Source organism: Aquincola tertiaricarbonis, from assembly GCF_000969605.1.
GTDB lineage: Bacteria > Pseudomonadota > Gammaproteobacteria > Burkholderiales > Burkholderiaceae_C > Aquincola > Aquincola tertiaricarbonis.
In genome coordinates this window covers 56241-110053 of the sequence record NZ_JZUE01000010.1, presented here as the reverse complement: position 1 = coordinate 110053, position 53813 = coordinate 56241, and the positions used below count along the sequence as shown (strand labels likewise).

58 protein-coding genes (2 of these 58 cut by a window edge) are annotated in these 53813 nt (G+C 70.2%); 27 read left to right on the top strand and 31 right to left on the bottom strand.

Features of this window, described 5'->3' with window-relative positions; all coding sequences use genetic code 11:
* Together VO99_RS14055 and VO99_RS14050 are read left to right on the top strand one after the other, a co-directional pair.
* Nucleotides 1-263, top strand: partial view of a GNAT family N-acetyltransferase gene (locus VO99_RS14055; protein ID WP_046113494.1) — the 3' end only. The gene continues 277 nt to the left of window position 1, outside the view; only the last 263 of its 540 coding nucleotides appear in the window; its start codon lies off the left edge, out of view; the stop codon is at nt 261-263.
* A 7-nt stretch (nt 264-270) separates the two neighbouring features.
* Complete coding sequence (locus VO99_RS14050; protein ID WP_046113493.1) at nt 271-714, top strand: NINE protein; 444 nt, start codon at nt 271-273, stop codon at nt 712-714.
* 207 nt (nt 715-921) lie between these two features.
* On the opposite strand, the gene VO99_RS14045 is transcribed toward VO99_RS14050, so the two are convergent.
* From VO99_RS14045 to murJ, 10 genes are all read right to left on the bottom strand, one after another.
* Nucleotides 922-1932: an inorganic phosphate transporter gene (locus VO99_RS14045; protein ID WP_046113492.1), complete on the bottom strand. Its 1011-nt coding sequence runs from the start codon at nt 1930-1932 to the stop codon at nt 922-924.
* Nucleotides 1933-1945: 13 nt separating this feature from the next.
* Complete coding sequence (locus tag VO99_RS14040; protein WP_046113491.1) at nt 1946-2593, bottom strand: DUF47 domain-containing protein; 648 nt, start codon at nt 2591-2593, stop codon at nt 1946-1948.
* 89 nt (nt 2594-2682) lie between these two features.
* Nucleotides 2683-3309: a deoxynucleoside kinase gene (locus VO99_RS14035; RefSeq protein ID WP_046113490.1), complete on the bottom strand. Its 627-nt coding sequence runs from the start codon at nt 3307-3309 to the stop codon at nt 2683-2685.
* A gap of 17 nt (nt 3310-3326) precedes the next feature.
* Nucleotides 3327-3692, bottom strand: a complete 366-nt coding sequence (locus VO99_RS14030; protein ID WP_046113489.1) for a DMT family protein — start codon at nt 3690-3692, stop codon at nt 3327-3329.
* Between the two features lie 34 nt (nt 3693-3726).
* Nucleotides 3727-4227 carry a 2-amino-4-hydroxy-6-hydroxymethyldihydropteridine diphosphokinase gene (gene folK / locus VO99_RS14025; RefSeq protein WP_046113620.1) on the bottom strand — a complete coding sequence of 167 codons (501 nt, stop codon included), beginning with the start codon at nt 4225-4227 and terminating at the stop codon, nt 3727-3729.
* An 11-nt stretch (nt 4228-4238) separates the two neighbouring features.
* Nucleotides 4239-5891 (bottom strand): polynucleotide adenylyltransferase PcnB, encoded by a 1653-nt coding sequence (gene pcnB / locus VO99_RS14020; RefSeq protein ID WP_046113488.1) that lies wholly within the window; start codon nt 5889-5891, stop codon nt 4239-4241.
* Nucleotides 5888-6556, bottom strand: a complete 669-nt coding sequence (locus VO99_RS14015; protein WP_046113487.1) for an HAD family hydrolase — start codon at nt 6554-6556, stop codon at nt 5888-5890. Before VO99_RS14015 ends, pcnB begins: the two co-directional genes overlap by 4 nt.
* Entirely contained in the window at nt 6553-7227 is a 675-nt protein-coding gene (hda, locus tag VO99_RS14010; RefSeq protein WP_046113486.1) for a DnaA regulatory inactivator Hda, read from the bottom strand. Before hda ends, VO99_RS14015 begins: the two co-directional genes overlap by 4 nt.
* Nucleotides 7228-7318: 91 nt before the next feature.
* Nucleotides 7319-8188 (bottom strand): SirB1 family protein, encoded by an 870-nt coding sequence (locus VO99_RS14005; protein ID WP_046113619.1) that lies wholly within the window; start codon nt 8186-8188, stop codon nt 7319-7321.
* Between the two features lie 22 nt (nt 8189-8210).
* Nucleotides 8211-9767 (bottom strand): murein biosynthesis integral membrane protein MurJ, encoded by a 1557-nt coding sequence (murJ, locus tag VO99_RS14000; RefSeq protein WP_046113485.1) that lies wholly within the window; start codon nt 9765-9767, stop codon nt 8211-8213.
* Nucleotides 9768-9921: 154 nt separating this feature from the next.
* Here murJ and rpsT point away from each other — a divergent pair, with 154 nt between their 5' ends.
* Nucleotides 9922-10233 carry a 30S ribosomal protein S20 gene (rpsT, locus tag VO99_RS13995; RefSeq protein ID WP_046113484.1) on the top strand — a complete coding sequence of 104 codons (312 nt, stop codon included), beginning with the start codon at nt 9922-9924 and terminating at the stop codon, nt 10231-10233.
* Nucleotides 10234-10320: 87 nt separating this feature from the next.
* Here the strand turns inward: rpsT and VO99_RS13990 are convergent, their stop codons facing one another.
* Nucleotides 10321-10662, bottom strand: a complete 342-nt coding sequence (locus VO99_RS13990; RefSeq protein WP_046113483.1) for a DUF3579 domain-containing protein — start codon at nt 10660-10662, stop codon at nt 10321-10323.
* 163 nt (nt 10663-10825) lie between these two features.
* Between VO99_RS13990 and VO99_RS13985 the strand changes: the two genes are divergently transcribed.
* Together VO99_RS13985 and argF are read left to right on the top strand one after the other, a co-directional pair.
* Entirely contained in the window at nt 10826-12037 is a 1212-nt protein-coding gene (locus VO99_RS13985; protein WP_046113482.1) for an aspartate aminotransferase family protein, read from the top strand.
* Complete coding sequence (gene argF, locus VO99_RS13980) at nt 12034-12969, top strand: ornithine carbamoyltransferase (RefSeq protein WP_046113481.1); 936 nt, start codon at nt 12034-12036, stop codon at nt 12967-12969. The genes VO99_RS13985 and argF overlap by 4 nt, the downstream gene beginning before the upstream one ends.
* A 72-nt stretch (nt 12970-13041) precedes the next feature.
* Here argF and VO99_RS13975 read toward each other — a convergent pair whose 3' ends face one another.
* A complete protein-coding gene (locus VO99_RS13975; RefSeq protein WP_046113480.1) occupies nt 13042-13545 on the bottom strand; it encodes an OmpA family protein in 504 nt (167 codons plus the stop codon).
* Between the two features lie 44 nt (nt 13546-13589).
* Nucleotides 13590-14258, bottom strand: coding sequence for an alpha/beta hydrolase (locus VO99_RS13970; protein ID WP_046113479.1), 669 nt, complete (start codon nt 14256-14258; stop codon nt 13590-13592).
* Nucleotides 14259-14402: 144 nt separating this feature from the next.
* On the opposite strand from VO99_RS13970, the gene VO99_RS13965 reads away from it, so the two are divergent.
* A complete protein-coding gene (locus tag VO99_RS13965; RefSeq protein ID WP_046113478.1) occupies nt 14403-15863 on the top strand; it encodes an MATE family efflux transporter in 1461 nt (486 codons plus the stop codon).
* 44 nt (nt 15864-15907) lie between these two features.
* On the opposite strand, the gene VO99_RS13960 is transcribed toward VO99_RS13965, so the two are convergent.
* The 3 genes from VO99_RS13960 to VO99_RS13950 form a co-directional block, all read right to left on the bottom strand.
* Complete coding sequence (locus VO99_RS13960) at nt 15908-17395, bottom strand: Do family serine endopeptidase (protein ID WP_046113477.1); 1488 nt, start codon at nt 17393-17395, stop codon at nt 15908-15910.
* 151 nt (nt 17396-17546) lie between these two features.
* Nucleotides 17547-18854 (bottom strand): ATP-binding protein, encoded by a 1308-nt coding sequence (locus VO99_RS13955; protein WP_046113476.1) that lies wholly within the window; start codon nt 18852-18854, stop codon nt 17547-17549.
* Nucleotides 18851-19555 (bottom strand): response regulator, encoded by a 705-nt coding sequence (locus VO99_RS13950; protein WP_046113475.1) that lies wholly within the window; start codon nt 19553-19555, stop codon nt 18851-18853. Before VO99_RS13950 ends, VO99_RS13955 begins: the two co-directional genes overlap by 4 nt.
* 73 nt (nt 19556-19628) lie before the next feature.
* On the opposite strand from VO99_RS13950, the gene VO99_RS13945 reads away from it, so the two are divergent.
* The 8 genes from VO99_RS13945 (at nt 19629) to VO99_RS13910 (ending at nt 26152) form a co-directional block, all read left to right on the top strand.
* Nucleotides 19629-20282: a DsbA family oxidoreductase gene (locus VO99_RS13945; RefSeq protein WP_046113474.1), complete on the top strand. Its 654-nt coding sequence runs from the start codon at nt 19629-19631 to the stop codon at nt 20280-20282.
* A gap of 83 nt (nt 20283-20365) precedes the next feature.
* Nucleotides 20366-20719 (top strand): hypothetical protein, encoded by a 354-nt coding sequence (locus tag VO99_RS13940; protein WP_046113473.1) that lies wholly within the window; start codon nt 20366-20368, stop codon nt 20717-20719.
* Nucleotides 20720-20898: 179 nt separating this feature from the next.
* The gene (locus VO99_RS28835) at nt 20899-21366 is read left to right on the top strand and encodes a hypothetical protein (protein WP_052736326.1); all 468 of its coding nucleotides are present in this window, start codon (nt 20899-20901) and stop codon (nt 21364-21366) included.
* A gap of 98 nt (nt 21367-21464) precedes the next feature.
* Nucleotides 21465-22259, top strand: a complete 795-nt coding sequence (locus VO99_RS13930) for a hypothetical protein (protein ID WP_232315364.1) — start codon at nt 21465-21467, stop codon at nt 22257-22259.
* A 153-nt stretch (nt 22260-22412) separates the two neighbouring features.
* The gene (locus tag VO99_RS13925; protein WP_198156944.1) at nt 22413-23033 is read left to right on the top strand and encodes a L,D-transpeptidase; all 621 of its coding nucleotides are present in this window, start codon (nt 22413-22415) and stop codon (nt 23031-23033) included.
* Nucleotides 23034-23136: 103 nt separating this feature from the next.
* A complete protein-coding gene (locus tag VO99_RS13920; RefSeq protein WP_046113615.1) occupies nt 23137-23934 on the top strand; it encodes an endonuclease/exonuclease/phosphatase family protein in 798 nt (265 codons plus the stop codon).
* Entirely contained in the window at nt 23931-25118 is a 1188-nt protein-coding gene (gene clsB / locus VO99_RS13915) for a cardiolipin synthase ClsB (RefSeq protein ID WP_046113472.1), read from the top strand. The genes VO99_RS13920 and clsB overlap by 4 nt, the downstream gene beginning before the upstream one ends.
* 17 nt (nt 25119-25135) lie before the next feature.
* Nucleotides 25136-26152: a lysylphosphatidylglycerol synthase domain-containing protein gene (locus VO99_RS13910; protein WP_046113614.1), complete on the top strand. Its 1017-nt coding sequence runs from the start codon at nt 25136-25138 to the stop codon at nt 26150-26152.
* Here the strand turns inward: VO99_RS13910 and VO99_RS13905 are convergent.
* A complete protein-coding gene (locus VO99_RS13905) occupies nt 26055-26900 on the bottom strand; it encodes an alpha/beta fold hydrolase (protein WP_046113471.1) in 846 nt (281 codons plus the stop codon). The two genes, VO99_RS13910 and VO99_RS13905, sit on opposite strands and share 98 nt — an antisense overlap.
* 138 nt (nt 26901-27038) lie before the next feature.
* Here VO99_RS13905 and argG point away from each other — a divergent pair, with 138 nt between their 5' ends.
* The 10 genes from argG (at nt 27039) to VO99_RS13865 (ending at nt 36564) form a co-directional block, all read left to right on the top strand.
* Nucleotides 27039-28388: an argininosuccinate synthase gene (gene argG / locus VO99_RS13900; RefSeq protein ID WP_046113613.1), complete on the top strand. Its 1350-nt coding sequence runs from the start codon at nt 27039-27041 to the stop codon at nt 28386-28388.
* Nucleotides 28389-28887: 499 nt separating this feature from the next.
* Nucleotides 28888-31179, top strand: coding sequence for a heavy metal translocating P-type ATPase (locus tag VO99_RS13895; protein WP_046113470.1), 2292 nt, complete (start codon nt 28888-28890; stop codon nt 31177-31179).
* Between the two features lie 31 nt (nt 31180-31210).
* The gene (gene ccoS / locus VO99_RS29535) at nt 31211-31387 is read left to right on the top strand and encodes a cbb3-type cytochrome oxidase assembly protein CcoS (protein WP_083440592.1); all 177 of its coding nucleotides are present in this window, start codon (nt 31211-31213) and stop codon (nt 31385-31387) included.
* 77 nt (nt 31388-31464) lie between these two features.
* Nucleotides 31465-32904 (top strand): cytochrome-c oxidase, cbb3-type subunit I, encoded by a 1440-nt coding sequence (ccoN, locus tag VO99_RS13890; protein WP_046113469.1) that lies wholly within the window; start codon nt 31465-31467, stop codon nt 32902-32904.
* 14 nt (nt 32905-32918) lie between these two features.
* Nucleotides 32919-33539, top strand: a complete 621-nt coding sequence (gene ccoO, locus VO99_RS13885) for a cytochrome-c oxidase, cbb3-type subunit II (RefSeq protein WP_046113468.1) — start codon at nt 32919-32921, stop codon at nt 33537-33539.
* A 17-nt stretch (nt 33540-33556) separates the two neighbouring features.
* Entirely contained in the window at nt 33557-33718 is a 162-nt protein-coding gene (locus VO99_RS30270; protein WP_157039564.1) for a cbb3-type cytochrome oxidase subunit 3, read from the top strand.
* Nucleotides 33715-34632 carry a cytochrome-c oxidase, cbb3-type subunit III gene (gene ccoP, locus VO99_RS30265; RefSeq protein ID WP_046113467.1) on the top strand — a complete coding sequence of 306 codons (918 nt, stop codon included), beginning with the start codon at nt 33715-33717 and terminating at the stop codon, nt 34630-34632. Before VO99_RS30270 ends, ccoP begins: the two co-directional genes overlap by 4 nt.
* 6 nt (nt 34633-34638) lie before the next feature.
* Nucleotides 34639-36054, top strand: coding sequence for a cytochrome c oxidase accessory protein CcoG (gene ccoG / locus VO99_RS30260; RefSeq protein WP_046113466.1), 1416 nt, complete (start codon nt 34639-34641; stop codon nt 36052-36054).
* A gap of 22 nt (nt 36055-36076) precedes the next feature.
* Nucleotides 36077-36322 carry a hypothetical protein gene (locus tag VO99_RS13870; RefSeq protein ID WP_046113465.1) on the top strand — a complete coding sequence of 82 codons (246 nt, stop codon included), beginning with the start codon at nt 36077-36079 and terminating at the stop codon, nt 36320-36322.
* Nucleotides 36319-36564 (top strand): hypothetical protein, encoded by a 246-nt coding sequence (locus VO99_RS13865; protein WP_232315363.1) that lies wholly within the window; start codon nt 36319-36321, stop codon nt 36562-36564. Before VO99_RS13870 ends, VO99_RS13865 begins: the two co-directional genes overlap by 4 nt.
* Here the strand turns inward: VO99_RS13865 and fnr are convergent.
* Nucleotides 36545-37261 carry a fumarate/nitrate reduction transcriptional regulator Fnr gene (gene fnr / locus VO99_RS13860; protein ID WP_375136395.1) on the bottom strand — a complete coding sequence of 239 codons (717 nt, stop codon included), beginning with the start codon at nt 37259-37261 and terminating at the stop codon, nt 36545-36547. The genes VO99_RS13865 and fnr overlap by 20 nt on opposite strands.
* Nucleotides 37262-37392: 131 nt before the next feature.
* On the opposite strand from fnr, the gene hemN reads away from it, so the two are divergent.
* Nucleotides 37393-38802 (top strand): oxygen-independent coproporphyrinogen III oxidase, encoded by a 1410-nt coding sequence (gene hemN, locus VO99_RS13855; RefSeq protein WP_046113463.1) that lies wholly within the window; start codon nt 37393-37395, stop codon nt 38800-38802.
* Nucleotides 38802-39494 (top strand): sulfite exporter TauE/SafE family protein, encoded by a 693-nt coding sequence (locus tag VO99_RS13850; RefSeq protein ID WP_046113462.1) that lies wholly within the window; start codon nt 38802-38804, stop codon nt 39492-39494. The genes hemN and VO99_RS13850 overlap by 1 nt, the downstream gene beginning before the upstream one ends.
* On the opposite strand, the gene VO99_RS13845 is transcribed toward VO99_RS13850, so the two are convergent.
* Entirely contained in the window at nt 39495-39701 is a 207-nt protein-coding gene (locus VO99_RS13845) for a dodecin (RefSeq protein WP_046113461.1), read from the bottom strand. It lies immediately after the preceding gene.
* 250 nt (nt 39702-39951) lie between these two features.
* Between VO99_RS13845 and VO99_RS13840 the strand changes: the two genes are divergently transcribed.
* Nucleotides 39952-40254, top strand: coding sequence for a hypothetical protein (locus tag VO99_RS13840; protein ID WP_232315362.1), 303 nt, complete (start codon nt 39952-39954; stop codon nt 40252-40254).
* A 105-nt stretch (nt 40255-40359) separates the two neighbouring features.
* On the opposite strand, the gene VO99_RS13835 is transcribed toward VO99_RS13840, so the two are convergent.
* The 12 genes from VO99_RS13835 to hmgA form a co-directional block, all read right to left on the bottom strand.
* Nucleotides 40360-41046 carry a DUF6781 family protein gene (locus VO99_RS13835; protein WP_046113460.1) on the bottom strand — a complete coding sequence of 229 codons (687 nt, stop codon included), beginning with the start codon at nt 41044-41046 and terminating at the stop codon, nt 40360-40362.
* Between the two features lie 92 nt (nt 41047-41138).
* Complete coding sequence (locus tag VO99_RS13830; protein ID WP_259374794.1) at nt 41139-42281, bottom strand: NAD(P)/FAD-dependent oxidoreductase; 1143 nt, start codon at nt 42279-42281, stop codon at nt 41139-41141.
* Nucleotides 42282-42302: 21 nt separating this feature from the next.
* Complete coding sequence (locus VO99_RS13825) at nt 42303-43049, bottom strand: ABC transporter ATP-binding protein (protein ID WP_046113459.1); 747 nt, start codon at nt 43047-43049, stop codon at nt 42303-42305.
* Entirely contained in the window at nt 43046-44893 is a 1848-nt protein-coding gene (locus tag VO99_RS13820; RefSeq protein ID WP_046113458.1) for a branched-chain amino acid ABC transporter ATP-binding protein/permease, read from the bottom strand. Before VO99_RS13820 ends, VO99_RS13825 begins: the two co-directional genes overlap by 4 nt.
* Entirely contained in the window at nt 44893-45921 is a 1029-nt protein-coding gene (locus tag VO99_RS13815) for a branched-chain amino acid ABC transporter permease (RefSeq protein WP_046113457.1), read from the bottom strand. The genes VO99_RS13820 and VO99_RS13815 overlap by 1 nt, the downstream gene beginning before the upstream one ends.
* Before the next feature lie 8 nt (nt 45922-45929).
* A complete protein-coding gene (locus tag VO99_RS13810; protein WP_046113456.1) occupies nt 45930-47084 on the bottom strand; it encodes an ABC transporter substrate-binding protein in 1155 nt (384 codons plus the stop codon).
* Nucleotides 47081-47734 (bottom strand): TetR/AcrR family transcriptional regulator, encoded by a 654-nt coding sequence (locus VO99_RS13805; protein ID WP_046113455.1) that lies wholly within the window; start codon nt 47732-47734, stop codon nt 47081-47083. The genes VO99_RS13810 and VO99_RS13805 overlap by 4 nt, the downstream gene beginning before the upstream one ends.
* A gap of 33 nt (nt 47735-47767) precedes the next feature.
* Nucleotides 47768-49081: a phenylacetate--CoA ligase PaaK gene (gene paaK / locus VO99_RS13800; RefSeq protein ID WP_046113454.1), complete on the bottom strand. Its 1314-nt coding sequence runs from the start codon at nt 49079-49081 to the stop codon at nt 47768-47770.
* A 67-nt stretch (nt 49082-49148) separates the two neighbouring features.
* Nucleotides 49149-49628 (bottom strand): hydroxyphenylacetyl-CoA thioesterase PaaI, encoded by a 480-nt coding sequence (paaI, locus tag VO99_RS13795; RefSeq protein WP_257798301.1) that lies wholly within the window; start codon nt 49626-49628, stop codon nt 49149-49151.
* A gap of 367 nt (nt 49629-49995) precedes the next feature.
* The gene (locus VO99_RS13790; RefSeq protein ID WP_083440591.1) at nt 49996-51507 is read right to left on the bottom strand and encodes a 3-hydroxyacyl-CoA dehydrogenase; all 1512 of its coding nucleotides are present in this window, start codon (nt 51505-51507) and stop codon (nt 49996-49998) included.
* Between the two features lie 336 nt (nt 51508-51843).
* Nucleotides 51844-53154 (bottom strand): fumarylacetoacetase, encoded by a 1311-nt coding sequence (gene fahA / locus VO99_RS13785; protein WP_046113453.1) that lies wholly within the window; start codon nt 53152-53154, stop codon nt 51844-51846.
* Nucleotides 53151-53813, bottom strand: the 3' portion of a protein-coding gene (gene hmgA, locus VO99_RS13780; RefSeq protein ID WP_046113452.1) for a homogentisate 1,2-dioxygenase. 651 nt of this gene lie beyond the right edge of the window; the window shows 663 of its 1314 coding nt (coding positions 652-1314); the start codon falls outside the window, past its right edge; it ends in the stop codon at nt 53151-53153. Before hmgA ends, fahA begins: the two co-directional genes overlap by 4 nt.

Sequence of the window (53813 nt, the reverse complement as noted above, 5' to 3'; positions counted from 1 at the left end):
AGGCGCGGGGACAGGGCGTGGGCAAGTTGCTGCTGGTGGAGCTGATGGCCCAGTGCGAGGCCCGCGGCGCGCGGCAGATGCTGGCGGTGATCGGCGATTCGGCCAATGCGGGCTCGATCGGGGTGCACCGCAGCTGCGGCTTCGAGCACACCGGTGTGTTCAAGGCCTCGGGCTGGAAGTTCGGCCGCTGGCTGGATGTGGTGCTGATGCAGCGCGCGCTGGGCGGGGGCGATGCCACGCCGCCCACCGACTCCGACGATTAAGCCGGCGATGGTCAGCTACAAGTCGAAGACGCTGGCCACCTGGCTGGCCCTGTTGCTGGGCAGCCTGGGGCTGCACCGTTTCTACCTCCATGGCTGGCGCGACCGCTGGGGCTGGTTCTACTGCGTGCCCACGCTGCTGGGTGTGCACGGCCTGCAGCGGGTGCAGGAGTACGGGCTGGACGATCACGTCAGCTGGGTGCTCATTCCGCTGCTGGGACTGATGGTGGCGCAGGCGATGCTGACCGCCATCCTTTACGGACTGACGCCGGACGAGCGCTGGGATGCCCGCCACAACCCGGGCCAGCCGGTGCATCCCACCCGCTGGGCGCCGGTGCTGGGCGCGGTGGCGGCCCTCCTGATCGGCGCCGGCGTGCTGATGGCCACCATCGCCTTCAGCGGCCAGCGCTACTTCGAATACCAGGTGGAAGAGGCGAAGAAGATCAGCCAGTAGATGTTGGCACCCGGTCCGGCGCCTGCGGCGCCGGTCCACCCGCCAAGCGGGTTGCGCGGCCGCCTTCGGAGCGGCCGGGCGTCGGCCGCGGGGGCACCCGGTCCGGCGCCTGCGGCACCGGTCCACCCGCCAAGCGGGTTGCGCGGCCGCCTTCGGAGCGGCCGGGCGTCGGCCGCGGGGGCACCCGGTCGGCGCCGGGTCGTTGCGCTAGAGCACCTGCAGGCCGAGCCAGTAGAAGACGGCGGCGATGAAGGCGGACGCGGGAATGGTGAAGATCCAGGCCCAGACGATGTTGCCTGCCACGCCCCAGCGCACCGCGGATGCGCGGCGCACCGAGCCCACGCCGACGATGGCGCCGGTGATGGTGTGGGTGGTGGACACCGGCACGCCCAGCGCGGTGGCGAAGAACAGCGTCATCGCACCGCCCGTCTCGGCGCAGAAGCCGCCCACCGGCTTCAGCTTGGTGATCTTCTGCCCCATGGTCTTGACGATGCGCCAGCCGCCGAACATCGTGCCCAGGCCGATGGCGATATAGCAGGTCCAGATGACCCAGGTGGGCGGCATCGCATCCGTGGCGCTGGCATAGCCTGTGGCGATCAGCAGCATCCAGATGATGCCGATGGTCTTCTGCGCATCGTTGCCGCCGTGGCCCAGGCTGTACAGCCCGGCCGACACCAGCTGCAGCCGCCGGAACCAGTTGTCCACCCGCAGCGGCGAGCTGCGCCGGCACGCCCAGGCCACCGCCACCATCATCAGCGAACCCAGCAGGTAGCCCAGCAGCGGCGAGACGAAGATGAAGGCCACCGTCTTCAGCACGCCGCCGGCCACCAGGGCGCCCACGCCCGACTTGGCGATGACCGCGCCGACGATGCCACCGATCAGCGCATGGCTGCTGCTGGAAGGAATGCCATACCACCAGGTGATGACGTTCCAGGCGATGGCGCCGACCAGTGCGCCAAAGACCACGTAGTGGTCGACAATGCCGGGCTGCACGATGCCCTTGCCCACCGTGGCCGCCACGCTGAGGTGGAAGACGAACACCGCGATCACGTTGAAGGTGGCCGCGAACACCACCGCCTGCTGCGGCTTGAGCACGCCGGTGGACACCACGGTGGCGATGGAGTTCGCCGCATCGTGGAAGCCGTTCATGAAATCGAAGGCCACTGCCAGCACCACCAGCAGCACCACCACGCCGAAACTTACCTGGACCGCATCCATCGCGCAGCCGGTCTCACGAGTTCTCGAGGACGATGCCCTCGACGAGATTGGCCACGTCCTCGCAGCGGTCGGTGATCGATTCCAGCTGCTCGTAGATCGCCTTGAGCTTGATCAGCTCGCGCACGTCCGGCTCCTCGCGGAACAGCTTGCTCATCGCCGCGCGCATCACGCGGTCGGCATCCGACTCCAGCTTGTCGATCTCCTCGCAGGTCTTGAGCGCAGCCTCCACCACCGTGTGGTCCGACAGCTTGGGCAGCAGCGTGACCACATGCGCCACGCGGTCGCAGCACTTGGCGCTGAGGTCGCCCAGGCGCAGCACCTCCTCGGTCATCGCGCGCACGTCGTACAGCTGCATGGTCTCGGTGGCGTCCTGCAGCAGGTCCAGCACGTCGTCCATCGCATTGATCAGGCCGTGGATCTGCTCCCGGTCGATGGGGGTGATGAAGGTCTTGTGCAGCAGGCGGTTCACCTCGGCGGTGATGCGGTCGGCGCTGCGCTCGGCGGCATTCACCTCCGCGGCGTACTGCTCGCGCAGCGTGAAGTCGGCGTAGTGCTCGATCAGGCGCGTGAAGGCACGTGCGCCTTCGGCGATCTGCTTGCCGTGTTCATTGAAGAGTTCGAAAAAATTGCCCTCACGGGGCAGCAGCTTGCCGAACAGCATCGGTCGGTTCCTCGGGGATCGGGACGCGGGCCGCGGTTGTCACAAGACAGTCACGCCACGGTCACATGGACACAGGGCGCGCAGTGTAGCTACATGGCCTCGCGCGGCCCCTGGAACTGCCGCAGGCGCTGCAGCAGCCTATCCAGGTCCTGCGGCCGCTCCAGTGGATTGAAGCGGGTGGTGTCGATGGCCAGCACCGGCAGCAGGGGCTCGCGCTCGAACCAGGCGCCGTAGGCCGCGGCCAGCGACTGCAGGTAGGCCGCATCGATGCCCTGCTCCATCGGCAGGCCGCGCCGCGCGATGCGGCCCAGCAGCGTGTCGGCATCGGCCTGCAGCCAGATCACCAGGTCAGGCCGCGGCACCTGCGGCGCCAAGGCCTGGTGGATCTGCAGGTACAGCCGGTATTCGTCGTCCGACAGCGTGAGCCGCGCGAACAGCGCGTCCTTCGCGAACATGAAGTCGCTGACGATGCGCGGCGTGAACATGCCGGGTTGGGCCAGCTCGCGGTACTGCTCGATGCGCTGGAACAGGAAGAAGAGCTGCGTCTGCATCGCGTACCTGGGCGCATCGGCGTAGAAGCGCTCGAGGAACGGGTTGTCATGCGGCCGCTCCAGCAGCAGCTGCGCGCCCAGCCGCTCGGCTAGCAGCCGGGCCAGCGTGCTCTTGCCCGCCCCGATGGGGCCTTCGATGGCGATGTGCCGCAACGCGTCCAGCATCGCCGCGCGGGCTGCCTTCAGCCCCGGAAGATGAAGTACACCGCGCCGACCAGGCACAGCCCGGCCCACAGGTAGTCCAGCTTCAGCGGCTGGCCCATCACCACCACCGCGAACGGCACGAAGACCGACAGGGTGATGACCTCCTGCGCGATCTTGAGCTGTGCCAGCGTGTAGCCGCCCTGGTAGCCGATGCGGTTGGCCGGCACCTGCAGCAGGTACTCGAACAGCGCGATGCCCCAGCTGATGAGCGCCGCGATCCACCACGGCCGGTCGGCCAGGCTCTTCAGGTGCCCGTACCAGGCATAGGTCATGAACACGTTGGACAGCACCAGCAGGCCGAAGGTCTGCACCGACAGCGGCAGCTGCGACAAGCTCGCAAACATCGTGTGGAATCCTGGGAGAACGGGTGGGGGGCCGCTAGGGCAGCCGCTCGATCGGCTGGCCGGTGCAGCTTGCCAGCAAGGCGCCGACCGTGCCCAGGCCAGCAATCTCCAGGCCCGGCGCCAGCTCCTGCAGCGGCGCGAGCACGAAGGCCCGCTCATGCAGCCGGGGATGCGGCAGCGTCAGTCGATCGTCGTGCTGCGCATGCTGGCCCACCAGCAGCAGGTCCAGATCCAGCGTGCGCGGTGCGTTGCGGTAGGGGCGCTGGCGGCCGTGCCGCTGCTCGATGGCCTGCAATGCATCCAGCAGCGCCTTGGGCGCCAGCGTGCTGCGCAGTTCGGCCACGGCATTCAGGTAGTCGGGACCATCGGCGTCGACCGGCGCGGTGCGGTAGAAGCCGGAGGCCCGCACCAGCACGACGCCGGGCAGCGCGGCCAGCCCGTCCAGCGCAGACTGCAGCGTGGCGCGGGCATCACCCAGGTTGGCCCCCAGACCGACGAACACGCGGTCGTCGGCCGATGGGACGCCGCCGGTCATCGACATCCGGCTCAGGCGTTGTCGCCCGCGGGCGCGGCGGCGTCGCCGGAAGCACCGGCCTCGCCCGCCACGGCGGCACCGGCCGGCTTGCGGCGGCGGCGGCGGCGCTTGCGCGCGGGGGCGCCTTCGGCCTCCATCGCGGGCAGTTCGTCTTCGTCCTCTGCGCTGTCGGCGGCGTCCGTGGCCAGCGCCTCCTCCCCCGCGGGCGCCGACTTGCGGCTGCGCGGCGGCTTGGCCGCGCCGGAGGCCGGCGCCCGGCGCACCTTGCTCTGCTGTTCACGTGCGGCGGCCAGCAGCGCATCACGCTCCTCCGGCGTCCCCAGCGAGAAGTCCTCCCACCATTCGGCCAGCGCCGGATCCACCTCGCCGGCATCGGCGCGCAGCCGCAGGAAGTCGTAGCCGGCGCGAAAGCGCGGCTGCTCCACCAGCGAGAACGGCGCGTTGCCGGTGCGGCGCTCGAAGCGCGGCTGCATGCCCCAGATCTCGCGCATGTCGGTGCCCAGCTTGCCGCGGCCGGAGATGTCGCCCACGCGGGCATCGAACACCGCGTCCACCGCCTGCATCAGTGCCGGGAACGGCGCCTCGCCCGCCTCGCGGCCACGGTGCCAGCCGGCCAGCACTTCGTGCCAGAGCAGGCAGGCCAGCAGGAAGCTGGGCGCCACCGGACGGTCTTCCGACACGCGGCGGTCGGTGTCGGCCAGCGCCAATTCCACGAACTTGCGGCGCGCCGCATGCTCGGGCTTGTCGGCGCCGGGCCCGATCAGCACGTCCAGCATCGGGAAGCGGCTGCCCAGGCCCTGCTTGCGCAGCTCTTCCACGCTGGCCAGGGCATGGCCGGTCTGCAGCAGCTTGATGGTCTCGTCGAACAGGCGCGAGACCGGGATGTTGTCCAGCAGCGCCGCCATCTCGCCGATGGGCGCGCGGGTCTTGGGCTCGATCTGGAAGCCCAGCTTGGCCGCGAAGCGCACCACCCGCACGATGCGCACCGGGTCTTCGCGATAGCGCGTCACCGGGTCGCCGATCATGCGCAGCACCTTGCGCTCGATGTCCTTCAGGCCGCCGTGGTAGTCCACCACGATCTCGGTCACCGGGTCGTAGTACATCGCGTTGACGGTGAAGTCGCGGCGGGCGGCGTCCTCGATCTGCGGACCCCAGACGTTGTCGCGCAGCACCCGGCCGGCGGCATCCACCGCATGGCTCTTGCCAGCCAGCTCCGACTTCGACGTCTTCTCGTTGCCGGCCACCGCTTCGGCGGCGCTGTTGTCCAGGTAGGCGCGGAAGGTGGACACCTCCACCACCTCGTGCTCGCGCCCTCGGCCGAAGATCACATGCACGATGCGAAAGCGCCGGCCGATGATGAAGGCGCGGCGGAACAGTGCCTTCACCTCTTCCGGCGTGGCATTGGTGGCGACGTCGAAGTCCTTGGGCCGGCGGTTGACCAGCAGGTCGCGCACCGCGCCGCCGACGATGTAGGCCTCGAAGCCGCCGTCCTTCAGCGTGCGCACCACGCGCACGGCGCGTTCGTCCAGCAGTTCAGGGTTGATGCGGTGCTCGCTCGCGGGCACCTCCACGCGCTTGCCCAGCGGCACCTTGCCGGCCGCGGCCTTGCCGGCCTTGGCGGAGGAGGTCTTGCCCAGCAGCCTGTCGATGAAGGTCTTGATCATTCGAAAAGTCTCAGGATGCGCCAGCCGCGCTCCCGCGCGATGGCTTCGAGCGCAGCGCTCGGGTTGGTGGCGACGGGCTCGGTCGCCCATTCGAGCAGCGGCAGGTCGTTGGTCGAATCGCTGTACACCGTGATGCGGTCGAAGTCGCCGCGGCGGCGGCCCTGCCCGGCCAGCCAGGCCTCCACCCGCGGCACCTTGCCTTCGCGGTAGGACGGGATGCCGCGGATGCCGCCGGTGGCCCGGCCCTGCGCATCACGCTCCAGCTCCACCGCGATCAGCGTGGGCACCTCAAAGGCGCGCGCGATGGGCTGGGTGACGAACTCGTTGGTGGCGGTGACGATGGCCAGCAGGTCGCCTGCCTGCGCATGGCCCCGGACCAGCGCATGCGCCTGCGGATGCAGCACCGGGCGGATGGCTTCGTCGAAGAAGCGCACGCGGCCGGCCTCGATCTCGTCGAACGGACGGTCGCGCCAGGGCGCGGTGGAAAAGCGCACATAGGCCTGCAGGTCCAGCCGGCCGGCCAGGTAGTCGGCGAAGAAGCGGTCGTTCTCGGCCTGGAAGGCGGCGCCGTCGGCCCAGCCGGTGCGCACCATGAACTCGCCGAAGGCGTGGTCGGAATCGATGGGCAGCAGCGTGCCGTCCAGGTCGAACAGGGTGAGGTTCATGCGGCGGCGCCTTCCTCGCTGAGCATCAGCTTGAGCAGCGGCACGGTGATGGCGCGCTGCTGCGCCAGCGCGAAGTCGTCGAGTCGGTCCAGCAGGCCCATCAGGTCTTTCATGTCGCGCGAGAAGCGGCTCAGCACGTAGTCCATCACGTCGTCGGAGAGAAAAATGCCGCGGCGGTCGGCCTCGCGGCGCAGCGCGGCGCGCGCCTCGGCCTCGGCCAGCGGCTGCAGCGCGAACACATGGCCCCAGCCCAGGCGGGTGCGCAGATCGTCGCGCACCGGCAGGTCCACCGGCGGCAGGCGGCCGGCGGCCACCAGCTGCACGCCGTGGCTCATGGCCTCGATGAACAAGGTGAACGCGCCGTGCTGGCGGGCCGCCTCCAGCGCATCGGCCTCGTCGATCACGATCAGCGACCAAGTGTCGTCGAATTCGAACGGCAGCGGCGACGCGGCATTGAACCAGCCGGCGCGCTCGCCTCGGTCCTGCGCCGCCAGGATGAGCGCATGCAGCAGGTGCGTCTTGCCGCTGCCCGGCGGGCCCCAGAGGTACACCGGTGCGGCAGGCGATTGCAGCGATTGCAGGTGCGCCACCGCCGGCGCGTTGGCACGGGCCAGGTAGCTCTCGAAGGTTTGCGGGGGTCGCGGCCCGAAAGCCAGCGGCAACTGTCTCATCTGGTCTGCGTCGCCCGGCGCAGTGCCGCGCGCGAAACGGCGGATTGTAAGGAAGGCGGGCCGCCGCCCTTCCTGCACATCCGCCAGGCGCTCAGTGCAGCGGCGGACGGCCCGCGCGGCGCAGCTGCGTCATGCGCCGGCGCAGCGCGGCGGCGTCCTCGGCATCGGGCCGGTGCTGCAGGTAGATCGCCAGGTCCTCGGCCGCCTCATCGGGGCGGCCCAGCTCTTCCAGGCACAGGGCCCGGTCGCGCCGCTGCTCCCACTGCTGCGGCAGCAGCACCACCAGGCGCTCGATCACCGCGAACAGGCGCGGCCAGTCGTTGGCGCTGCGGTGGATCTCCTTGAGGTTGCCCAGCATGCGCGCCAGCACGTCACGCGCCGGCGTGGACTGCAGGAACAGGCCCAGCGGCACCTCGAAGTCGCCCTCCAACCCCTGCTGTCGGCGGTACGGCGCCAGCCGTTCGTCCAGATCCTCGCGCGACAGCGACTGGCCGTTGAACGGATCGATCACCACCTCGCCCTGCGACATGCGCAGCTTGACCAGGAAGTGCCCCGGGAACGAGATGCCGCGGGCCGTCAGCCCGATCTGGCTGGCAATCTCGATGTACAGGATGGCCAGGCTGATGGGAATGCCACGGCGGCTTTCCAGCACCTTGTGCAGGTAGCTGTTGGCCGGGTCGTAGTAGTCGTTGACGTTGCCGCCGAAGCCCAGCTCATGGAAGAAGTAGCGGTTGAGCAGGCGCAGCTTCTGCAGGGTGGCGGCATCGGCCGGAATGCGGCGCTTGAGCTGCCAGGCCAGGCCATCGATCTCGGCGAGCACGGCCTGCGGGTCGAGCTGCGGATACTCGTCCTGCGCGATCGACACCGCGGCTTCGAGCAACGAGAGGCTCTCGTCCTCGGCCACCAGCGATGCGAAATACGTGAGAGGCGACGGGGCCTCGAAGCGCAGCGAACCGGTCATGAACCCAGTGTAGGCGATGGCTTCAGCCATGTCGGGCGAAGTGCCGAGGCCGCATGCCCAGCAGGGCCAGCACGCCAAAATACAGCGCCGCCACCCCGGCCAGCACCGCGGCCATCCACGCCGCACGCACACCCGGTTGCTGTTGCAAACCGATCCAGTCGATGCGCTCGGCGGCCACCCAAAGAGCCGCCCCCAGCGCCAGCGTCGCCGCCCCGATGCGCAGCGCGAACAGGCCCCAGCCCGGCCGCGGCAGGTACACCTGCAGCTTCAGCAGCCCGAACAGCAGCCACGCGGCATTGACCAGCGCGCCAAGTCCGATCGACAGCGCCAGGCCGGCATGGCCGAACCAGGGCACGAACAGCAGGTTCAGCAGCTGCGTGACCACCAACACCACCACCGCGATGCGCACCGGCGTGCGGATGTCCTGCCGTGCGTAGAAGCCCGGGGCCAGCACCTTCACCGCCACCAGGCCCATCAGGCCGACGCCGTAACCCATCAGCGCGCGCACCGTCTGTTCCACATCGTTCGGATTGAACTGACCGTAATGGAACAGCACCGACACCAGCGCCTTCGGAAACACCAGCAGCGCCACCGCACAGGGCAGCGCCAGCACCAGCATCAGGCGCAACCCCCAGTCCAGCAGGCCGGAATAGCGCTGCGTGTCCCCGCGCGCCTGCGCCGCCGACAGCTGCGGCAGCAGCACCACGCCCAGCGCCACGCCCAGCAGCCCGGTCGGGAATTCCATCAGCCGGTCGGCATAGAACAGCCAGGACACCGCGCCCACGCCCACGCGCGACGCGATCTGCGTATTGATCAGCAGCGACAACTGCGCCACCGATACGCCCACCAGCGCCGGCGCCATCTGCTTGAGCACGCGGCCGACGCCCGGGTGGTGCCAGGCCGCCTTCACCGCGCCGGGCAGCAGGCCGATGCGTGGCAGCGCGCCGATGCGCGCCAGCGCCGGCACCTGCACCGCCAACTGCATGGCGCCCCCCGCCAGCACGCCCACGGCGATGGCATAGATGGGCTCGATGCCCCAGCGCTCGAAAGCCGGCGCCAGCCACAGCGCGGCGACGATCCAGGCCACGTTCAGCAGCACAGGCGTCAGTGCCGGCACCGTGAAGCGCCGCCAGGTGTTGAGGATGCCGCCGGCCAGCGCCACCAGCGACATGAAGCCGATGTAGGGAAACATCCAGCGGGTGAGGTCCACCGCGTCGTCGAAGCGGGCCAGGCCGGAGCCGATGGCCAGCACCAGCAACGGCGCCGTGACCATGCCCACCACCACCGTCAGCACCAGCACCCAGAACAGCATGGTGGCCACCGCGTCGATCAGCTGGTGCGTGGCAGCATCGCCGTCGCGCTCGCGCGTGGCGGCCAGGATCGGCACGAAGGCCTGCGAGAACGCGCCTTCGGCAAACAGCCGGCGCAGCAGGTTCGGAATGCGGAAGGCGACGTTGAAGGCGTCCGTCCAGGCGCTGGCGCCGAAGGCGCTGGCCATCAGCTGGTCACGGACCAGTCCGGTGATGCGCGATGCCAGCGTGAGCAGGGAAACGGTGGAGGCGGCCTTGAAGAGGTTCACTGGGCGGGCGGCGGACAGCCGCATGGGGACGGGACAGGGACGCGGGATCGCGGGTACGCCCCCTCTGGCCAGGCCGGGCGGCGCGCGATTATGACGCTGGCCGAGGGCGTGCTATACTCGCTGGCTCCGCATCACCCGGCAACCCGAATATCCTATGGCAACCTCTTCCAAAGCCAAGAAGAAGACCGTCCGCCTCGCCTCCGGCCGCAAGCGCGCGCGCCAGGACGTGAAGCTGAACGCTGCTAACACCTCGCTGCGCTCGAAGTTCCGCACCGTCGTCAAGAACGTGCAGAAGGCCGTCGTCGCTGGCGACAAGGCCAAGGCCACCGAACTGTTCGCCGTCGCCCAGAGCGTCATCGACTCGGTCGCTGACAAGGGCATCTTCCACAAGAACAAGGCTGCACGCCACAAGAGCCGCCTGTCGGCCAAGGTCAAGGCCCTGTCGGCCGCGACCGCTTCGGCCTGACAGCCGGCAGCCGGGTGATGAAAAAAGGGCCTGCTCAGCAGGCCCTTTTTGCGTTGGTGCGCGGCTTCTTGTCCGGCGCCTGGGCTTTCAACGCGGCGGGGCCGGTACGTCCGGCAGCACGCACACCTCGGCCACCTGCAGGTTGTTGTCGCGGGCAAAGTTCATCACGAAGTCCCAGGCCATCGGCTCGATCTCCTTCAGCGCCTCGCTGATCAGCACCGCCTTCACATGGCCCACCGACGTGGGCACGCAGTACGGCGAATAGCCGATGCGCGCGCCGGGCCCGCCGACGTTGCCGCCCGGGCGGAAGCACGACATCGCACCCGCAAGCCGCTCGGCCCAATCGCTGGGGCGGAAGGTGCGGCCTTCCTTGGTCAGACCCTGGACGACGAACTCGCGCGGTTTCGGGGGAGGAGTGAGTGGCTTCATGCAGGGCAAAAACGCAGGGTCGACGGATATTGTGCCCTGAGGCTGCTGCGGCGCAGCACGACCGCGGCGGCCGTGGCGGCGAAGGCCGTGCCGTCATGCGCACGCCCTTAGAATCCGGCCCCTCTTGCATTTCAGACGGGCCCTTGCCCCGCCGGAGCCATCCATGACCGCTGCTGACACCGCCCTGCCGACCGAGCCGCACGTGATGCACACCTACGGCCGCCTGCCGATCGCGCTGTCGCATGGCCGAGGCTGCTGGGTGTGGGACACGCAGGGCCGCAAGTACCTGGACGGCCTGGGCGGCATCGCCGTCAACACGCTGGGCCACGCGCACCCGAAGCTGGTGCCGGCGCTGCAGGAACAGATCGGCAAGCTGATCCATTCCTCCAACTACTACCACGTGCCGCTGCAGGAGACGCTGGCCGCCAGGCTCACCGCGCTGTCGGGGCTGACGAACGCGTTCTTCTGCTCCACCGGCCTGGAGGCCAACGAGGCCGCGCTGAAGATCGCGCGCAAGTACGGCCACGACAAGGGCATCGAGCGCCCGGAGATCATCGTCTACGAGAAGGCCTTCCATGGCCGCTCGATCGCCACGTTGTCGGCCACCGGCAATGTGAAGGTGCAGGCCGGCTTCGGCCCGCTGGTGGAAGGCTTCGTGCGCGTGCCGCTGAACGACCTGGCCGCGGTGGAGGAAGTGGCACGCACCAACCCGAACGTGGTGGCGGTGTTCCTCGAGACCATCCAAGGCGAAGGCGGCATCAACCCCACGCGCACCGACTACCTGAAGTCGCTGCGCCGCCTGTGCGACGAGCAGGACTGGCTGCTGATGCTGGATGAGGTGCAGTGCGGCATCGGCCGCACCGGCAAGTGGTTTGCGCACCAGTGGGCCGGCATCCAGCCCGACGTGATGCCGCTGGCCAAGGGCCTGGGCTCCGGCGTGCCGATCGGCGCGGTGGTGGCCGGCCCGAAGGCGGCCAAGGTGTTCGGCCCCGGCAACCACGGCACCACCTTCGGCGGCAACCCGCTGGCAATGCGTGCGGGCGTCGAGACGCTGCGCATCATGGAAGAAGAAGGCCTGCTGGAGAACGCCGCGCGTGTCGGCGGCCTGCTGCGCGCCGGGCTGGAACGCGAGCTGGAAGGCGTGGAAGGCTTCGTCGAGATCCGCGGCCAGGGCCTGATGCTGGGCATCGAGCTCGACCGCCCCTGCGGCGAGCTGCTGGGCATCGCCTGCGAGAACGGCCTGCTGCTGAGCGTGACGGCCGACCGCGTGATCCGGCTGGTGCCCGCGCTGATCCTCAGCGCCGAGGAAGCCGCGCAGATCGTGGCCATCCTGTGCCCGCTGATCAAGCAGTTTCTGGCCGGCGGCAAGCCATGAAACCGGGGGCGCGGCTGATGAAGCACTACCTGCAGTTCAAGGACCTCCGGGCCGAGGAATACGGCTACCTGTTCGAGCGCGCACTCATCATCAAGCAGCGCTTCAAGAACTACGAGAAGTACCAGCCGCTGGTGGACCGGACGCTGGCGATGATCTTCGAGAAGGCCAGCACCCGCACCCGCGTGAGCTTCGAGGCGGGCATGTACCAGATGGGCGGCTCGGTGGTGCACCTGACCACCGGCGACAGCCAGCTGGGCCGCGCGGAGCCGATCGAGGACAGCGCGCGTGTCATCAGCCGCATGGTCGACATCGTGATGATCCGCACCTACGAGCAGAGCAAGCTCGAGCGCTTCGCGGCGCATTCGCGGGTGCCGGTGATCAACGGCCTGACCAACGAGTACCACCCCTGCCAGATCCTGGCGGACATCTTCACCTACATCGAGCACCGCGGCTCGATCCAGGGCAAGGTGGTGGCCTGGGTGGGCGACGGCAACAACATGGCCAACACCTGGCTGCAGGCGGCCGAGATCCTGGGCTTCACGGTGCATGTGAGCACGCCCGGCGGCTACGAGATCGACCCCGCGGTGGCCGGCATCCGCAATGCGGACTGCTACCGCGTGTTCGCCGATCCGAAGGAAGCCTGTGCCGGCGCGCACCTGGTGACCACCGACGTGTGGACCAGCATGGGCTACGAGGCCGAGAACGAGGCCCGCCGCAAGGCCTTTGCCGACTGGTGCGTGGACCGCGACATGATGGCCGCGGCCCAGCCCGATGCCCTGTTCATGCACTGCCTGCCCGCGCACCGTGGCGAGGAGGTGGCGGCCGACGTGATCGACGGCCCCCAGTCGGTGGTGTGGGACGAGGCCGAGAACCGCATGCATGTGCAGAAGGCGCTGATGGAGTACCTGCTGCTGGGCCGCATCGGCGGCTGACGCCGCGGCGCGGCGCGCAGGAAAAAGGCCGGGCATTGCCCGGCCTTCTTCGTTGTCGTACGGGCTTTGCCGTCAGTCGACCAGGCGCAGTTCCACGCGACGGGCTTCCTGCTCGTTGCCGCCGCCGACGGTCACTTCGGGCTTGCGCAGCCCGATGCGGTCGCCAGGCACGCCAGCGCTGGTGAGCGCCGTGCGCGCGGCCAGGGCGCGCTGCCTGGCGAGTTCGGCATTCCGCGCGGCGTCGCCGGTGGCATCGTGGAAACCGGACAGCACCACCTTGCGCGCAGGCGCGGCGGCCAGCGCTTCCATCACCTTGCTCAGCTCGGCGGCGGCATTGGCCGGCAGCGTGGCCTGGGCGGTCTCGAAGTACAGCACGCCGGTCAGCTCGCCAGTGATGGGGCCTTCGATCAGCACCACTTCCTCGACCACCGCGACGTCCGTCTGCGGCGCCGCGTTGTTCATGCGCAGCTGGCGCACCACCATCGATGCGATGACGCTGATGACCACCAGCGCCACCACGCTGAAGGTGATCCACAGGCCCACGCGTGTGGTGTCGTCCTTGTCTTCCTGGTACATGTCGGGCGTTCCTCGCTGCAGCGTTATCAATTGAGCCCGCGATTCTAGCGAGCCAGCACCTTGCGCAGCCAGGCGCCCAGGTGCGTGATCTCCTCCGGGCAGACCGAATGCTGCATCGGGTACTCGTGCCATTCGACGTCGTAGCCGGCGGCCTTCAACGCATCGCGCGTGGCGATGGCGCGGGCGATGGGGATGACGCCGTCGCTGCGGCCATGCGCCTGGAAGATGGGCACCAGCCGGTTGGCATCGTGGGCCTCCGCGGCCAGGCGGTCGGCCAGCGGCAGGTAGCCGGACAGGCCGGCGATGCCGCCCAGCCGCTCGGGATAGCGCAGCCCGGTCATCAAGGACATCGCGCAGCCTTGCGAGAAGCCGGCCAGCACGATGCGGTGCGCCGGCACGCCGCGCTCGCGCTCGCGGTCGATCAGCGCGGCCACCTGCTGCTGCGACTGGCGCAGCCCGGCTTCGTCCTCGCGGCGCACCAGGTCGGCGCCGAGGATGTCGTACCAGGCGCGCATGACGTAGCCGCCGTTGATCGTCACCGGCATGGTGGGCGCATGCGGGAAGACGAAGCGCACGTCGCCGACCTCGCCCAGGTCGAGCTCCTGCGCGATGGGCACGAAGTCGTTGCCGTCGGCACCCAGGCCGTGCAGCACGATGATGGAAGCGCCGGGCGCGTCGCCCGATTGCAGTTCGATGGTTTCCAGCAGGCTCATGTCGGTGGCGTGTGCGGCAGGCACAGCGGTGGGATCAGGATGCGCCCATCGTATGCGGTGGCGCGTCCCCGGCCGCTGGTGGGGCCGCCGCAGGCACGTCTTCGCCGCGCGTGCTAGGCTGCGCCATCGAATGATGGTCGTCATATGAAAACAGCCACTGCCGCCACGCCTTCCGATGCATCGCCCGCCCGCCCCGCGCTGGACCCGCGGACGCGGCTGTTGCTGGAGGGCCCCATCGCGCCCACGCTGCTGCGTCTTGGCGCGCCCAACGTGCTGGTGATGTTCGCGCAGGCGGCGGTGGGCCTGATCGAGACCTACTTCATCGGCCAGTTGGGCACCGATGCGCTGGCCGGCGTGGCGCTGGTGTTCCCGGTGGTGATGCTGATGCAGATGATGTCCTCGGGCGCGATGGGCGGCGGCATCGCCTCGGCCATCGCCCGCGCCCTGGGCGCGCGGCGGCGCGAGGACGCCAATGCGCTGGTGCTGCATGCGGTGCTGATCGCGCTGGCCTTCGGGCTGGTGTTCATGGCTGCGGCCCTGCTGGGCGGCCGGGCGCTGTACGCGCAGATGGGCGGCCGCGGCGCTTCGCTGGAGGCGGCGCTGCTGTACTCGAACTGCGTATTCGCCGGGGCGGTGCTGGTGTGGCTGTTCAATGCGCTGGCGGCGGTGATCCGCGGCACCGGCAACATGGCGGTGCCGGCCACCGTGACCTCGGTGGGTGCGCTGCTGCTGGTGCCGCTGTCGCCCGCGCTGATCTTCGGCTGGGGCCCGCTGCCGGCGCTGGGCATCGCGGGTGGCGCCATCGCGCTGCTGCTGTACTACGCGCTGGGCAGCGTGGCGCTGCTGGCCTACCTGCGCTCGCCGCGCAGCCTGCTGCGGCCAGTGTGGCGCGGCGTGCCGCTGCGCTGGCCGCTGTTCCGCGCCATCCTGGGCGTGGGCATCGCGGGCGCGATCTCCACCATCGCCACCAACCTGGCCATCGGCATCGCCACCGCGCTGGTGGGCGGCTTCGGTGCGGCGGCGATCGCCGGCTACGGCACCGCGTCCCGGCTGGAATATCTGCTGGTGCCGCTGGTGTTCGGTCTGGGCGGGCCACTGGTGGCCATGGTGGGCACCTGCATCGGCGCCGGCCAGCGCGAACGGGCGCTTCGCGCCACCTGGGTGGGCGCAGGCCTGGCGGTGCTGATCACCGAGACCATCGGCATCGCCGCCGCGGTGTGGCCGCATGCCTGGCTGCGCCTGTTCGACACCGACCCCGCGATGCTGGAAGCCGGCGCGCTGTACCTGCGCACCGTGGGTCCGCTGTACGGCTTCTTCGGGCTGGGGCTGGTGCTGTACTTCGCCTCGCAGGGCGCGGGGCGGCTGGGCTGGCCGGTGGCGGGCAACCTGGCGCGGCTGGCGGTGGCCGGCGCCGGTGGCTGGCTGGCGCTGCGTTGGGGCCAGGGGCTGGCCGGCGTGTTCCTGGCGCAGGGCGTGGCGCTGGTGGTGTACGGCCTGATCAATGCCGTGACCACCGCCGGCGGTGCCTGGTTCGGCCGCGTGGGATGGCCGGCCACGCCGGGGCGGCTGATGAAGCGCATGGCCGGCGCCCAGGCCGCGGCCTGAGCACCGGCCGGGAGGGCCTCAGGCCCCACCGGCCGCGCGCGTCCTCAGCCCAGCTGCACCGGCACGAAGATGCGCTCGCCCTGGCGCTCGATCAGCAGCGCCACGCTGCGGGGCTTGTTCTTCAGCACGCCCTGCAGTTGCTCGACCGACTGCACCGGCTGGCCGTTGATGGCCAGCAGCACGTCACCGCTGGACACGCCCGCCCGCGCCGCGGGACCTGCGGCCTGCTCCACCACCAGGCCTTCCTGCAGGCCGCTCTGCTGCCGCTCCTGCGGGCTCAGCGGGCGCAGGGCCAGGCCCAGCTTGCCGGGCTCCACCTCGCCCTGGGCGTTGGCAACCTGGCGCTCCGGGTCCTCGGCGCGGGCCAGCTTCACTTCCACCTCACGCGCAGCCTTGTCGCGCCACACCTGCAGCTTGACCTTGTCCCCCGGCGACGACAGGCCGATGCGGCTGGACAGCGTGCCCGAGCGCTCGATGGCCTCGCCGTTGACCTGCGTGATGACGTCGCCGGCCTTCAGCCCCGCAGCGGCGGCCGGGCTGCCCGGCGCCACCTGGGCGACGAGTGCGCCATCGGGCCGCGGCAGGCCGAAGGACTCGGCCAGCGGCGCCGACAGGTCCTGGATCACCACGCCCAGCCGCGCATGCTGTGCGCTGCCGGTGGCCACGATCTGGTCCTTGACCTTCAAGGCCACGTCGATCGGGATGGCGAAGGCCAGGCCCTGGTAGCCGCCGGTCTGCGAATAGATCTGCGCATTGATGCCCACCACGTTGCCGGCGCCATCGAACAGCGGGCCGCCGGAGTTGCCGGGGTTCACCGCGGCATCGGTCTGGATGAAGGGCACGAAGGCATCCCCCGGCAGCGAGCGGCCCTTGGCGCTGACGATGCCCTGCGTGGCCGTCTGCTCGAAGCCGTAGGGCGAGCCGATGGCCAGCACCGGGTCGCCCACCTGCAGCTGCTTGGGGTCGCCCAGGCGCACGGTGGGCAGGCCCTTAGCTTCCAGGCGCAGCACCGCCACGTCGGTGGCCTTGTCGCTGCCCAGCACCTTGGCGCGGTACTCGCGGCGGTCCTGCAGCTTGACGGTCACTTCCTTGGCGCCCTCCACCACGTGCGCATTGGTGAGCACCAGGCCGTCGCTGCTGACGATGAAGCCCGAGCCCGCGCCGCGGAACGGCACCTCGCCGCCGCGCGGGCCGCCGCGCTGCTGAAAGCCGGGGAAGCCGCGGAAGAACTGCGCCATCGGGTCTTCCTCCGCGCTGGTCTTGCGCGTGCCCTCCACGGTGACGCCCACGACGGCCGGCCCGGCCTGCTGCACGATGGCGCGGAAGTTGGGCGCGCTGGTGGGGGCCACCGGCGCGGCCGGCGCCACGGCGGCGGCGGCCGGCGTGGCCTGCGCGGTGACGACGGCCGGCGGCTGCTGCGCGGCAGCGTCGTCCTTGTTCCAGGGCAGCTTGAAGCCGAAGGCGCCGGCACTGGCGCCGGCCAGCACTCCGGCTGCGGCCAGGGCACCGACGAGGGGTTTGATTCGGGTCATTGCATGCTCTCCAGATGCGGTTCATTCCGCTTGCAGGCAATGATGGATGGCGGGGGTGAGCCGAAGATTAGCCGTCGGTGAAGTGAAGATTAAGGGCCTGGCGTGATTGCAGGGCGCGCCAAGCACAGGCGGCCCGACAAAGGCGTGCGGGTCACGATGCCAGCGGCAATGCACAACGCACACGCAGCCCGCCGAGGGGCGAGGCACCCAGCGACAGTGCGGCCCCATGCCGGTCGGCCACGCCCTTGACGATGGCCAGGCCCAGGCCGCTGCCGCCGGCGGCCTCGGGGCCGTCGTGGGCGGCTTCGCGGCGCCAGAAGCGGTCGAAGGCCTGGGCGCGGTCGGCCTCGGACATGCCGGGGCCGTCGTCATCCACCGTCAGCACCGCGGCATCGCCCTCGCGCTGCACGGCCACCTGCACCCGGGCGCCCGGCGGGCTGTGGCGCAGCGCGTTGTCGGCCAGGTTGCGGGCCAGGGCCGTCAGGCCGGCGGCATCCCCCTGCACCACCAGGCCGGGCGCGGCCTCCAGCGAGAGGGTGCTGCCGCGGGCCAGGGCCAGCGTGGCGCTGTCGGCCAGGGCTTGCTGCACCACGGCGCCCAGGTCCACCGGCTGCAAGGCCGGCTGGCGGCTGCCGGGCTCGTTGCGGGCCAGGGTGAGTAGCTGTTCCACCAGCCGCGTGGCACGGTCCACGCCGGCGCCGAGCGCGGCGATGGCCTCGGCGCGGGCGGCTTCGTCCTGCACCCGGCCCAGCAGCTGCACCTGCAGCTTGAGCGCGGTGAGCGGCGAGCGCAGCTCATGCGCCGCGTCGGCCACGAAGGCCCGCTGGGTGTCGAAGGCCGCGCCCAGCCGCTGCAGCAGCGCGTTGAGGCTGCCCACCAGCGGCGCCACCTCGTCGGGCAGGCCGTCGTCGGGCAGTGGTGCCAGTGATTCGGCGTCGCGCAGCTTCACCTCGCGCGAAACACGCTGCAGCGGCGCCAGCGAGCGCTGCACGCCCCACCACACGCCGATGCCCAGCAGTGGCGCCACCAGCAGCAGCGGCAGCACCGCCCGCCAGGCGGCATCGGCAGCAAGGCGCTCGCGGATTTGCCGCGGCTGGGCCACCTGGATCACCCGGCTGAAGGTGGCCACGCTGTAGGTGCGCCAGGTCTGGCCGCCGGCCTGCACGTCGGCAAATCCCAGCACCGCGCGGGTGGGCAGCGCCGCATGCGCACGGGACGCATAGATGGCGCGGCCGTCCACCGACCAGATCTGCACCACGAAGTCCAGGTCCGCGTCGGCGCTGCCGGGGGCGATCTCGCCCTGGTCGCGCAGCGACAGCGCCATCTGCTTGAGCTGGTAGTCGAAGAGCGCCTCGGTCTCGCGCAGCGCATTGCGGTAGGTGGCGCCGCCCAGCACCGCCACCGCCAGCAGCAGCGCCCCCAGCAGGTAGACGAGCAACCGCAGCCGCAGCGAGCTCATGCGTCGGCGTCGGCGCTGGCCGCGGCCTCGCCACGCCGGCCGAGGTAGTAGCCCAGCCCGCGCATGGTGCGGATCACGTCGGCGCCCAGCTTGCGCCGCAGCTGGTGGATGTAGACCGAGACGGTGTTGCTCTCCACTTCCTCGCCCCAGCCGTAGAGCTTGTCCTCCAGCTGCTGGCGCGACAGGATGGCGCCGGGCCGTGCCATCAGCGCCTCCAGCAGCGCGAATTCGCGCGCCGACAGCAGCACCGGCGTGCCGTCGCGCGTCACCTGCCGCGTCGCCGGGTCCAGCGTGATGCCTTCATGCTGCAGCAGCGGCGCGGCGCGGCCGGCATGGCGGCGCAGCACGGCGCGCATGCGGGCGGCCAGCTCGTCCAGCTCGAAGGGCTTGACCAGGTAGTCGTCGGCGCCGGCGTCCAGCCCGGCCACGCGGTCCTCTAGCGCATCGCGCGCGGTGAGCACGATCACCGGCGTCAGATCGCCGCGGGCGCGCATCTGGCGCAGCACGTCCAGGCCGCTGCCCAGGCGCTCGGGCTCGGGCAGGCCCAGGTCCAGCAGCACCAGCGCAAAGGCCTCGCTGCCCAGCGTGGCCAGCGCGGCCTTGGCGTCGTACACCCAATCGACCGCATGGCCTTCCAGCCGCAGCGCCTGGCGCAGCGTGCTGCCGATCATCCGGTCGTCTTCCACCAGCAGGAGTCGCATGGCGCGCAAGGATAGTGGTCTTGCGCATCGGTGATGCAATAGCCGCCTTCCACAGCCCTTCGCACCACCCGCCATGAAGATCGATTTCGTTTCCGACGTCTCCTGCCCCTGGTGCGCCATCGGGCTCACCGCGCTGGAGACGGCGCTGGCCGAACTGGAGGGCGAGATCGCGGTGGAGCTGCATTTCCAGCCCTTCGAGCTGAACCCGGACATGGTGGCCGAAGGCGAGGACATCGACGAGCACCTGAGCCGCAAGTACGGGACCACGCCGGCGCAGAACGCGGCCAACCGCGAGACGATCCGCAGCCGCGGCGAGCAGGTCGGCTTCACCTTCACCATGGGTGCGCGCACCCGCATCTACAACACCTTCGATGCGCACCGGTTGCTGCACTGGGCCGGGCTGCAGCCCGATGCCTCGCTGCAGCATGCGCTCAAGCGCGCGCTGCTGCAGGCCTACTTCACCGATGGCAAGAACCCGTCGGACCCGGCGGTGCTGATCGAGGCGGCCGCCGTGGCGGGGCTGGACCCGGAAGCCGCGCGCGAGGTGCTGGCCAGCGGCGAATACGCCGACGAGGTGCGCGAGGCCGAGCACTACTGGCAGGCGCAGGGCATTCGCGCGGTGCCCTCGGTGGTGGTCAATCACCGCCACCTGCTGCAGGGCGGCCAGCCGCCGGAGGTGTATCTGCAGGCGCTGCGGCAGATCGCCGCCGAAAGCGGCGCCGACTGAAGACGGCCGCAGCCTTGGCTTGAATTGGGCCGACGCGGCCGCAGTTGCTCCTCATCGCACGCACACCGCAAGGAACCCGTTCCATGGCTGCTCCCCTGCCCCAACCGTCTTCTTCCGCCCGCCCGGCCGATCTGCGGGCGCGCCTGGAAACCCTCATCGCCCTGGCCCGCCTGTTGGAACGGCTGGAGCGCAGCCCGGGCTCCGCATCGCCCGACCAATACCAGCAGCTGGTGCAGCGGCTGAAAGGCCTGCTGGACGAGCCCGGCCTGCCCGACGAGGCCTTGAATGCGGTGCTGGGCGCCCACCCGGCCACCGCCGAGCTGTACGAGAACATCCACTACGAACACTCGGGCCTGTGCCGTTCGCCACTCGATCAGGCCGTGGCCGCCGAGACGCAGGTGGCGCAGCTGGTGTCACGCCTGTCGCGCCGCCATTGACGCCCCCGGATACGTCGCGTATCCATCGGTAAACCGCCCTCGCCGGCCACCCCAGCCGGCCGGGGCCGATGTCCTACAGCATGCGGCGCAGGCGGCCGACGGACCCGCCCCGCCAACCCTCCTAGAGTGCACTCAGGCCAGTCGAACAGGCCTCCACCTCTACCACTAGGAGTACGGACATGAGCACCAAGAAGTCGATCACCGCGATCATCGCCGCCACCGCGCTGGCAGGCTCTTTCGGCCTGGCCGTTGCACAGGGTTCCGCCACCTCCACGCCGGGCACCACCAACAGCCAGCTGAGCAGCGGCAGCCAGAACGGCGTGCAGCCCAACAACACGACCTCGGGCAGCACCGGCTCCACGATGAGCCAGGGCAGCACCAGCGGCTCCACCGCCGCCCCCAGCGCCCGCACCGACGCCGGCACGATGAACAGCAACACCAACCCGCGCGGCACCGGCACGCAAGAGAACAACAGCAACCAGACGACGAACGGCGGCGTCGGCGCCACCGGCACGACGTCGGGCGGCATGAACAGCGGCAGCACCTCCGGTGCCACCGGCTCCACCTCGGGCGCCACCGGCAGCAGCATGGACAGCAGCACCAGCGGCACGATGAACCAGCGTCCGGCCCGCGCCGACCGCAACTAAGCGCATCCGCGCTGCTCGTCAAACCGCCCGCGCGCCTGCGCCGGGCTTGCAGGGAGGGCCGGCTCAATGCCGGTACTCCCTGCCTCCACATCCGCCCCATGATGTCCAGCCGCCCCGACCGCAACCCGCCTCCCGCCAGCGAGTGGGCCTTCGGCGTGCGCAGAGGCCTGCTGATCGCGGCCGCCATCGGCGTGCTCACCCTGCCGCCGCTGGGCCTGGCCACCCGGATGCCCCAAGCCGGTGCACCGGGTCCCACCGCCGCCCTGTCAGCCGCGCCCGCACCCGTCGCCGCGCCGCGCCTGGCGGATTTCGGCGCCGAGCAGCCGTCGCCTTCCGCCCGCCATGTGGCCAACTGGACGGTGGATGCGAACGACCACGGCGGCAAGCCCTTCGTGGTGGTCGACAAGCAGCAGGCCCGTGTCTACGTCTTCGACTCCCAGGGCCGGCTGAGCGGCGCTTCGCCGGTGCTGCTGGGGCTGGCCGTGGGCGACGATTCGGTGCCGGGCATCGGCGACCGGCCGATCCCGCTGGTCAAGCCCGAGGAACGCACCACGCCGGCCGGCCGTTTCATCGGCGAGCGCGGCAGCAACACCTCCGGCGAAGACGTCGTCTGGGTGGACTATGACGCCGCCGTCTCCATGCACCGCGTACGGCCGCTGGTGGCCGCCGAACGCCGCCTGGAGCGGCTGGCCAGCCCCACGCCGGAGGACAACCGCATCTCCTACGGCTGCATCAACGTGCCGGCGGCCTTCTTCGACGCCCACATCGAGCCGCTGTTCCGCCGCATGCAGGCGGTGGTGTACGTGCTGCCCGAAACCCGGCCGGTGCAGGCCGTCTTCCACTCCTACGACGTGCGCATCCGCCACGCCGCACTGGGCAGAACCACCGGGTAAACCGCAGCCTTTTGGTGGCTTGGGCCTTGCTTTTGGCTGGGTACCATGCGCGCCGGCGCCTTCGTGGCGCCGCTTCGCAGTACCCCACCGGAAGGCCAGATGCCGTTGCCGCCCCGTTGCCGTGCGCCCCGAGCCACCCCCTGCCTGGCCGCCGTGCTGATCGCACTGGCGGCCTCCTGCTTCACCCCCGCCGCGCAGTCGGCCAGCCATGACACCGCCCAGGCCTGGAGCCGCATCGTGCAGGCCGGCGACCACCGCGGGATGCCATTCGCCATCGTCGACAAGCGCGAAGCGGTGCTCAGCGTGTTCGACGGCCAGGGCCGCGAGATCGCGCGCACGCCCGTGCTGCTGGGCCTCGCACCCGGCGACGACAGCACGCCCGGTGTGGGCGAGCGGGCCCAGATCGGCGCGGTGGCGCCCCAGGAACGCACCACGCCCGCCGGCCGCTTCGAGGCCGAGCCCGGCCGCAACGCCCAGGGCGAGGACATCGTCTGGCTGGACTACGACGCCGCCTTCGCCATCCACCGCCTGCGCCCCGGCCCGGCGCGGCAGGCGCGGGAGCAGCGCCTGGCCTCGCCCCGGCTGCGCGACCGGCGCATCTCGCTGGGCTGCGTGGTGGTGCCGGTGGCCTTCTACCGCGAGGTGATCGCGCCGCATCTGGGCCGCAGCCGCAGCGTCGTGTACGTGCTGCCCGAGACGCGGCCGCTGGACACGCTGTTCGACGGCGGCGCCGGCCCCCAGCGCATGGCCTGGGTGCGTACCGCCTCCCGCTGAAGGCCGGCGCGGCGCGCCCGGCGCCTTTCGGCAGAACGGCCACGCACAGGCGGGGCGTCTTCCTACATCGGCCGCCGGGGCCCTTGGGTACAACTTGGGGATGATGAGCGCCCTTGCAGAAGCACGCCCCACCGATACCCCTTCCACCGCCGCGCCCGAAGCCGTGAACGTGCGGGTGCTGACGGTCAACACGCACAAGGGTTTCACCTTCTTCAACCGCCGTTTCATCCTGCATGAACTGCGCGAGGCGGTGCGGCAGGTGTCCGCCGACGTGGTGTTCCTGCAGGAAGTGCTGGGCACCCACACCCGGCACTCCACCCGCTGGGCCGGCTGGCCGGATGCGCCGCACTACGAATTCCTGGCCGACGAGATCTGGCCCGAGTTCGCCTATGGCCGCAACGCGGTCTATCCGCATGGCCACCACGGCAATGCGGTGCTGTCCAAGTACCCGATCGCGCACTACGAGAACCTGGACGTCTCCATCGCCGGGCCGGAAAAGCGCGGTCTGCTGCACTGCGTGCTGAAGCTGCCCGACGGTCGGCCGCTGCATGCCATCTGCGTGCACCTGGGGCTGCAGGAGCGCCACCGCGTCAAGCAGCTGCAGCTGCTGTGCCAGATGATGCACAAGCACATCCCGGACGATGCACCGGTGGTGGTGGCCGGCGACTTCAACGACTGGCGCGTGCGCGCCCACAACATCCTGGCCCGCGCCGGCCTGCGCGAGGTGTACCAGCATGCCACCGGGGCCTCGGCCCGCAGCTTTCCGGCCGCCTTCCCGATGCTGCAGCTGGACCGCATCTACGTGCGCAATGCGCGCGTGCATGCGCCCATCGTGCTGCCCAAGAAACCCTGGAACCACCTGTCGGACCATGCGCCGCTGGCGGCGGAGATCGCGGTATGAGCTCGCGTTGGGTGGCGGGCAACCGCTTCTCGCTGCTGGAGAACGGCGAGGCCTTCTTTCCCCGGGTGTTCGAGGCCATCGCCGCCGCCCGGCAGGAGGTGTATGTCGAGACCTTCATCCTGTTCGACGACAAGGTGGGCCGCGGCCTGCACGAGGCGCTGCTGAGCGCCGCGCGCAATGGGGCGCAGGTGTACCTGCTGGTGGACGGCTTCGGCTCGCCCGACCTGGGCCCCAGCTTCACCGACCCGCTGCGCGAGGCCGGCGTGGTGCTGCGCTCCTTCGACCCGGCGCCCTCCATCCTTGGCTGGCGGCCCAACATGCTGCGCCGCATGCACCGCAAGATCGTGGTGGTGGACGGTGCGCGGGCCTTCGTCGGCGGCATCAACTATTCCGCCGACCACCTGGCTGACTACGGCCCCGAGGCCAAGCAGGACTATGCGGTGGAGGTGGAAGGCCCCATCGTCGGCCACATCCATGCCTTTGCCCGCGCGGCCGCGCGCGTGGTGCAGCCCAGCCGCCGCTGGCTGCGCCGCGCCAAGCCCGAGGCCGAGAAGGCGCTGGAGGCGGTGGGCGATGCGATGGCGATGTTCATCACCCGCGACAACCGCGACCACACCACCGACATCGAGCGCCACTACCGCGCGGCCATCCGCTCGGCGCGGCAGCGGGTGGTCATCGCCAATGCGTATTTCTTCCCCGGTTACCGCTTCATCCGCGAGCTGCGCAATGCCGCCCGCCGCGGCGTGGAGGTGGTGCTCATCCTGCAGGGCGAGCCCGACATGCCCATTGCCAAGGCCGCCGCGGAGACGCTGTACGCCAACCTGCTGAAGGCCGGCGTGCGCATCTTCGAATACTGCGAGCGGCCGCTGCACGGCAAGGTGGCGCTGGTGGATGAGGAATGGTCCACCGTGGGTTCCAGCAACCTGGATCCGCTGAGCCTGTCGCTGAACCTGGAAGCCAACGTCGTCATCCGCGACCGCAACTTCAACCAGGTGCTGCATGGCCGGCTGAAGCACCTGATGGACAACGCCTGCAAGGAAGTGGACGCGGCGCAGATCGAACAGCCCAGCCTGTGGTCGATGGTGCGGAGCTACCTGGTCTTCCACTTCATCCGCAAGTTCCCGCGTTGGGCGCCGCGGCTGCCCCAGCTCACCCGGCCCGCGGTGGCACCGCTGCGGCTGTGACGCAGGAGGCCGCAGCCGTGGCATCCCCCGAAGCAACCGGCCTGGCCGCCCGCGCCTGGTGGCCCTGGGCCAAGCGCATCGTCACGCTGCTGTTCTTCGGCGCGGTGCTGTGGCTCATCGTGCACCAGGCGCGCACCATCGACTGGAGCGAGGTGTGGCAGGCAGCGGCCAGCCATCCGGTGGAAGGCCTGCTGCTGGCCGCGCTGCTGGGCGCCTGCAGCCACCTGCTGTACAGCAGCTTCGACCTGCTGGGCCGGCGCTACACCGGCCACACGCTGCCCACCGCCACGGTGATGCTCACCACCTTCATCAGCTACGCGTTCAACCTGAACATGGGCTCGCTGGTGGGCGGCGTGGGCTTCCGCTTCCGCCTCTATTCGCGGCTGGGGCTGGACAACGCGAGCATCGGCCGCATCCTGGGCGTGAGCATGCTCACCAACTGGTTGGGTTACCTGCTGCTGGCCGGCGCCATCTTCGCTTCCGGCCTGCTGGAGATCCCGCCCAACTGGCGCATCGCCGAGCCCACGCTGCAGGTGCTGGGCGGCCTGCTGGTGCTGGCCGGCCTGGGCTACCTGGCGGCCTGCTTCCTGTCCAAGCGCCGGCTGCTGGTGCTGCGCGGGCATGAGCTGCCGCTGCCCACCGGCCGCATGGCGCTGCTGCAGGTGCTGATGTCCTGCACCAACTGGATGCTGATGGGCGCCATGGTGTGGACCCTGCTGGACCAGCGCATCGGCTACCCCACCGTGCTGGGCGTGCTGCTCATCGCCGCCATCGCCGGCGTGGTGACCCATGTGCCGGCCGGCCTGGGCGTGCTGGAGGCGGTGTTCGTGGCACTGTTGTCCGACCGCATGCCGGCCGGCGAGCTGCTGGCCGCGCTGCTGATCTACCGCGGCATGTACTACCTGGTGCCGCTGGCGGTGGCCACGGTGCTGCACCTCACGATCGAGGGGCGGCTGCTTCGGGCAACGGCCCCGCCGCCGTCGCGGCAGGCGCCGCCGCGCGGGAGGCCAGCCAGTCCAACACCGCTGCGTTGAACTCGGCCGGCCGGCCCACCATGACCCAGTGGCCGGTGGGCAGGCCCACCACGCGGTTGCCCGGCTGCGCAGCCAGCTTTTCCGCCCAGGCGCGGGAGTGGAACATGAACGGCTTGCGCTGGCCGTAGAAGAACAGCATCGGGCACGGCGGCACGAAGGCCCGCGGCCGGCCGAAGCCGCCCGCCTCCTTGAACCACTGCACCGCATACGGGTAGCCCATCTGCGCGCCGATGCGCGCCTGCGGCGCCGGCGCCCGGAACAGCTTCGCGGTGCGCCGCGCGATGGCATCGCCCACGCTGCCGCGCAGCTTCCAGGCGGTGGCCAGCGTGAGCTGGTAGGCCACCGCGCCCAGCTTGCCCTTGGCGCCCATCTCCTTCAGGTTGTGGTGCGAGCCGGCATCGCCGATGTCCACGCCGACGAGGCGCTTGACGCGGTCGGGATGGCGCATCAGGTACTGGTAGCCGAAGAAGCAGCCCCAGTCGTGCACCAGCAGGATCACCGGGCGGCCGGGGCTCACCTGGTCGATCACGGCGCGCAAGGTGTCGATCACTTCGTCCAGGCTGTAGGCGCGGTCGATCGGCCGCGTGATGTCGAAGCCCGGCAGCGTGAAGCGCACGCAACGGTAGTGCGCCTTGAAGGCGGCGACCTGCGGGTCCCACAGGTGATGCGTGTCGGGCCAGCCGTGCACCATCACGATGGTGTCGGGGCCGGTGCCTTCTTCGATGATGTCGACGGGTATGGAGGCCATAGGGGTGGACTGTAGGGCTGCGCTCCTGCGCAGTAGACCGGATGCCTGCCGGGACGGCTGTCGCCGCGGCGACCCGGGAGACTCCGCCTAGACTTGCGGGTTTTCCAAGCATTGCCCACCTTCTCCCGAAAGACCACCGTGGCCGCGACCATCCTGCAAAACCTCCCCGCCGGCGAGCGCGTCGGCATCGCTTTCTCCGGCGGCCTGGACACCAGCGCCGCGGTGCACTGGATGCGCGCCAAGGGCGCCATTCCCTGCGCCTACACCGCCAATCTGGGCCAGCCCGACGAGAGCGACTACGACGAGATCCCGCGCAAGGCGCTGGCCTATGGCGCCGACATCGCCCGCCTGATCGACTGCCGCCCGCAGCTGGTGGCCGAAGGCATCGCCGCCATCCAGTGCGGCGCCTTCCACATCTCCACCGGCGGCGCCACCTACTTCAACACCACGCCGCTGGGCCGCGCCGTGACCGGCACCGCGCTGGTGGTGGCGATGCGCGACGACGGCGTCAACATCTGGGGCGACGGCAGCACCTACAAGGGCAACGACATCGAGCGCTTCTACCGCTACGGCCTGCTGGCCAACCCGGCGCTGCGCATCTACAAGCCCTGGCTGGACCAGACCTTCATCGACGAGCTGGGCGGCCGCAAGGAGATGAGCGAATACCTCATCGCCAACGGCTTCGACTACAAGATGTCGGTCGAGAAGGCCTACTCCACCGACAGCAACATGCTGGGCGCCACGCACGAGGCCAAGGACCTGGAGTTCCTGAACGCCGGCATGCACATCGTCAAGCCGATCATGGGCGTGGCCTTCTGGCGCGACGACGTGGTGGTCAAGGCCGAGACGGTGTCGGTGCGCTTCGAGCAGGGCGTGCCGGTGGCGCTGAACGGCATGACCTTCCCGAGCGCGGTGGCGCTGTTCGAGGAAGCCAACCGCATCGGCGGCCGCCACGGCCTGGGCATGTGCGACCAGATCGAGAACCGCATCATCGAAGCCAAGAGCCGCGGCATCTACGAAGCCCCGGGCATGGCGCTGCTGCACATCGCGTACGAGCGGCTGGTGACCGGCATCCACAACGAGGACACCATCGAGCAGTACCGCATGAACGGCCGCAAGCTGGGCCGCCTGCTGTACCAGGGCCGCTGGTTCGACCCGCAATGCCTGATGCTGCGCGAATCGGCCCAGCGCTGGGTGGCCCGCGCCATCACCGGCGAAGTGACGCTGGAACTGCGCCGCGGCAACGACTACTCGATCATGGACACCGTGAGCGAGAACCTGACCTACCAGCCCGAGCGGCTGAGCATGGAAAAGGTGGAAGGCGCCTTCACCCCGGCCGACCGCATCGGCCAGCTGACGATGCGCAACCTGGACATCCAGGACACGCGGCAGAAGCTGGGCATCTACACCGGCGTCGGGCTGCTGGGTGCGGGCTCGGAAGGCAGCATTCCGTTGCTGACTTCGGGGGCTGGGGACGGCGAGGGCTGATCGCTTTCTGTTGCGCTGGGCCAGCGGGGTACTTACCTCCGGGACTGTCCCCCGGCTTGGGCCTGCGGCCCAAGCCTCCTCCTTGATGTCCCTGCGGCAAGCACCCCGCCGGCCCCGACCCGGGCGGCTGCTCGCGCTGAAATGCCGTTGAACGGCGGGGCGCCTGTAGACCGAGGCGCCTGCGAGGTGTGTGCAGCCTAGGCGGCAGCGAGCCCCACGCGGGAGGGTGGCGTGCTGGGCGCAGGGACATAAGAGGAGGAGGTCCCAGCCCCAAGGCTGGGGCCGGGGGACAGTCCCGGAGGCCAGCGCCCCGCCCGCCCGCGGCGCACAGGCGCATGGAGACCATCCATAAGCCCTCCCGCGCCAATCAGGCAGATGGAGCCCATCCACAAGCCCGATCTCCCGAACAAGAAGCCGAACAGGGCCCAGTCCCACCCAGACCGCCCCGGCTTGATCCAGGTCATGCCGCCCCCGCGGCCCGCCGCCTACATTCCCGGCCATGACCGAAGCCGCTGCGGCAGCGGCGCCCGGCTTCGCGGCGCCGCCCCTTCTCGCCACCCTGGACGACCCGCTCGAGCTGCGGGCGTTCACCTCGTTCTCCGCCGACGCGGACGGGCGCCGGGTGGCCGAAAGCGCCTTGTGCTTGAGCGGCCTGCACTGCGGCAGCTGCGCCAGCATCATCGAAAACGCCTTGCGCCAGGTGCCCGGCGTGCTCTCGGCCAGCGTCAATGGCGCCGCCCAGCGTGCCAGCGTGCGCTGGGACGTGGCCGCCACCAGCGCCTCGGCCCTGGTGGACGCGGTGCAGCGTGCCGGTTATGGCGCCGCCCCCGACACCGCCGCCGGCGCCCGCGCCCAGCGGCTGACCGAGCGCCGCAGCGCCACCTGGCGCCTGTTCGTGGCGGCCTTCTGCTCGATGCAGATCATGATGATGGCCGCGCCGGCGTACTTTGCGGCGGCCGGCGAGCTGGCGCCCGACCTCAAGCAGCTGCTGGACTGGGCCAGCTGGCTGCTGACGCTGCCGGTGCTGTGGTTCTCGGCCGCGCCCTTCTTCACCGGCGCCTGGCGCGCCGCGCGGCAGGGCCGCATCGGCATGGATGCGCCGGTGGCCATCGGCGTGGCGGTGGGCTTCGTGGCCAGCAGCGGCGCCGCCTTCGATCCCGGCGGCCTCTTCGGCCACGACGTGTACTTCGACTCCATCACCATGTTCGTCGCCTTCCTGCTGGGTGGCCGCTGGCTGGAGATGGCGGCGCGCCACCGCGCGGCCGAGTCGCTGGAAGCCTCCATCGGCCAGTTGCCCACCGCCGTGCTGCGGGTGCGCGCCGACGGCAGCACCGAGACGGTGAGCGCCCAGCGCGTGGCCGCGGGCGACGTGCTGCGCGTGCCGGCCGGCCAGGCCTTCGCGGCCGACGGCGTGCTCACCCGCGGTAGCACGCAGGCCGACGAGGCCCTGCTCAGCGGTGAATCCCGCCCCGTGCCCAAGCAGGCGGGCGATGCGGTGGTGGCCGGCAGCCTGAACCTGCAGGCGCCGGTGGAGATGCGGGTGGAGCGTGTGGGCGCCGACACCCGCCACGAGGCCATCGTCGCGCTGATGCGGCAGGCCCTGTCGCAGCGGCCCTCGCTGGCCCGCAGCGCCGACCGCTGGGCTGGCCCCTTCCTGGCGGTGGTCATGCTGCTGGCCGCAGGTTCGGCGCTGGCCTGGTGGTTCATCGATCCTTCACGCGCGGTGTGGGTGGCGGTGTCGGTGCTGGTGGTCACCTGCCCCTGCGCGCTGTCGCTGGCCGCGCCTTCGGCCCTGCTGGCTGCCGCGGGCACGCTCGCCCGCCGCGGCGTGCTGCTGCGCCGGCTGGATGCGCTGGAGACGCTGGCCCAGGTGCGCCACCTGTTCCTCGACAAGACCGGCACCTTGACCGAAGGCAGCCTGCGCTGCAGCGAAGCACAACTGCAGCCCGGGGCGCCCGCCTGGGGCAGCGCATCCGAGCTGCGGGCACGGGCCGCCTCGCTGGCGGGCTGGTCCAGCCATCCGCTGTCGGCCGCCCTGGCCGCGGAGGGCCGCGGACCGGAGGCCTTCGCCTGGCAGGCGGTGCAGGAGCGGCCGGGCCAGGGCCTGCAGGCACAGGACGACGAGGGCCGCGAATGGCGGCTGGGATCGGCCGCCTTCGTCGGCGCTGCCGATGCCGCGCCCTCGCCCGACCCCGAGGTGTGGCTGGGCTGCGAAGGCCGGCCGCTGCTGCGCCTGCTCTTCGCCGAACGACTGCGTGCCGGCGTGGAGCCGGCGCTGCGCCAGCTGCAGGCCGACGGCGTGACGCTGACGCTGCTGTCCGGTGATTCGCCCGAGCGGGCCGCCGCCATGGCGGCCCGGCTGGGCCTGCAGGTGGCAGCCTCCGCGGCCGGCACGCAGCAGCGCGGCCTGCAGCCCGAAGACAAGCTGGCCGCGCTGCGCCAGGCGCAGCAGCAGGACCAGCGCGTGGCCATGCTGGGCGATGGCCTGAACGATGCACCGGTGCTGGCCCAGGCCGACGTCTCCTTTGCGATGGGCGAAGGTGCGCTGGTGGCCCGCAGCCATGCCGATGCGGTGGTGGTCTCCAACCGCCTGGCCGATGTGGCCGACGCCCGCCGCCTGGCGCAGCACACGATGCGGGTGGTGCGGCAGAACATGCTGTGGGCTGGCCTGTACAACGCGGCCTGCGTGCCGCTGGCGGTGGTGGGCCTGATGCCGCCCTGGGCCTCGGGCCTGGGCATGGCGCTCAGCTCGCTGCTGGTGATCGGCAACTCGCTGCGGCTGGCCCGCTGACTCGTCTAGACAAGTTCCCACGCATCGCACCATGGACATCCTGTACCTGCTCATCCCGATGTCGGCCCTGCTGGTCCTGGCCATCATGGGTGCCTTCGCCTGGGCGCTGTTCGGCGGCCAGTTCGACGACCTGCAGCGCGCAGGCGAGGACATCCTGCAAGAAGGCGTGGAAACCACACCCGGTTCCCACGGCACTGGCGGCGATTGATCCGCATCAAGGCCGCTTGAAGGCCTTGTCCCAACAATCCGGGCTGTCCTCTCACAAGCTCGGAAAGGAGGCGGCCGATGGCTGCCAATCCAGTCTCTTCAAACGCGGTGGCCTACACCGACGACGCCGTGCGTGGCTTCTCGCTCGCGGCAGTCCTGTGGGGCGTGGTGGGCATGGCGGTGGGCGTGTTCATCGCCGCGCAACTCACCTGGCCCGAACTCAACTTCGGCATCCCCTGGCTCAGCTACGGCCGCCTGCGCCCGCTGCACACCAATGCGGTGATCTTCGCCTTCGGTGGCTGCGCGCTGTTTGCCACCAGCTACCACGTGGTGCAGCGCACCTGCCAGACGCCGCTGTTCCTGCCCTGGCTGGCCAAGTTCACCTTCTGGGGCTGGCAGCTGGTGATCCTGGCCGCGGCCATCTCGCTGCCCATGGGCTTCACGCAGGGCAAGGAATACGCCGAGCTGGAGTGGCCGATCGACATCCTGATCGCCGTGGTGTGGGTCAGCTATGCCATCGTGTTCTTCGGCACCATCGGCATCCGCAAGGTGCGTCACATCTACGTGGCCAACTGGTTCTTTGGCGCCTTCATCATCGCCGTGGCGCTGCTGCACATCGTCAACAGCGCGGCGCTGCCGGCCGGCATGATGAAGAGCTACTCGGCCTATGCCGGCGTGCAGGACGCCATGGTGCAGTGGTGGTACGGCCATAACGCGGTCGGCTTCTTCCTCACGGCCGGCTTCCTCGGGATGATGTACTACTACATCCCCAAGCAGGCCGAGCGGCCGGTGTACAGCTACCGGCTGTCCATCGTGCACTTCTGGGCCCTGATCTTCACCTACATGTGGGCGGGCCCGCACCACCTGCACTACACCGCCCTGCCCGACTGGGCGCAGTCGGTGGGCATGGTGTTCTCGCTGGTGCTGCTGGCGCCCAGCTGGGGCGGCATGATCAACGGCGTGATGACGCTCAGCGGTGCCTGGCACAAGCTGCGCGACGACCCCATCCTCAAGTTCCTGATCGTGGCCCTGTCGTTCTACGGCATGAGCACCTTCGAGGGCCCGATGATGTCCATCAAGACGGTCAATGCGCTGTCGCACTACACCGACTGGACGATCGGCCACGTGCACTCCGGCGCGCTGGGCTGGGTGGGCCTGATCTCCATGGGCTCGCTGTACCACCTGATCCCGCGGCTGTACGGCCGCACCGAGATGTTCAGCGTCAAGGCCATCGAGCTGCACTTCTGGACGGCCACGCTGGGCATCGTGCTCTACATCGCCGCGATGTGGATCGCCGGCGTGATGCAGGGCCTGATGTGGCGCGCGGTGAATCCTGACGGCACCCTCGTCTACACCTTCGTCGAGAGCGTCAAGGCCACCTTCCCCTTCTACGTGGTGCGCCTGCTGGGCGGCCTGCTGTACCTGGGCGGCATGGTGCTGATGGCCTGGAACGTGGTGATGACCGTGCGTGGCGGCCGCCGCAGCGTGGCCTATGCGCCGCAACTCGTGCGCGCCTGAAGGAGCAACACAACATGAGCAATGACACCCAGGCACGCGGCCACCAGCGCATCGAGACCAGCAACTTCCTGATGATCGTGCTGATCCTGCTGACGGTGGCCGTCGGCGGGCTGGTCGAGATCGTGCCGCTGTTCTTCCAGCGCAGCACCACGCAGCCGGTCGAAGGCCTCAAGCCCTACACCGCGCTGCAGCTCGCCGGCCGCGACGTGTACACCCGCGAGGGTTGCTACAACTGCCATTCGCAGATGATCCGCCCGCTGCTGGCCGAGACGCTGCGCTATGGCCAGCCCTCCAAGGCCGGCGAGTTCGTCTACGACCACCCCTTCCAGTGGGGCAGCAAGCGCACCGGCCCCGACCTGGCCCGCGTGGGCAGCAAGTACAGCGACGAATGGCATCGGGTGCACCTGATCAACCCGCGCGACCTGGTGCCCGAATCCAACATGCCGGCCTACCCCTGGCTGGAGCGCACCGCGGTGGACGCCGCCTCGCTGCCCAAGCACCTGGCCACGCTGCGCACGCTGGGCGTGCCCTACAGCGACGCCGACATCGCCGGCGCGGCCGAGGCCGTCAAGGGCAAGACCGAGCTGGATGCGCTGGTGGCCTACCTGCAGGTCATGGGCACCCACGCCAAGTAGACGGAAGGCACACCACCATGGACATCAACGTTCTCCGCAGCGCCGTGACGCTGTGCGGCCTGGTGCTGTTCATCGCACTGGCCGTGTGGGTGTGGCTGCCCACCCGCCGCGCCGCGCTGGACGAAGCCGCGCTGCTGCCCTTCAACGACGACATGCACAAGGAAGGAAGGAGCTCATGAGCGACTTCATCAACAGCGGCTGGGCGCTCTTCGTCGCAGGCGCCACCATCGTCAGCCTGGTGTTCTGCCTGGCCCTGCTGTTCATCGCGGCACGCCGCCGCGTGATGGCCGACGACAACACCACCGGCCACGTGTGGGACGACAACCTGGTGGAGCTGAACAACCCGCTGCCGCGCTGGTGGATGTGGCTGTTCATCATCACGGTGCTGTTCGCCGCCATCTACCTGACCACCTATCCGGGCCTGGGCAGCCACCAGGGTACGCTGGGCTGGTCCAGCGCCGGCCAGCTGGATGCCGAGAAGGCCAAGGCCCGCGAGGCCGCGGCCCCGGTGTATGCGGCCTTCACCGGCAAGCCGGTGGAGGAACTGGCGCGCAACGAGCAGGCCATGGGCATCGGCGAGCGGCTGTTCGCCAACAACTGCGCCACCTGCCACGGTGCGGATGCCCGCGGAAGCAAGGGCTTCCCCAACCTGACGGACCGCGACTGGCTGTGGGGCGGCTCGCACGAGAAGATCGTCGAGACCATCACCCAGGGCCGCCAGGGCATGATGCCGCCGATGGCCGCGGCGGTGGGCAGCTCCCAGGACGTGCGCAATGTCGCCCAGTACGTGCTGAGCCTGTCGGGCGCGCCGCACGACGCCATCGCCGCCCACCTGGGCAAGGACAAGTTCAGCGCCTGCGCGGCCTGCCACGGTCCGCGTGGCCAGGGCAACCCGGCGCTGGGTGCGCCCAACCTCAGCGACCGCATCTGGCTGCACGGCTATGGCGAGGCAGCCATCATCGCGATGATCACCAACGGCAAGACCAACGTGATGCCGGCCCATGGCACGCGGCTGAGCCCGGAGCAGATCAACGTGCTGGCCGCCTACGTGTGGAACCTCTCGCAGCCTGCCACGGTGGCCAAGGCGCCCTGATCCGTCATGTCCGCCCAGCCCAAGCCCACGCGTGTCGTGTGGCTGTACGAGTCCCAGAAGAAGGTCTATCCGCGTTCGGTCAAGGGCTGGTTCGCGTCATGGCGCTGGGCCATGGTGTGGTTCACGCAGATCCTGTTCTACGGCCTGCCCTGGCTGCGCTGGGAGGGCCGCCCGGCGGTGCTGTTCGACCTGGCGGCGCGGCGCTTCTACATCTTCGACCTGATCCTGTATCCACAGGACTTCATCTACCTCACCGGGCTGCTGATCCTCAGCGCCTATGCGCTGTTCTTCTTCACCGCGGTGGGCGGCCGGCTGTGGTGCGGCTATGCCTGCCCGCAGACGGTCTACACCGAGATCTTCCTGTGGGTGGAGCACCGGCTGGAGGGCGAGCGCGGCGCCCGCATGAAGCTCGATGCCGGCCGCTGGAACGTCGAGAAGCTGTGGCGCAAGGGCGGCAAGCACGCCATCTGGCTGGCCATCGCGCTGTGGACGGGCTTCACCTTCGTCGGCTACTTCACGCCCATCCGCACGCTGTGGGCCGAGGCCTTCACGCTGAGCTTCGGGCCGTGGGAGTGGTTCTGGGTGCTGTTCTACGGCTTCGCCACCTATGGCAACGCCGGCTTCATGCGCGAGCAGGTGTGCAAGTACATGTGCCCCTATGCCCGCTTCCAGAGCGCGATGTTCGACCACGACACGCTGATCGTCAGCTACGACGAGAAGCGCGGCGAGCCGCGTGGCAAGCGCGGTCGCGATGCCGACAAGGCCAGCCTGGGCGTGGGCGACTGCATCGACTGCGGCCTGTGCGTGCAGGTATGCCCCACCGGCATCGACATCCGCAACGGCCTGCAGTACGAATGCATCGCCTGCACCGCCTGCATCGACGCCTGCAACGGCGTGATGGACAAGATGCACCAGCCGCGCGGGCTGATCCGCTATGCCACCCAGAACGCGATGGCGCTGGACGTGCAGGCGCCCGGCCAGCTGCTGCGGCGCATCGCGCGGCCGCGGGTGCTGGTGTATGGCGCGGTGCTGCTGCTGATCTCCGGCGCGTTCATCGTCAGCCTGATGCAGCGCTCGCCACTGAAGGTGGACGTGGTGCGCGACCGTGCCTCGCTGGCGCGCATCGTCGACGAAGGCCGCATCGAGAACGTCTACCGGCTGCAGCTGATGAACGCCAGCAGCGAGGTGCAGCGCTACCGGCTGACGGTCAGCGGCATCGAAGGCGCGCAGCTGGCCGAGCATGCGCCACTGGTGCTGCAGCCCGCCGAGGCCCGCTGGTTCGTGCTGCAGGTGCAGCTGCCGCCGCAGGCCGCGCAGTCGCTGGGCAGCGGCGCGCATCCGCTCCGCTTCCAGGTGGTGTCCGAGCCCGGCAGCCTGCCGGCCGACGTCACCGAGAAGTCCACCTTCGTCGTTCCGCGCTGAAACAGGCGCCCGAGGATCCGTCATGAAATCGCTCGATGTGCAACCCGTGATGCCCTGGTGGCGCGTGCCCGCCGTGTGGCTTGTGGTGGCCGGCCCCGCCGCGGTGGTGGTGGCCGGCATCGCCACCGCGGTGATCGCGGTGCGCGGCGCCGACCCGGTGGTGGCGCCTTCGGCCATTCCGCGCGCCGTCACGCAGCTCACGGTGGACACGCCGGCACCGGCCCCGGCGCCGCGGCAAACGCCCGCCGAGCCCGAGGCCCGGCCGTGAGCTTCGCGCTGCGCGCCGTGCTGATCGGCTGGCCGGCCTTCGTGATGGCCGGCGTGCTGGAGATGCTGGTGTTCGCGGTGGTCGACCCCGCCTCGCTCACCTGGTTCGGCCAGGAGCCGATCGGCTGGAGCCACAGCGCGGTCTACACCGTCACCTTCCTGATCTTCTGGGCGGTGATCGCCACCGCCGGCGCCATCACCCAGCTGCTGGGCGAGCCGGTGCTCAGCAGGTCGACGCGTTGACCAGCTTGCGCAGGCCTTCCTGATCGGCGATGCGGATATGGCGCTGCTTGACCTCCAGCAGCCCTTCCTCCTGGAACTTGGAGAAGGTGCGGCTGACCGTCTCCAGCTTCAGGCCCAGGTAGCTGCCGATCTCCTCGCGCGTCATGCGCAGCACCAGGGCCGAGGCCGAGAAGCCGCGCGACTGCAGCCGCTGCGTGAGGTTGAGCAGGAAGGCGGCCAGCCGCTCCTCGGCCCGCATGCTGCCCAGCAGCAGCATCACGCCGTGGTCGCGAACGATCTCGCGGCTCATGATCTTGTGGAACTGCCGCTGCAGGTCGGTGAACTCGCGCGAGAGGTTCTCCAGCTCGCTGAACGGGATCACGCACACCTGCGAGTCCTCCAGCGCCACCGCATCGCAGTTGTGGCGGTCGGTGCTGATGCCGTCCAGCCCCAGCAGCTCGCCGGCCATCTGGAAGCCGGTGACCTGGTCGCGGCCGTCCTCGGCCGACACGCAGGTCTTGAAGAAGCCGGTGCGCACCGCGTAGAGCGAATGGAAGGCATCGCCGGTGCGGAACAGCGCCGCGCCGCGCGGCACGTTGCGGCGCGCATCCACCAGGGTGTCCAGGCGCTCCAGGTCGGGTTGAGAAAGGCCCAGCGGCAGACACAGCTCACGCAGGTTGCAACTGGAGCAAGCCACCTTGAGTGGCTCGATGCGAATGGTAGGTGTGGGGCTATTCACTGCTTAGCCGTCCTGGTTGAGCTCAGTCAAGGATTGTTGCGCGCCCGCCCTCGCAGGCAGTTGCGCCACATCAAGCACGCCAGGCCGGTCCTCCGGCAAAGTTGAATGCGATGAACGCGATCGGTACCACTCTTCGCACCGCCCCCCTGGACACCGAGTTGCTGCGCCGATTCGACGTGCCGGGGCCACGGTACACCTCCTATCCTACGGCTGATCGCTTTATTGAAGCTTTCGGCGCTGATGCCCATGCCAATGCGCTGCGGCTGCGCTCGGAAGCCAGCGTGGGCGGGGGCCAGCCGCTGTCGATCTACGTGCACGTGCCGTTCTGCGAATCGGTCTGCTATTACTGCGCCTGCAACAAGGTCATCACCCGCCGGCATGAGCGCGCGGTGCCCTTCCTGCAGGCCCTGGCCGCCGAGGTGGCGCTGCATTCGGATGCGCTGGGGCGCGGCCAGGCGGTCTCGCAGGTGCACCTGGGCGGTGGCTCGCCCACCTTCCTGAACGACGAGGAACTGGCGCAGCTGATGGACCTGCTGCGCGCGCACTTCCGCGTCGTGCCGGGGGCGGAGCTGTCCATCGAGATCGACCCGCGCACCGTGGACGCGCAGCGCCTGGCCGCGCTGCGCGGCATGGGCTTCAACCGGCTGAGCTTCGGCGTGCAGGACTTCGACGCCCGCGTGCAGCAGGCGGTGCACCGGGTGCAGCCGCTGGAGATGGTGCGCGGCCTGATGCAGTCGGCCCGCGCGCTGGGCTTCGATTCCATCAACGTCGACCTGATCTACGGCCTGCCGCAGCAGACCCAGCTCAGCGTGGCCACCACCATCGCGCAGGTGATCGAACTCCAGCCCGACCGCATCGCGCTCTATGCCTATGCCCACCTGCCTGCACGCTTCAAGCCGCAGCGGCGCATCCATGCCGCCGAGCTGCCACCGGCCGCCGACCGGGTGCTGATGCTGGAAGGCGCGGTGGCGCAGTTCCTGGACGCAGGCTACGTGTACATCGGCATGGACCACTTCGCCCGGCCCATCGACCCGCTGGCCATCGCCAAGCGGCAGGGCCGGCTGCACCGCAACTTCCAGGGCTACAGCACGCAGCCGGACTGCGACCTGATCGGCCTCGGGCCCTCGGCCATCAGCCGCATCGGCGCTTCCTACAGCCAGAACGCGAAGGACCTGCAGGGCTGGTACGACGCGCTGGCGCAGGGCCGCTTCGCGGTGGAGCGCGGCCTGGCGCTCAGCCGCGACGACCTGCTGCGCCGCGCCGTGATCATGGCGCTGATGTGCCAGGGCCGGCTGGAGTTCGAGTCCATCGAACTTTCGCACCTGATCTCGGTGCCGCAGCACTTCCGCGAGGAAATCTCCCGGCTGCAACCGCTGGCCGAAGCCGGCCTGGTGGAGCTGGGCCCGGACGCCATCCAGATCACGCCCGCCGGCTGGTACGTGGTGCGCGCCATCGCCATGGTGTTCGACCGCCACCTGCAGTCCGACCGCCAGCGGGAGCGCTTCTCGCGGGTGATCTGATGAGCAGCGGCGCCCTCATCGCCGGCGCACTGGCGCTGGGCTTCGCCAGCTCGCCGCACTGCGGCCTGATGTGCGGCAGCGCCTGCGCCGCCCTCAGCCGCGGCGGCCGCGGCGATGCGGTGGCGCTGCATGCCGGACGCCTGGCGGGCTATGCCGCCGCGGGCGCGGTGGCGGCGGCCAGCATGGGCGCGCTGGGGCGCTGGGCGCAGATGGCGCCGATGCTGCAGCCGCTGTGGAGCGCCCTGCATGCGGCGCTGCTGGTGTGGGGCCTGTGGCTGCTGGCCACCGGCCGCCTGCCGGCCTTCTGGGGCCGCCTGTCGGGGCGCACGCCGGACGGCTGGCAGCGCATGCGCGGGCCGGTGCGCAAGGCCGGCATCGGCGTCGCCTGGGTGGCCTTGCCCTGCGGCATGCTGCAGGGCGCGCTGCTGCTGGCTGCCCTGGCCAATGGCCCGCTGGGAGGCGCCTCGGTCATGGCCGCCTTCTGGCTGGGCGCGGGGCCGGTGCTGTGGCTGGCGCCCGCGCTGTGGCTGCGGCTGGCCGGCGGCGCCGGAGGCGGCCAGGCCGTGGCCGGCGCAGGCGCGCTCGCCCGAGGCTGGCCGGTCCGGCTGGCCGGTGCGGCGGTGGCGGCCTCCTCGGCCTGGGTGCTGGCCGGCGGGCTGATCAGCCGCGCCGTGGCCTGGTGCCTGGCCTGATCACTCCAGGGTGAAGCCCACCTTCAGCGTCACCTGCCAGTGGGCGATGCGGCCTTCCTCGACATGGCCGCGGGTCTCGGTCACCTCGAACCAGCGGATGTTGCGCACCGATTCGGCGGCCTTGGCGATGGCCGTCTGGCAGGCGTCCTCGATGCTCACGGTGGACGAACCGGTGAGTTCGAGCAGCTTGTACACATGGTTGCTCATGCTGGTCTCCGCAGGGGTTGGGGTGATCCAGCGTAGCGCGGGCGCAAACGATTGGCACGCCCGACGCCCGCCGAAGAGGCGTGGCATAATTGCAACTCCTAAAGGACTTGCCGGCCGACACCAGCAAGTCCTTCAGCACGTTCTGTCCGCCAGCCGCCGCCCTCTTGTCACTCCGGTGCCCTGGAAATCGCCCGCTTCGGCCTCACGGTCCTGATCCGGCCCCTCGTTCCTCTCGCCCCCTCACAAGCACATGGCCAAAGACGCAGTTAAGACCACCATCGACGCCAACGGGCTGCGTTATCGCAGCAAGGCATCTGGATCGCCCTTCGCCTCCACCGGCGTGTTCAGCGCGGCGACGATGTCGTGTTTCCTGTGCGGCAAGCACCGCACGCGCTCTTCGCTGAAGTCGCGCCGCTTCCTGGGCAAGACCCAGTTCGTCTGCGCTCCGTCGTGCAAGGAAGCGGAAGCCGGCGTGGCGCCGAACGCTGCTCCGGCCACCGCCGCCGCGCCGGCCGCCGACACGCCCGACACCGGCAGCAACAACAACACCTGATCCCCGCACGGCGGCCCCGGCGCAGCGCGCCGGACTGCACGCCGCCTGCCGGACCGCAACGCCGCCCGCCTCACCGCGGGCGGCGTTGTCGTTTGCGGCCCCCGTTCAGCGGGGCTTCGTCTTCTTGGCGGGCGCGGCGGCCGCCGTCTGCTTGAGCGCATCGGACATGCCGATCAGCACGCCGCTGACCATGGCCGCGTAACTCTGCGCGAAGGCCTGCGCGGCCTTGACGCTGGCCGCGCGGCTGTCGCGCAGCGCGGTCTGCATCTGCTCGGCCAGGCCCTGCACCGTCTGCGCGGCCTGGGCGCCGGTGTGGGTGCCGCCCGCCTGCAGCTTGCCCAGCACCTGGGCCCACGGCGCGGCCAGTTGCTCGCCAGCGCCATCCACCGACTTGGCAATGGCCTTGAACATCGTGTCCTCGAGCTTTTCCAGCGTCTCGACGGCCTTCTTCATGTTGCTGTCCTGCAGCGTCACGCCCTGGTCGACGAACTGCTGCAGCGCCACCCGGTTGGCATCCACGGCCTTGAGCAGCGCGTCGTCCATGCCCTGCACCGCATCGGACAGCAGGTTCTCCACATCCACGTCGGGCACCATGTTCTTGGCCGCGCCCGCGCTCACGGCCTGGGCGATGCCCTTGAGCGTGCTGCGGATGTTCTGCAGCGTCAGCTCGCGGCCCTGCAAGGCCTTCAGCGTGGCGTCGAACACCGCCTTGCGGGCCTGCTCGCCCTGCTGGGCACCGGCCTCGGCGAAGGTCTGGATCAGCGCTTCCTGGTCGAAAGGCATCTTGGCCATGCGTGTGTCTCCTGCGGCGTTTGAGGTTGGTCGGACGCTGCACGTTATGCCGCGCCTGCATGGCCGGCTCTCGGCGTAAACCCTGCGGGCGCTCAGTCCGCCAGCGCGCGGTGCACCGCCTGACCGATGGCCAGCGCGGAGGTCAGTCCCGGCGACTCGATGCCGAACAGGTTCACCAGCCCCGGCACGCCATGCTGCGCCGGGCCCTGCAGCTCGAAGTCGCGCGCCGGCTCGCCATCGGCCTGGATCTTGGGCCGCACGCCGCTGTAGGCCGGTTGCAGCGCGCCGTCGGGCAGCGCCGGCCAGTAGCGGCGGATCTCGGCATAGAAGCCATCGGCGCGGCGCGGGTCGACGCGGTAGTCGATCGGCGCGTCGTCGCTCAGCCATTCGGTGTCGGGGCCGAAGCGCGCCTGGCCGCCCAGGTCCAGCGTGAGGTGCACCCCCAGGCCGGCAGCCTCGGGCACCGGGTAGATCAGGCGCGAGAACGGCGCCTTGCCCGCCAGCGAGAAATAGCTGCCCTTGCAGTAGTGCGCCGCGGGCACCAGCGCCTGCGGCAGTCCTTCGATGCGCGCGGCCAGCGCCGGTGCGGCCAGACCGGCGCTGTTGACCACGATGCGCGCGCGCAGCCGCATCGGCTGGGCACCGCCCACGTCGAGCTCGATGCCCTGCGGCACCACGCGGCCGCCGCGCACCGGGCTTTCGAAGGCCAGCATCGCGCCGTGGTCCTCCGCCTCGCCCTGCAGCGCCAGCATCAGGCCATGGCTGTCGACGATGCCGGTGGAAGGCGAATGCAGCGCGGCGGTGGCCTGCAGAGCCGGCTCCAGGCGGCGGGCGGCATCGCCGTCGATGAGCAGCGCGTCGTGCACGCCATTGGCCTGGGCCTGCTGCAGCAGCTTGTGCAGGTAGGCCTGCTGGCCGGGCTGCGTGGCCACCACCAGCTTGCCGCAGCGGCGGTGGGCGATGCCGCGCTCGGCGCAGTAGGCATAGAGCTGCTCGCGGCCCTTCACGCACCATCGGGCCTTGAGCGACCCGGGCGGGTAGTACAGCCCGGCATGGATCACCTCGCTGTTGCGGGCACTGGTGACAGTGCCGATCGCGTCCAGCGCCTCCAGCACCACCACCTCGTGACCGGCACGTGCCAGCGTTCGCGCCACCGCGAGCCCGACCACGCCGGCCCCGATCACCACCGCCTGAACCTGTTCGATGTCGTCCTTCATGCCGACATCATCGGCCAAGCCGTGGCGGATGCGCTTCCGTCAGGCCGCGCGGGCGGCGCCGCCCAGGCCCAGGTAGGCCTCGACGATGCGCGGATCGTGGGCCAGCGTGCGGGCCTCGCCCTCGATGGCCACCGCGCCCATCTCCAGCACATAGGCGCGGTCGGCCACCTGCAGCGCGGCCCGTGCGTTCTGCTCCACCAGCAGCACCGACACGCCCATGGTGCGCAGCCGGGCCACCACCAGCAGCACCTCGCGCACGATCAGCGGCGCCAGGCCGAGCGAGGGCTCGTCCAGCATCAGCAGCCTGGGGCGCGCCATCAGCGCACGGCCGATCGCCAGCATCTGCCGCTCGCCGCCGGACAGCGTGGCTGCCAGCTGCGCCCGCCGCTCCTTCAGCCGCGGGAAGATCGCGAACACCTCCTGCATGCGCGCGGCCTGGTCGCGCTGGCCGCGGCGCCACTGGGCAAAGCCGCCCAGCAGCAGGTTGTCCTCCACGCTCATCTCGCCGAACAGCTCGCGCTTCTCGGGCACCAGGCCCACGCCGCGGGCCACCATGGCTTCCACCGTAGGCCGGGCGATGCGCTCGCCACTGAACTGCAGCTCGCCCTGCGAAGGCAGCAGGCCCATGGCGGCGCTCAGCAGCGTGGTCTTGCCGGCGCCGTTGGGGCCGATGACGGTGACGATCTCGCCTTCGCGCACTTCCAGATTGACCTGGTGCAGCGCCTCGACCGGGCCGTAGGAAACGCAGAAGCTGCGCAGCTGGAGCAATGCCTGACCCGCGCTCATGCCACCGCCTTCTCGGCCAGCGCCGCGCCGGCCAGGTCGTCGGCGCCGCCGAGGTAGGCCTCCAGCACCTTCGGGTCGCGCTGCACCTGCGCGGGCGTGCCGTGCGAGATCACCTGCCCGAAGTCGAGCACGGTGATGCGGTCGGCGAGGTTCATCACGAACTCCATGTCATGTTCGACGATCAGGATGCCCAGGCCTTCCTGGCGCAGCTGCGACAGCAGCTCGGCCAGCTGGTGCTTCTCCTTGTGGCGCAGGCCGGCGGCCGGTTCGTCCAGCAGCAGCACGCAGGGGGCGCCGGCCAGCGCGCGGGCGATCTCCACGATGCGCTGCGCACCCAGCGGCAGCGAGCCGGCGGCCTCGTCCACATAGGCACCCAGGCCGCAGCGCTCGATCTGGCGGCGGGCCTCGGCCAGCAGCGCGGCTTCCTCCGCACGATCCAGCCGCAGCATGGCGGCGAACCAGCCCTTGTGGCCGCGCCGGTGGGCCCCGAGGGCCACGTTGTCCAGCACGCTGCGCTCCTTCAGCAGCCGCACATGCTGGAAGGTGCGGCCCATGCCGCGGGCAGCGAAGGCGCGCGAGGGATGGCCCACCATCGGCTGGTCCATCAGGCGGACCTCGCCTTCGGTGGGATCGTCCACGCCCGAGATCATGTTGAAGAAGGTGCTCTTGCCGGCGCCGTTGGGGCCGATGAGCGCATGCACCTCGCCGGCGCGCACGTCCAGCGCCACCTTGTGGTTGGCCACCAGGCCGCCGAAGCGCTTGGTGACTTCGCGCGCGGCCAGCAGCGTCTGCCCGCACGGCGGCAGCGTGGGCTGCGGCAGCGCGGCATGCGCCGCAGCCTGCGCCGTGGCCGTCGGCCGGGCCTTCATGCCCGGTAGCAGCCGCGCGGTGAGCGCGGACAGCATCGGCCACAGGCCGTCGGCATACCGCTGCAGCACCAGCAGCATCAGCAGGCCGAAGGCCACCACCTCGAACTGGCCGCTGGCGCCCAGCAGGCGCGGCAGCCAGTCCTGCAGCTGCTCCTTCATGAGCGTGATGAGGGCCGCGCCCAGCACCGCGCCCCACAGGTGGCCGGCACCGCCCACCACGGCCATGAAAAGGTATTCGATGCCGATGTTGAGATTGAAGGGCGTGGGGTTGACGAAGCGCTGCTGGTGCGCATAGAGCCAGCCCGACAGCGCCGCCAGCATCGCCGCCAGCACGAACACCCGCAGCCGGTAGCGGCCGGTGTCGATGCCCATGGACTCGGCCATCACGCGGCCGCTCTTCAAGGAGCGGATGGCGCGGCCCTCGCGGCTGTCCAGCAGGTTGGACAGGGCCCACATCGCCAGCAGCACCACCGCCCAGATCAGCACGCCCAACGGCCGCGGCGCGATCAGGGACAGGCCGCCGATCTCGATCGGCGGAATGCCGCCCATGCCGGTGTGGCCGCCCAGGAACTCCAGGTTGCCGAACAGGAAGTACAGGCTCAGGCCCCAGGCGATGGTGCCCAGCGGCAGGTAGTGGCCCGACAGCCGCAGCGTGACGGCGCCCAGCACCCAGGCCACCGCGCCGGCCACCGCCAGGCCCAGCAGCAGGCCCAGCCAGGGCAGCAGCGGCGAGCCGGCCAGGCCCAGCATCTGCGCGCCGGCGGTGCCCAGCCAGCCGGTGCTGTAGGCCGCCAGGCCGACGAAGGCGGCCTGGCCGAAGGAGGTCATGCCGGCCACGCCGGTCATCATCACCAGGCCGATGGCCACCAGCGCATACAGGCCGATGTTGTTGACCAGCGTGATCTGGAACTCGGGCAGCAACGCCAGGCCCAGCGCCAGCAGCGCGACGAAGGCAAGCGGCAGCAGACGACGCATCACTCGTCCTCCTCGACATGGCGCGTGCGCAGCGAGCGCCACCACAGCACCGGGATGATCAGCGTGAAGACGATGACCTCCTTGAAGGCACTCGCCCAGAAGGACGAGAACGATTCCAGCAGCCCCACCAGCAAGGCACCCACCACGGCCAGCGGGTAGCTGGCCAGCGCGCCGATGATGGCGGCCACGAAGCCCTTGAGGCCGATCAGGAAGCCGGTGTCGTAATACACCGTGGTGATCGGCGCGATCAGCAGGCCCGAGATGGCGCCGATGAGCGCGGCCAGGGCGAAGCTGAGGTCGCCGGCCAGCTCGGTGGGAATGCCCATCAGCCGCGCGCCGGTGCGGTTGATCGCGGTGGCACGCAGCGCCTTGCCGACGATGCTGCGCTCGAAGAACAGGAACATCGCCAGCATCAGCAGCGCGGCCACGCCCACCACCACCAGCGACTGGCCGGTGAGCGGAATGCCGCCCAGGTCCATGCGAAGGTCGGAGAAGGCCGGCGTGCGCGAGCCCTCGGCACCGAAGAACAGCAGGCCCAGGCCCACCAGCACGCCGTGCAGCGCCACCGAGACGATGAGCAGCATCAGCACGGTGGCATGGGCCAGCGGCCGGTAGGCCACGCGGTACAGCAGCGGGCCCAGCGGCGTGACGATGAGCAGCGTGAGCACGGTCTGCGCGGCCAGGCCGGTGGGCCGGGCCAGCAGCACCCAGGCCGCGGCAACGGCCGGCATCACCACCGCCCACAGCAGCGTGCTGCCCCACTCCACCTGGCGCCCGCGCGAGGCACGCCAGGCCTCGACGGCCAGCACGAACAGCCCCAACCCGACACCCAGCCACAGCGTGGGTGGTGTCTTGCCCAGCTGCAGCGCGGCCATCGACAGCGCACCGAAGGCCACCAGCTCGCCCTGGGGAATGAAGATCACGCGGGTGACGGAAAACACCAGCACCAGCGTGAGGGCCAGCAACGCATAGATGGCACCGTTGACGATGCCGTCCTGGCCCAGCATCAGGGCGATCTGGAAGTCCATTTACTCGGTCACTCGCTCAGGTACTTCCAGGTGCCATTGGAGATGGTCACCATCACCCGGCCGCGCTGGTCGAGGCCGGCATGGTCGGTGGCCGACATGTTGAACACGCCGTGCGCGCCCGGCAGGTCCTTGACCTGTTCCAGCGCATCGCGCAGCGCCGCGCGGAAGGCCGGCGTGCCGGGCTGGGCCTTCTTCAGTGCCTCGGTGGCGGCGGCCTGCATCAGCAGGCCGGCATCCCAGGCATGGCCGCCGAAGGTCGAGACCGAGCCCTTGCCGAACTTGGCCTCATAGGCGGTGACATATTCGGTGGCGCTCTTCTTCACCGGATGGCCGGCCGGCAGCTGGGCGGCCACCAGCATCGGGCCGGCGGGCAGCAGCGTGCCTTCCACGTCCTTGCCGCCCACGCGCAGGAAGTCGTTGTTGGCCACGCCGTGGGTCTGGTAGATCTTGCCCGCATAGCCACGCTCCTTCAGCGCCTTCTGCGGCAGCGCGGCCGGCGTGCCCGAGCCGGCGATCAGGATGGCGTCGGGCCGTGCGGACACCAGCTTCAGCACCTGGCCGGTGACCGACGTGTCGCTGCGGTTGTAGCGCTCGGTGGCCACGATGTTGAGCTGCTTGATACCCACGGCCTTCTGGAATTCCTGCAGCCAGCCTTCGCCATAGGCATCGGCAAAGCCGATGAAGCCCACCGTCTTCACGCCATTGGCGGCCATGTGCTGGGCGATGGCCACGGCCATCATGATGTCGTTCTGCGGCGTCTTGAACACCCACTTGCGCTTCGGGTCGCTGGTGGGCTCCACGATGCGGGCCGAGGCGGCCATCGAGATCATCGGGGTGCTGCTCTCGGCGGCCACGTCGATCATCGCCAGCGAGTTGGGCGTGACGGTGGAGCCCAGCAGCACGTCCACCTTGTGCTCGGTGATCAGCTTGCGGGCATTGGTCACCGCGGTGGTGGTGTCCGACGCATCGTCCAGCACGATGTAGTTCACCTTCTGGCCACCGATCTGCTTGGGCATCAGCTCGATGGTGTTCTTCTCGGGAATGCCCAGCGACGCGGCCGGGCCGGTGGCCGAGACGGTGACGCCGACGGTGATGTCGGCCTGCGCGGCCAGGCCGGCGGTGGCCAGCGCGGCGGCGATCAGCGTGTGCTTGAAGAATTTCATCGGGCTGTCTCCTTGGGATGGATGGGGGAACGCGGAACGCGCGGCGCCGGCTGCGGTGTATTCACCGCATGCAGGCCGCCGAAGAACAGGTCGGCCACCAGCGGGGCCATCGCTTCGTGATTGAGGGCGCCATCCGGCTTGAGCCAGGTGAACATCCAATTGATCATGCCGAACAGCAGCATGGTCAGCGGCTTGTCCAGCTGCTGCGCCGCCAATGCCGGCCGCACCTCCACCAGCGTGCGGGCGAAGGCATTGACCACGCGCCGCTGGCCGTCCAGCACCTGCTGGTGGGCCTGCGGATCGAGGAACTTCACGTCCTCCGTCAGCACCCGGTGGTGGTGCTGGGCATCGGCGTATTCGCGCACGAAGCGGCTGATCAGCAGCCGCAGCCGCTGCTCGGCCGGCAGCGGCATGGCGCCCACCTCGGCCACCAGCGCCTCCAGCCGGCCCACGTGGCTTTGCGCGATCTGCGCCAGCAGCTCGGCCTTGTCGCGCATGTAGTGGTACAGCGTGGCCTTGGACACGCCGCAGGCCGCGGCCACCTGGTTCATGCTGGTGCCGGGGTAGCCCTGGTGGGCGAACAGCGCCGCCGCCTGCGCGAGGATGTGCTCGCGCTGGTCGTCGTAGGTGGCAGCTCGGGTGCGGGCCATGCGGGCAGCTTGTCTAGACAGGTGCCGGCGCGCTCAGCGGCCGCGGCGGTCGATCACGCGGCGGGCCTTGCCCACCAGCGTGCGCTCGATGGAACCGGGCAGCCCCACGTTCACCCGGGTGCTCACGCCGATCAGCGTCTTGATGCGCTGCTGCAGCTGCCGCGCCACGGCCTGGCAATTGGCCTCGGAGGCATCGGCCTCGGGCAGCATCTCGCAGCGCACTTCCACTTCGTCCAGCGTGCCTTCGCGGGTGACGACCAGCTGGTACTGGCCGCCCAGCTGGCCATGCGCCAGCACGAGCTCTTCCACCTGCGTGGGAAACAGGTTCACGCCACGGATGATCAGCATGTCGTCGCTGCGGCCAACGATCTTGCCCATGCGCCGCATGCTGCGCGCGGTGGGTGGCAGCAGCCGCGTCAGGTCGCGGGTGCGGTAGCGGATCACCGGCAGCGCCTGCTTGGTGAGCGTGGTGAACACCAGCTCGCCCTCGCTGCCGTCGGGCAGCACCTCGCCGGTCTCGGGATCGATGATCTCCGGATAGAAGTGGTCTTCCCAGATCACCGGGCCGTCCTGCGTCTCGATGCATTCGCTGGCCACGCCGGGGCCCATTACCTCCGACAGGCCGTAGATGTCGACCGCCGACAGGCCGGCGCTGGCCTCGATGTCGCGGCGCATCGCCTCGGTCCAGGGCTCGGCGCCGAAGATGCCCACCTTCAGCGAACTGGCCGCCGGGTCCAGGCCCTGGCGCTTCATCTCCTCGACGATCACCTGCATGTAGCTGGGCGTCACCATGATGATGTCGGGCCGGAAGTCGGTGATCAGCTGCACCTGCTTCTCGGTCTGGCCGCCGCTCATCGGCACCACGGTGCAGCCCAGGCGCTCGGCGCCGTAGTGCGCACCCAGGCCGCCGGTGAACAGGCCGTAGCCATAGGCCACGTGCACCATGTCGCCGGGCCGGCCGCCGGCGGCGCGGATGCTGCGCGCCACCAGGTCGGCCCAGGTGTCGATGTCCTGCTGCGTATAGCCCACCACCGTGGGCTTGCCGGTGGTGCCCGAGGAAGCATGCACCCGCACCACCTGCTCCCGCGGCACCGCGAACAGGCCGAAGGGGTAGTTGTCGCGCAGGTCCTTCTTGGTGGTGAACGGGAACCTCGCCAGGTCGGCCAGCGAGTGGCAATCCGACGGATGCACGCCCTTGGCATCGAAGGCCGCCTTGTAGTGCGGCACGTTGTCGTACGCATGCTGCAGCGTGGCCTTCAGCCGCTGCAGCTGCAGCGCCTGCAGCTCGTCGGCGCTGGCGGTCTCGATCGGCTCCAGGTCACCGGGGGCGGGCATCTTCACGGGCATGGTGGCACTCCTGTGGCCGCGCGCCACGCGGCCGACTGCTGTTGGCGATGAAGGTTGGCGCGGCGCTTCAACCGGCCACGGCCGGCTTGCCGCGCACGGTGTAGGAGCGGCCGCGGAACAGCGCCAGCCGTTCGCCGCGCTGGTTGCTCAGCTCCACGTCGTACACGCCGGTGCGGCCGGACTTCGATTGCTCGGTGCAGCGCGCGGTGAGCACGTCGCCCTGGCGCGCCGGCGCCATGATGTCGATGGAGAAGCCGGAGGCCACGGTCAGCTCGTTGTACGCATTGCAGGCAAAGGCGAAGGCCGAATCGCACAGCGTGGTCATCAGGCCGCCATGGCAGATGTCGTGGCCGTTGAGCATGTCCTCGCGCACCGCCATCGTCAGCGTGGCGCTGCCAGGGCCCACGGCCACCACCTGCATGCCCAGCGCCTGCGAAGCCCGGTCGTTGCGCCACATGGCGTCACGCACATGCTCGGCGGTCTGCTGCGCGCTGCGCTGCGGTGCATCGGCGGCGGTGGATGACGTGGGTTCGAGGGCCATGGACATGGAAATTGATATACCGACCGGTCGGTGAATTTTAGGGAGGCCCCGGCCACCGCGGAAGCACAATCGCGTGGGGACAAACCCGAGGCGCATGCGTGCTGTCCGTCATCTGGATGACGCATTCGCGCCACGCGGCCGACACACTCGGCCCGCAGGCAAGGAAGTGATGAGGAGACCGTGTTGAAGATCCTGGTGATGCACGCGCGACCGTGGCTGGCTTGGCCGTTGCTGCGCGGATGGCTGCGCTGGCCGGTGGCGGTGTGGCTGGCCGCCACGGTGCCGCTGGCCTGCATGGTGATGGCCGTGCTGCTGGCCAGCGCGGCCGACCGCATGGCCACCGCAGCCGCCGATGCACCGGCGCGCGTGGCCTTCAGCTGTGCGGTGCCACCATCCGCCACAGCCGGGGCGAGCGCCGATAGCGGCTGTCGCCGTAGTGCGCCTGCAGGTGTTCCAGCACCTTGATCACCCGCGGGGCGCCCAGCAGCTCGCCCCAGGCCATCGGGCCTTGCGGATGGCCGGCGCCCAGCACCATGGCAATGTCGATGTCGGCCGGCAGCGTGCCGGTCCAGGTGCAGAGGTCGGCGGCCTCGTTCACCAGGCAGGCCGCCACGCGCATCACGCCCAGGCCGGCCACGTCGTCCAGCGCCAGCAGCTCGATGCCGGCCGGCCGCAGCGCGACGGCCAGCGTGGGCAGCCGGTCGTGGTGGCCTGCACTGGCGGTGGCCCCCAGCACCCGTGTTGACGCGAAGTCGCGCGCCAGGTCCAGCAGCAGCAGCGGCTGCCCTTCGCCGCGCTGCGTGGCGGTGCGGCCGTCGGTCAGCGCCACCGTCACCTCGTCGATGGCCAGGCTTTCGGCCGGCAGCGAGCCATCGGCCACCACCACCAGTCCGCCGGCGCGCAGCCGCTCCACCAGCGGCCCCAGCAGGCCCGGCTGGGCCGCGGCACGCAGCGCCGGCAGCAGCGGCGCCGGCTCCACCGGCGCGGCCAGCGGCGTGGCCGCGTCCAGCTGGTAGTCGTAGAAGCCGCGACCGCTCTTGCGGCCCAGCCGGCCGGCACGCACCAGCTCCTGCTGCAGCAGGTGCGGCGCATAGCGGGTGTCGAACTGCGTGGCGGCGAAGATGGATTCGCTGACCGCCAGGTTGATGTCCACGCCCACCAGGTCGATCAGCTCGAACGGCCCCATCGGAAAGCCGCCGGCCTCGCGCAGCAGCCGGTCGATCACCGGCGCCGGGGCCAGCTGCTCGGCCAGCAGCCGCAGGCTCTCGCCGTAATAGGGGCGCGCCACGCGGTTGACGATGAAGCCCGGCGTGTTGGGCGCATCCACCGGCGTCTTGCCCCAGGCCCGGCTCAGCTGGCTGATGGCGTCGGCCACGGCATGGTCGGTGTCCAGGCCCCGCACCACTTCCACCAGCCGCATGCGGGTGGCCGGGTTGAAGAAGTGCCAGCCCACCACGCGGCCGCGATGCTGCAGGCCCTGGGCCACGGCAGTGACCGAGATCGACGAGGTGTTGGTGGCCAGCACGGTGTGCGCCGGCAGCAGTTGCTCCAGCTGGCGGAACAGCGCCTGCTTGACCTCCAGCCGCTCGGCCACGGCCTCGATCACCAGGCCGCAGCCCTCGATGCCGGCGATGGAGTCGACCGGCTGCAGCCGGTCCAGCACGGCGGCGCGCTGAGCCGGCTCCAGCCGGCCGCGCTGCACGCCGTGCGCCAGTTCGTTGCCGATGCGCTGCAACGCCGCCTGCACGGCGCCGGGCTGGGCATCGAAGAGCCGAACCGCATGCCCGGCCAGCGCCGCCACCTGCGCGATGCCGGCCCCCATGCTGCCGGTGCCGATGATGCCGATGAGGGTCTGCGGTCCCAGCAGCGCTTCGGCTTCCGGCATGGTGGTGTGCTCATGGTGGTGGTTTGCAACCAATGGTAGGGGCAGCAAGGTGACACCCCACGGTTGCGGGGAGGACAGAATTCATGGTGCGATGCACCATGCACCGCTTCGGGGTTGACGACGGCCCCGTCCGGTTTACCGGGAGGAAAAGCAGGCGTTGCGCGGTTCGGGCAACGACATTGCAAGGAAAAGGGGCCTCGGCGCGTGCCGAGGCCCCTTTTTCATGGAAGTCCGGCAAGGGCGCACTCCACCTGGCGGATGCCCTGGCGGCGATGGCCGCGAGGGCACGCGAAGAACGCGTGTAGCCGCACGGCGGCCCCGCCCTCGCGGTGCCGGCTACCCCGCCGCCAGCACCGTGCCCCGGCATTCGCCGAAGCCGATGCGGCGTGCGCCAGGGGCTTCCGCCCAGGCCTTCAGGATCACCGTGTCGCCGTCCTGCAGGAAGGTGCGTTGCTCACCCGAGGCCAGCGTGATGGGCTGCTTGCCGCCCTGCGTGAGTTCCAGCAGCGAGCCGGCCTGGTCGGGCTTCGGGCCCGACAGCGTGCCGCTGCCCAGCAGGTCGCCGGGCTGCAGGTTGCAGCCGTTGCTGCTGTGGTGGGCCAGCAGCTGCGCCACCGTCCAGTAGGCGTCGCCCACGCTGCCCTGGCTCAAGCGCTCGGGCGCGCCCATGCCCGCCGTCTGCAGCCAGACCTCGATGGTGATGGCCAGCGCGCCGCGTTCGCGGTTGGCCGGCGAGTCGAGGTGAGGCAGCGGCGCCGGGTCGCCCTCGGGCCGGGTGAACGGCCGGCGGAATGGCGCCAGCGCTTCCTGCGTGACGATCCACGGCGACAGCGTGCTGGCGAAGCTCTTGGACAGGAACGGGCCCAGCGGCTGGTATTCCCAGGCCTGGATGTCGCGCGCCGACCAGTCGTTCAGCAGCACCATGCCGAACCATTCGGTCTCGGCCTGCGCCATCGTGAGCGGATCGCCCAACGCATTGCCGGCGCCGACGAACACACCCATCTCCAGCTCGTAGTCCAACCGCTTGGCCGGCCCGTACACCGGCACGCCGTCCGCGCCGGGCGTCTGTCCTTTGGGACGACGGAACTGCTGGCCGCTGACGCGGATGCTCGACACCCGGCCGTGGTAGCCGATGGGCACCCACTTGTAGTTGGGCAGCAGCGGGTTGTCGGGCCGGAACAGCTTGCCCACCGCGGTGGCGTGGTGGATGCCGGCGTAGAAGTCGGTGTAGTCGCCGATGCGGCAGGGCACGGCCATCTCGGCCTGCGCCTGCGGCACCAGCGCAGCTTGCAGCGCGGCCTGCTGCGGGCTGCCTGCGCGCAATGCGGCGCTCAGGGCCGCGCGCAGCGTGCGGCGGGCGGGGGCACCCTGCGCCATCAGTGCATTCAGGTCGCCTGCGGCCAGTGGCGCCAGCAGCGCGGCCACGTCGGCCGGCCAGCCGGCCTGAGCGGCGGCCTGCTTCAGGTCCAGCACCTGGTCGCCGATGGCCACGCCGATGCGCAGCGGCTCGTCGGTGCCCGCGCGGCGGAAGGCGCCGTAGGGCAGGTTCTGCAGCGGGAAGTCGGTGCCGGGCTCGTTGGCCGAAGCCACCCAGCTCTGCAGCGCGGGATCGAGCGTGGGGTCGGTGGAGGCGTTGAAGTCGGTCATGCAGCGGTGTCGGTGAAGCGGTCGTCCAGGGCCGACCAGCATTGCGGATAGTGGGGATCGAGCGCGCCGCCGTTCATTGCAAACTCGGTGGGCACGAAGCGCCAACGGCTCTCGAACATGAAGGCCAGCGTGTGGTCCAGCTTGTGCGGCTGCAGCGGCGCGTTGCTGGCCTTCTCGAAGGCCTCGGCATCGGGGCCGTGCGGCACCATGCAGTTGTGCAGGCTCATGCCGCCGGGCTTGAAGCCTTCGGGCTTGGCGTCGTACTGGCCGTACACCAGGCCCATGAACTCGCTCATCAGGTTGCGGTGGTACCAGGGCGGGCGGAAGGTGTCCTCGGCCACCATCCAGCGCGGCGGGAAGATCACGAAATCGCAATTGGCGGTGCCGGGCGTGTCGCTGGGGCTGGTGAGCACGGTGAAGATCGAAGGATCGGGGTGGTCGAAGCTGATGGAGCCGATGACCATGAAATGCGCCGTGTCGTAGCGCAGCGGCGCCAGGTTGCCGTGCCAGGCCACCACGTTGAACGGCGTGTGCGTCTGCCGGGTGCGCCACAGCTTGCCGGCGTACTTGCGTACCACTTCATAGCCGCCGGGCTCGGTCTCGTAGGCCGCGACCGGCGCCTGGAAGTCGCGCGGATTGGCCAGGCCGTTGCTGCCGAT

Excerpts from the sequence above, each read along its gene's own strand:
- VO99_RS14050 (WP_046113493.1), top strand. The coding sequence starts at position 271 with ATGGTCAGCTACAAGTCGAAGACGCTGGCCACCTGGCTGGCCCTGTTG.
- VO99_RS14045 (WP_046113492.1), bottom strand. The coding sequence starts at position 1,932 with ATGGATGCGGTCCAGGTAAGTTTCGGCGTGGTGGTGCTGCTGGTGGTG.
- VO99_RS14040 (WP_046113491.1), bottom strand. The coding sequence starts at position 2,593 with ATGCTGTTCGGCAAGCTGCTGCCCCGTGAGGGCAATTTTTTCGAACTC.
- VO99_RS14035 (WP_046113490.1), bottom strand. The coding sequence starts at position 3,309 with ATGCTGGACGCGTTGCGGCACATCGCCATCGAAGGCCCCATCGGGGCG.
- VO99_RS14030 (WP_046113489.1), bottom strand. The coding sequence starts at position 3,692 with ATGTTTGCGAGCTTGTCGCAGCTGCCGCTGTCGGTGCAGACCTTCGGC.
- folK (WP_046113620.1), bottom strand. The coding sequence starts at position 4,227 with ATGACCGGCGGCGTCCCATCGGCCGACGACCGCGTGTTCGTCGGTCTG.
- pcnB (WP_046113488.1), bottom strand. The coding sequence starts at position 5,891 with ATGATCAAGACCTTCATCGACAGGCTGCTGGGCAAGACCTCCTCCGCC.
- VO99_RS14015 (WP_046113487.1), bottom strand. The coding sequence starts at position 6,556 with ATGAACCTCACCCTGTTCGACCTGGACGGCACGCTGCTGCCCATCGAT.
- hda (WP_046113486.1), bottom strand. The coding sequence starts at position 7,227 with ATGAGACAGTTGCCGCTGGCTTTCGGGCCGCGACCCCCGCAAACCTTC.
- VO99_RS14005 (WP_046113619.1), bottom strand. The coding sequence starts at position 8,188 with ATGACCGGTTCGCTGCGCTTCGAGGCCCCGTCGCCTCTCACGTATTTC.
- rpsT (WP_046113484.1), top strand. The coding sequence starts at position 9,922 with ATGGCAACCTCTTCCAAAGCCAAGAAGAAGACCGTCCGCCTCGCCTCC.
- VO99_RS13990 (WP_046113483.1), bottom strand. The coding sequence starts at position 10,662 with ATGAAGCCACTCACTCCTCCCCCGAAACCGCGCGAGTTCGTCGTCCAG.
- VO99_RS13985 (WP_046113482.1), top strand. The coding sequence starts at position 10,826 with ATGACCGCTGCTGACACCGCCCTGCCGACCGAGCCGCACGTGATGCAC.
- argF (WP_046113481.1), top strand. The coding sequence starts at position 12,034 with ATGAAACCGGGGGCGCGGCTGATGAAGCACTACCTGCAGTTCAAGGAC.
- VO99_RS13975 (WP_046113480.1), bottom strand. The coding sequence starts at position 13,545 with ATGTACCAGGAAGACAAGGACGACACCACACGCGTGGGCCTGTGGATC.
- VO99_RS13970 (WP_046113479.1), bottom strand. The coding sequence starts at position 14,258 with ATGAGCCTGCTGGAAACCATCGAACTGCAATCGGGCGACGCGCCCGGC.
- VO99_RS13965 (WP_046113478.1), top strand. The coding sequence starts at position 14,403 with ATGAAAACAGCCACTGCCGCCACGCCTTCCGATGCATCGCCCGCCCGC.
- VO99_RS13960 (WP_046113477.1), bottom strand. The coding sequence starts at position 17,395 with ATGACCCGAATCAAACCCCTCGTCGGTGCCCTGGCCGCAGCCGGAGTG.
- VO99_RS13955 (WP_046113476.1), bottom strand. The coding sequence starts at position 18,854 with ATGAGCTCGCTGCGGCTGCGGTTGCTCGTCTACCTGCTGGGGGCGCTG.
- VO99_RS13950 (WP_046113475.1), bottom strand. The coding sequence starts at position 19,555 with ATGCGACTCCTGCTGGTGGAAGACGACCGGATGATCGGCAGCACGCTG.
- VO99_RS13945 (WP_046113474.1), top strand. The coding sequence starts at position 19,629 with ATGAAGATCGATTTCGTTTCCGACGTCTCCTGCCCCTGGTGCGCCATC.
- VO99_RS13940 (WP_046113473.1), top strand. The coding sequence starts at position 20,366 with ATGGCTGCTCCCCTGCCCCAACCGTCTTCTTCCGCCCGCCCGGCCGAT.
- VO99_RS28835 (WP_052736326.1), top strand. The coding sequence starts at position 20,899 with ATGAGCACCAAGAAGTCGATCACCGCGATCATCGCCGCCACCGCGCTG.
- VO99_RS13930 (WP_232315364.1), top strand. The coding sequence starts at position 21,465 with ATGATGTCCAGCCGCCCCGACCGCAACCCGCCTCCCGCCAGCGAGTGG.
- VO99_RS13920 (WP_046113615.1), top strand. The coding sequence starts at position 23,137 with ATGAGCGCCCTTGCAGAAGCACGCCCCACCGATACCCCTTCCACCGCC.
- clsB (WP_046113472.1), top strand. The coding sequence starts at position 23,931 with ATGAGCTCGCGTTGGGTGGCGGGCAACCGCTTCTCGCTGCTGGAGAAC.
- VO99_RS13905 (WP_046113471.1), bottom strand. The coding sequence starts at position 26,900 with ATGGCCTCCATACCCGTCGACATCATCGAAGAAGGCACCGGCCCCGAC.
- VO99_RS13895 (WP_046113470.1), top strand. The coding sequence starts at position 28,888 with ATGACCGAAGCCGCTGCGGCAGCGGCGCCCGGCTTCGCGGCGCCGCCC.
- ccoS (WP_083440592.1), top strand. The coding sequence starts at position 31,211 with ATGGACATCCTGTACCTGCTCATCCCGATGTCGGCCCTGCTGGTCCTG.
- ccoN (WP_046113469.1), top strand. The coding sequence starts at position 31,465 with ATGGCTGCCAATCCAGTCTCTTCAAACGCGGTGGCCTACACCGACGAC.
- ccoO (WP_046113468.1), top strand. The coding sequence starts at position 32,919 with ATGAGCAATGACACCCAGGCACGCGGCCACCAGCGCATCGAGACCAGC.
- VO99_RS30270 (WP_157039564.1), top strand. The coding sequence starts at position 33,557 with ATGGACATCAACGTTCTCCGCAGCGCCGTGACGCTGTGCGGCCTGGTG.
- ccoP (WP_046113467.1), top strand. The coding sequence starts at position 33,715 with ATGAGCGACTTCATCAACAGCGGCTGGGCGCTCTTCGTCGCAGGCGCC.
- ccoG (WP_046113466.1), top strand. The coding sequence starts at position 34,639 with ATGTCCGCCCAGCCCAAGCCCACGCGTGTCGTGTGGCTGTACGAGTCC.
- VO99_RS13870 (WP_046113465.1), top strand. The coding sequence starts at position 36,077 with ATGAAATCGCTCGATGTGCAACCCGTGATGCCCTGGTGGCGCGTGCCC.
- hemN (WP_046113463.1), top strand. The coding sequence starts at position 37,393 with ATGAACGCGATCGGTACCACTCTTCGCACCGCCCCCCTGGACACCGAG.
- VO99_RS13850 (WP_046113462.1), top strand. The coding sequence starts at position 38,802 with ATGAGCAGCGGCGCCCTCATCGCCGGCGCACTGGCGCTGGGCTTCGCC.
- VO99_RS13845 (WP_046113461.1), bottom strand. The coding sequence starts at position 39,701 with ATGAGCAACCATGTGTACAAGCTGCTCGAACTCACCGGTTCGTCCACC.
- VO99_RS13840 (WP_232315362.1), top strand. The coding sequence starts at position 39,952 with ATGGCCAAAGACGCAGTTAAGACCACCATCGACGCCAACGGGCTGCGT.
- VO99_RS13835 (WP_046113460.1), bottom strand. The coding sequence starts at position 41,046 with ATGGCCAAGATGCCTTTCGACCAGGAAGCGCTGATCCAGACCTTCGCC.
- VO99_RS13825 (WP_046113459.1), bottom strand. The coding sequence starts at position 43,049 with ATGAGCGCGGGTCAGGCATTGCTCCAGCTGCGCAGCTTCTGCGTTTCC.
- VO99_RS13820 (WP_046113458.1), bottom strand. The coding sequence starts at position 44,893 with ATGCGTCGTCTGCTGCCGCTTGCCTTCGTCGCGCTGCTGGCGCTGGGC.
- VO99_RS13815 (WP_046113457.1), bottom strand. The coding sequence starts at position 45,921 with ATGGACTTCCAGATCGCCCTGATGCTGGGCCAGGACGGCATCGTCAAC.
- VO99_RS13810 (WP_046113456.1), bottom strand. The coding sequence starts at position 47,084 with ATGAAATTCTTCAAGCACACGCTGATCGCCGCCGCGCTGGCCACCGCC.
- VO99_RS13805 (WP_046113455.1), bottom strand. The coding sequence starts at position 47,734 with ATGGCCCGCACCCGAGCTGCCACCTACGACGACCAGCGCGAGCACATC.
- paaK (WP_046113454.1), bottom strand. The coding sequence starts at position 49,081 with ATGCCCGTGAAGATGCCCGCCCCCGGTGACCTGGAGCCGATCGAGACC.
- paaI (WP_257798301.1), bottom strand. The coding sequence starts at position 49,628 with ATGTCCATGGCCCTCGAACCCACGTCATCCACCGCCGCCGATGCACCG.
- VO99_RS13790 (WP_083440591.1), bottom strand. The coding sequence starts at position 51,507 with ATGCCGGAAGCCGAAGCGCTGCTGGGACCGCAGACCCTCATCGGCATC.
- fahA (WP_046113453.1), bottom strand. The coding sequence starts at position 53,154 with ATGACCGACTTCAACGCCTCCACCGACCCCACGCTCGATCCCGCGCTG.